Below are 57,131 nucleotides of genomic sequence, written 5' to 3'. Positions count from 1 at the left end.
TTCGATTGGGCCGTGCGTGTCCTCGAGAGTGACGTCGACGAGCCCGTCTGTTTCAACGACGCCCAGCGGCGCGTAGGCATCGATCCGGTCGTCGCCGAGCGCCGAACGGGCGTGGTGCTGCGCGACCTGCACAGCTGCCGGGTAGCTGCTGCGGCCACGGAGGTGGCGCGGTTCGACCCGACCCTCCGTGTAGCGGTCGATGATGTCCGCGGGATCCTCCGCCAGGTCGACGCGGCCGTAGAAGAGCCCGTGCGGCAGGACGATCATCGTCGCCGCGAAGCGGTCCCCGCCCAGGTGGGAGCACTCCCAGGTCGCCTCCGGGTACCGGTCGGCGATCAGCGACGTGGCTCGTCGTCCGCGGACAGCGCAGCACTGGTCGTGCTTGCCGTGGGCGCACACGGCGACCAGTGGCTCCGCTGACGGGGTGCCGGCGGAACCGTCGAGGGGGATCTCGGCGTACCCGACCGGTCTGTCGACCTCGCCCCACCGCAGCGACTCCTGCCCGGGGCGGGCATCGGCGAGAGCCCATCGCCACCGTCGCTGATTAGGACGCTTACCGGGCCGGCGGATCGCCGCGACCCGGATGTCGGCAGCCTGTGCGCGCTGGGCGATCTGCCGACCCAGCTCGGGCGGCAACAGCGCCGGCGACTCGAGCAGCGCCGAATGCCCCCAGGGGCCGCAGAGCTCGAGCATGAGCCAGCGCATTCCCCGCGAGCCTGAACCCTCTAGACGGTCGCCCCGTCGCAGCGCGGACACGCTGCACGGTTCCCAGTCCGCAGGCCTGGTCACAGGATCACCGCCCTCACAGCGCCACCAGCACTGCCTCCCGCAGCAACCGCCGGAGAACCACCAGGCCGTCCGCCGCATCGAGACCCGGCAGCGAACCGGCGCTCACGGGAGCGCCCTCGAGGACGGCGTGCAGGGCGGGTGCGCACACCACCGGGAAGGAGATCGACTTGGTGGGCAACTTCAGCACGACAGTGTCCGGATCGGCGCCGTCGGAGCCGTTGTAATCCACCCGCCCGTGCAGCCCGTCGCGCCACTGCACCCGGGTCTGGGGGTCGAGGGCAGCGACGGCGTCGAGGGTAGCCAGCGGCCGGACCGGGGCGGGTCGAGTGAGGTCCAGGTACTTCTTCGCGAGCGCGTCACCGGCGAGATCGCTGAGCTGATCCTGCCTCTCGGCGATAACCCGGGCCAGTACATCGAGAACCTCGCGGGCGTGCGGCTCGGCTCGAGCGGCGTCGGCAGGGGCGAGCCCGAACGGCAGCGACGCCCGCAACTCCTCCTCCGAGGCCAGCGACTCGATCACGGCCTGTGCCATGTCGTGCCCGGTGAGAGGGGCCACGCCCACGGTGAGGTGGATGGAGGTGTCGCCCTGCGCCTCGGCGGAGTGGACCCAGCCGCGCGGCAGGTAGAGGCAGTCCCCCGGCTCGAGCACGGCGTCGATCACCGGCTCGTCCCCTGAACGCTCGGCGATCGCCTCGCGGTGATCGGTCCACGGCTGATCGGACAGCGGGTGATGGTGAACGGGCTCGTGCACGCGCCACCGCTTGGTGCCCGAGACCTGGAGGACAAAGACATCGTGGACGTCGTAGTGCGGATCAAACCCGCGATTCGCACGCGGGGTGACGTAGGCGTTGGTCTGCACCGGGTGGCCGACATCCGAGGTCATGCCGCGGACAAAGTCGATGATCGGCGGCCAGAACCGGTGCAGTCCCTGCAACACGAGCGTCGCCCCGGCGGCGTATTGCGTGAGCACGCCGTCGGGGTCGAGCTGGTCGGCGATCTGCGCGCCGAAACCCGCGGAGCCGGTGAAGCACGACCGGTCGACGAGCGTGCCCTCCCGAGCCATTCGCACGAAGGGTGTGCGGACCCCGCGTTCGGCGATGATTTCGTCGACCATCGCCGGCGACAGCAGATCGGAGTAGTCGCGTGGCAGCTCGGCCGCCCGGGTCAGCAGGGGCCGCTGACCCCAGACCCGGGCGGCGAAATCGTCAGAGCTGCACGCGATGCACCGATGAAGTGCGCGCAATTACTGCGTGCCGTCGGCGCCGCCGTCTGCACCGTCCGGGTTGGAGCCGCCGTCGGCCAGGCCCTCGCCGGCGTCCGCGGAGCCGTCGGCGCCGCCGTCATGGCCGTCCGGGTTCGAACCGCCGTCAGCGGTGCCCTCGCCCTTGCTGGCCGAGCCGTCGGCACCGCCGTCGTGTCCACCGGGGTTGGAGCCGCCATCGGCGACACCCTCGCCTGAATTAGCGGTGGTCGTCATGTCGTCGTCGTTGATAGCCATGTGCGATCCTCTCGTCGGCGCAGGCGCTGACCTGCGCGGATTCGTGCGGTGTCGCCACGTATCCGGATTGGCCCGGACACGATGGGGCTTGCCGTTCCCACTATGCCACCGGAACTGGACAGGGCACGACCGGTCGGAATCGCGCATCGGCGCGCCCCCGCACCCCGGCCCGCGATGAGGACCATCCACGCTGCTGTTACTTCCCGCGGTTGGCCTTGCGGTAGCTCACGACCGACCCGATCATCCCGGCGACGGCCCCGATCATCCCTCCGACGACGGCGCCCTGGGCCGCCCCACCGAGCAGACCGTCCCCCGGCGTGACCGTGACGGACGGGGTGGGCAGGAGCGGCTGACCGGCGAAGACGGTGAAGGCCATCGCGGCGAATGTGAGAGCGACGAGCGCACACCCGCCGACCATGGTGATCAGCGCCGACCTGGCACCGGATTTCTCGGCGAGGGCATTGAGGTGCACTCCCCGCCGTCGCGCGTACCACTGCGTCGCCGCCGCGGGCAGGATCGTGAGCACGAGGAGCACCGTGGGGAGCAGGATCAGACCGAACGCCGCCGAGACGACCGCCCCTGCCAATCCCGCGTACAGCCCGATGGTCAGGCCGAACGAACTCGCCTCCATGAAGACCGTGCGCTCCCGCTCGTCGCCGTACGCCGGGCTGTCGAGGTTCATCACCCGGTCCGACCACCGGTCGAACACACTGTCACGCTGAGTCATCGCGGTTCCTCCTCCAGAATGAATAGCTCTTCGACCGACCGTTCCAGGGCCCGCGCGATGCGGATCGCCAGGTACACCGACGGCGAGTAGTCGCCCCGCTCGACCGCGATGATCGTCTGCCTGCTGACGCCCACCGCCTCGGCGAGCTCGGCCTGGGTGACACGCTTGTCTTTGCGGTACTCCCTGACCGGGTTCGGCCCGGCCACGTCGGACTCTCGAGCTGCCATGCAGCGATGTTAAGCGGGCTTGACTTTAGATGTCAAGAGTAGTTGACCCAAGCTCGGGCCTCGATCACCCTCGCGCGGCCTGCAGCGCAGCCGAGATCCGGTGGGCCGCTCGCGTGACGTGCGCGATCTTGGACTCGAGGACCTCGCCGGAGAAGTTCTCGGAGCGGCCCCCGATGCTGATCGACCCCAGCACGGACCCGACGTCGTCGAGGATCGGCGCCGCCACGGCGGACACGCCCTCGAGGAAGTCGGACTCGCTCACCGAGTACCCGGCGGCGCGCACCTCATCCAGATGCGCGGCCAGGTCGCCCGGCTCGTGCACTGTGCGGGAGGTATAGGTCTGCAGCCCCGGCCGGATCCAGGTGTCCCGCAGCTCCGGGGAGTGGGCCAGCATCGCGACCGGGCCGGCCGCGGCGTGGTACGGCAGGACGGTCCCGATGTTGATCCCGGCGACGACGAGGCTCCCGCTCCCCTCCACCTTGTCGATACACACGGCACCCTCGTCCGCCGGGACCATGAGGTACGCCGTGTCGCCGAACTCCGCGGCCAGCCCCGTCATGAACGATCGCGCGGCCGAGCGGATGTCGAGGCCCGCCAGGGCCGACGCCCCGATCTCGAACAACCGCACGGTCACCCGATAGCCGCCGTCGGGCGTGCGGTCCACCCACCCCGCGTGGATGAGGGTCGCCATGAGCCGGTGCACGGTCGTCTTGTTCATGCCGCTGACCTCGGTCAGCTCGGTGAGCGTCCACGTGGAGCGGTCGGCCCCGAAGTGGTCGAGGAGCGCGCAGGCCTTGAGGAGCGCGCCCACCAGTTCCCTGCTCTGCGGCGCGTCTGATCCGGACGACGGGGGCCTGGGCGAGCTGGGCACGGGGAGGTCCTGTTCTGTCCGGGTGACGGGGTGACCTCGTCCATCGTAGGCAGCCGACCTCGTGGCCAGCCCGCGCGCCCGCACTTGACATGTGACGCGGACCACGTTTAGTTTCGTATCGCATTACGAAATGCATTCCGCTATACGAAATGGAGGTGAGCCCGGATGACCGCGCCCACCCTGAAGCACCTCACATCAGAAGGGGTCGTGTACGCGCCGGGCGTCTGGGACGGACTGACGGCGCGCCTGGCCGAGCAGGCCGGCTTCGACGCACTGTGCGCCTCCGGCTTCGCGATCTCCGCCGCCCTGGGGCTCCCCGACGCCGAGCTCTACACGATGAGCGAGAACCTCACCGCGATCCGCTCCATCACCGCCGCCTCCGCACTCCCCGTGGTCGCGGACATCGACACCGGCTACGGCAACGCCGTCAACGCCGCCCGCACGGCGACGATGTTCGTCAAGGCCGGCGTGCAGGGCATGTTCATGGAGGACCAGGTCTCTCCCAAGTCCTGCCCGATCTGCGTGGGCGACCCCGTCGACCTGATCCCCGTCCCCGAGGCCGTCGGCAAGATCCGCGCCGTCCGCGACAACACCCCGTACGACGTCCTGCTGATCGCCCGCACGGACGCCACCGGCGACGAAGCCCTCCGACGCGGCCGGGCCTACGTCGAGGCCGGCGCCGACATGATCATGCCGGTCACCAAGACCTTCAGCACCGTCGAGGAATGGCAGCGCTGCCACACCGAGGTCGGGGTCCCCCTCATGGCCACACTGACCGCGTCCACCTGGACGGAGCGGGAGTTCACGCCCGAGGTCCTGGATCAGATCGGCGTGCGGCTGGCGCTTCTGCCCACCCAGCTGCTGATGGCCACCACCGGCGCCGCCCGCACCGTGCTGGGTCGCCTCGCGGCGGGTGAACCCCCCGCCGAGGTGAGCGCGGACGCGATGGCACACCACGAGTTCGTCGAGATGATCGGCTTCCCCGAGGTCGAGGCCATGCAGAACGAGTACCTACCCGCGAAGGGGGCATGACCGATGGGCTTCACCATCGCGGAGAAGATCCTCGCCAGGACCACCGACCAGGCCACCGTGCACGCCGGGGAGAACCACGCCGTCCGGCCCTCGCGGATGATCGCCTACGACTTCCCCGGGTACACCGACGTCATGTTCCGGCAGATGCACGAGGACTTCGGCATCACCCGGCTGGAGGACCCCGGCCGGTACGTCGTGTTCATCGACCACATGCTCACCAGGAAGGACCAGCGGGAGACCGAGGTCCACCAGGTGACCCGGGACTGGTGCGAGTTCTACGGCATCGAGCTCCACGAGGCCGAGGGGATCGGCCACCAGCTGACCGCCGAGCTCGGCCTGGCGACCCCCGGTGACTTCCTGGTCCACTTCGACGGCCACATCAGCGGGGTGGGCGCCTTCAACGCCCTCGGCTGGGGCATCCGACGCGACCTGATCGAGGCCTGGGTCACCGGGCAGGTGCACGTGGACATCCCCCGGACCACCCGGTTCGAGCTCACGGGGACGTTCCCTGACGGGGTGGACAGTCGCGATCTGGTCCACACCATCATCGAGCTGGTGGGTGCCGACGGCTGCGCCCACCAGGTCATGGAGTTCGGCGGTCCCGGCGCCCGGGACATGGCGATCGACCACCGGCAGGGCCTGTGCGGGATGGCGATGTTCACCGGCGCGGTGTCGGCGATCTTCGAGCCCGACGACGTCTCGATCGCCTACGCCGGCGAGGTCGCTCGCGGGGAGTTCGAGCCGGTCTACCCCGACGCCGACGCCACCTACGCCGCGCGCCACAGCATCGACCTGTCGACGCTCGTGCCCCGCGTCGTCCGGCCGGGCTCGGCGCGCGTGGCCAACACCTCTACGGCCGCCGAGCTCGAGGGCACCCCCATCACCCGGGCCTTCATCGGGTCGTGTGCCAGCGGACGGATCGAGGACCTCCGGGCCGCCGCCCTCGTGCTCGACGGGCAGAGGGTCGCACCGTCGGTCGAGCTCAACATCGTCCCGACGTCCAAGAAGGTGTTCGCCCAGGCCGAGGCGGAGGGGATCCTCGACGTCCTGCGCACCGCCGGGGCGACGATCGCCGAGTCGAGCTGCGACTTCTGCTTCGGTTACCAACAACCGCTCCAACCCGACGAGAACTGCATCTCCACCGGCGTCCTCAACATCACCGGCCGGATGGGCAGCCCCGAGGCGAACATCTACATGGGCTCGCCCTACACCGTGGCCGCCAGCACGATCACCGGCACCATCGGGGAGGCGTCCCGATGAGCGCGTACCCGCCGCCGCCCGACGTCATCACCGGTCGCGTCGCCTGGGTCTTCGGGGACGACTTCGACATCGACCTTGTGGTGGGCGTGGCCAACATCAAGACCTACGACCGCGAGCTCCTGCGGTCGGCGTGCATGCAGGACTTCGACCCCGGCTTCGCCGAGCGCGTCCGCCCCGGCGACATCGTCGTGGGAGGCCGGAACTTCGGCTACGGTCACCCGCACTACCCGCCGATGATCGCCCTCCGGGACCTGGGGATCGCCGCCGTCGTCGCCGAGTCGTTCTCCCCCGGCTTCTGGCGGGGCGAGACGTTCAACGGGATGCCCCTGATCACCATCCCGGGAGTCACCGCGGCGGTCACGCAGGGCGACGAGATCACACTCGACTGGCGCACCGCGACCCTGGAGGCCACCACCGGCACCCGGATCACGGGGAGCCCACCCAACCCTCGTACCGTCGCGATCATCGAGGCCGGCAGCTCGTACGACCTGCTGCTGGCCGAGCACGCCCCCGCGGGGACCTCATCACCGGCCTGACCCGGCCTTCCCCCCTGCCCCTCCCCGCTACCCCTCACTGCCACCCCTAACCCTCCTGACCTGCAAGGACGCGACACCATGACCGACGTTCACCAGCCGCAGTACCACGCCGCGGCAGCCCCTCCTGGCGCCGCCCACCCCACGGCGGACGCCCCGCAGCGCACCCCCGACCCCCGGCTCACCCGCCGGGCGGCGCTCGCCGGCGGGGTCGGCACCCTCATCGAGTACTACGACTTCGCCGTCTACGGCTTCCTGGCGATCTTCATCGCCCCGCTCTTCTTCCCGTCGCAGGATCCGGCCGCGTCGATCCTGTCGACCCTGGCCGTCTTCGGTGTCGCCTACGTGGCACGACCGGTCGGCGGCATCTTCTTCGGCCGCCTCGGTGACCGGATCGGCCGCCGGACGGCGCTCATCGCCAGCGTCGTGGCCATGGGCGTGGCCAGCGGCATCCTCGGCATGCTCCCGACCCACGCCGCCATCGGCGTCGCCGCCCCGATCCTGCTCGTCCTGGTCCGCCTGGCGCAGGGCTTCTCCGCCGGCGGTGAGATCGGCGGCGCGGCGACGTACATCGCCGAGACCGTGCCCGCCAGCCGCCGCGGCTTCTTCGGCTCCTTCACCCCGATCGGCGCCACCCTCGGCTTCGCGGTGGCCGCCGCCGTCGTCGGCCTGGTCACCCTCATCGTCGGCGAGGAGGCCATGGCATCGTGGGGTTGGCGCATCCCGTTCCTCCTGGCCCTCCCCCTGGCCTTCGTGTGCCTGCGCATCCGGATGAAGCTCGAGGACACCCCGGAGTTCGAGGCGATGGCCGAGAAGAAGGAGGTCGTCAAGAACCCCCTACTCGGCGTCCTCCGGGACCACCCGTGGTCGGTGGCCAAGGTCGTCGGCGTCGCGGTGGCGATGAACGGCTCGGGCTACATCGCGCTGACCTACTTCAGCGTCTACCTCACCAACGACCTCGGCTTCAGCAAGAGCGCCGTCTACTGGACCTCCGCCATCGCGATCGCCTGCGCGTGCGCCACCTTCCCGATCAGCGGCGCCCTCACCGACCGCTTCGGCCGCAAGCCCGTGCTGATCGCCGGGTACCTGTCCTACATCGTCATCGCGGTCCCCGTGTTCATGCTGCTCGGCGCCACCCAGAGCATCCTCGTGGTGGGTCTGGTGTACTTCGTCTACATGGTGCTCAACGGCGTGGTCCAGGTGCCCGCGTTCCCACTGTTCACCGAGCTCTTCGGCCGCCGCGTCCGCTACACGGGCGTCGCCCTGGGCTTCAACATCGGCACCATCATCGCGGGCGGGACCGCCCCGTACTTCGCCGCTCAGCTCGTCGCCTGGACCGGCAGCGGCATGGCGCCCGCATACTGGGTCATCGGGGTCTGCCTGATCGGGCTCCTCACCGTGTCCACCATCTCCGAGACGGGAAAGAAGGCCCTGCCGACATGAGCCTCACCCCGGGTGACGCCACCGGCCTGCGCGTGGCCGTCGAGCCGACCCGCGACCCCCACCTCGTCGACGCGGTGGAGGGCGCGGGCGGCTCGGTGGTGTCGCTCGACGAGGCCCGGGCCCTGGTGTGGATCGGCGGCCCCGACGGGTTCCCGGCGCTTCCCGACCACGTCGAGTGAGTGGCGCTGAGCACCGCGGGCATCGAGCACTTCGTCGCCGCGGGCATACTCGACGAGCACCGGACCTGGACCAACGCCTCCGGCTTCTACGCCCGTGGAGTCGCCGAGCACGCGCTCGCCCTGCTGCTGGCGGGCACCCGCCAGGTGGTCCGCTCAGCCCACACCCGCTGGGACAAGGACGCCGTCGATCCGGCCGTCCGCACGCTCCGGGGCGCCTCGGTCGCGATCATCGGCGCCGGCGGCATCGGGCGCGAACTCGTGCCGCTGCTCACCGCCTGCGGTGCGCGGACCCTCGCCGTCACCAGGTCCGGCCGCCCGGTCGAGGGAGCCGCCCTCACCGCCCCGGCCGAGCGCACCGACGAGGTGCTCGCGCAGGCCGACCACGTGGTGCTGGCCGCGCCCGACACCCCGGAGACCCGTCACCTCATCGACGACCGCACATTGGCGCTGCTGCGCCCGCACTCCTGGATCGTCAACGTGGCCCGCGGGCCCCTCATCAACCAGGCCGCCCTCTACCGCGCGCTCACCGGCGGCCTGATCGGCGGCGCCGCGCTCGACGTGACCGATCCGGAACCGCCCGCGCCCGACGACCCGCTGTTCGGCCTGGACAACGTGGTGATCACCCCGCACGTCGCCAACCCGGCAGGGCGGCTCACCGAGGAGATGGCCGGGCCGCTCGCGGAGAACCTGCGGAGGTTCGTCGACGGCGAGGACCTGCTGTCCGTGGTCGAGTACGGCCGCGGATACTGACGTCCCCCTGGGGGCGCGGGCGGGTCCTCGTCGTCGTCCTCCCCTGCGCCCCTCGTCGTCGTCACGACACAACCGCCCGGCGCCGCCACAATGGTGGGATCATCCGGTGACCACGTCGTCGCGGGTCGACGCCGTGGTCCGCGCTCCGACAGCGGAGCGGCACACGGCTGGCGCCGAGCAGCGAAAGGCACCCCATGAGCACCGCGAGAGACATGGTGTACCTGACCGGCGGCCAGTTCGTCATGGGCAGCGACCTCGACTACCCGGAGGAGCGGCCCGCGCACGCGCGTCGGGTGGGGGGATTCCACATCGACCGGGCACCGGTGACCACCGCGCAGTTCGCCGAGTTCGTGCAGGACACCGGCTACGTCACCACCGCCGAGACCGCGCCGGACCCCGCCGACTATCCCGACGCCGACCCCGACCTCCTCGTGGCCGGGTCGCTGGTGTTCACCCCGCCGGCCCACAGGGTGCCCCTCCACGACTTCCGGCACTGGTGGGCCTACACGCCGGGCACGACCTGGCGCCGTCCGCAAAACGACGGTGCCCCTGCGCACGACGACCACCCGGTCGTCCACGTCTCCCTCCACGACGCGCGGGCCTACGCGCAGTGGGCCGGGCTCGAGCTGCCGACGGAGGCCGAATGGGAGTACGCGGCCCGAGGCGGGTCCGGCGGAACCGGCTTCGCGTGGGGTGACGAGTTCAGTCCGGGCGGCCGCGTCATGGCCAACACCTGGCACGGCGAGTTCCCCTGGCAGAACCTGGATCCACACGGCCACACGCGGACCAGTCCGGTCGGGAGCTACCCGGCCAACGGATTCGGACTGATCGACATGATCGGCAACGTCTGGGAATGGACCGACTCCCCCGCGACCGCGTCGCATCACCAGGCCGCGGACGGGCCGGTCACGAGGCCGGGTTCGTCATCGTGTTGCAGCCCGAGCAGCTCACCCGCTCCCAGCATCCAACCCCGCCGCGTGATCAAGGGTGGATCCCACCTGTGCGCGGCGAACTACTGCCGTCGCTACCGACCGGCGGCCCGTCAGGGCGAGGACGCGGACTCCTCCACGTCCCACCTCGGATTCCGCTGCATCAGGCGAACGTGAATAAATGAGCAATTCCTTCATATCGCACTGAACCGGGTCTAGGGTTGGCTCCACGCGAGGGGTCGATCCACGGCGCCATCGCGTCCGCGGGACAGGAGCCTCTCCCCATGAGCCACGCCGACCAGGGACTGGACGCGATCCGCGCCGTGACCCACGAGCTTCCCCGCCGCGACTTCATGCTCGGCACCGCCGCGACCGTCGCCGGCGTCTTCGCCTCCACCGGCAGCGCCGGCCCCCCACCGACCGCGCAGCCCGCTCCCGACGAGCCTCCGCCGGGGCGCCCGGTCCGGCGACCCAACATCATCCTGTTCATCACGGACCAGGAGCGGGCGCCGATGCACTGGCCCGCGGGGTGGGCCGACGAGAACCTGCCCCACCGCCGCCGCCTGATGGACCACGGGCTCAGCTTCGAGAACGCCTTCTGCGCCACGGCCATGTGCTCGCCGAGCCGGAGCACGTTCTTCACCGGCAAGTACCCGGCCGAGCACGGCGTCACCGCGACCCTCACCGAGGGCGGGACGCTCTCCCCGTTCGAGAACACCCTGCCCACGTCCGAACAGAACATGGCCACGATCCTCGGGTCGGCGGGATACCGCGTGCACTTCCGCGGCAAATGGCACATCAGCAAGGGCGCCGACGGTGGCAGCCCCTCCCCGGACGACATCGCCGACTACGGATTTCTCGGCTGGCAGGGCCCGGACTTCGGCGGCGACACGGCCGTGGAGAACTTCGGCGGGGGATGTGTGGACAACGACGGCAACGTCATCGACCAGGCCGTCGAGTTCCTGTCCACCGTCGAGCAGAGCGAGGAGCAACCGTTCGCCCTCATCATCTCCCTGGCCAACCCGCACGACATCCTGTCGTTCCCCAAGTCGTGGGACCAGCAGGACGGGGAGTGCGACAACTACGGTTCCGCGGCCCCCGGCGCCTTCCTGCAGGGAATCGACCTCCCGCCGTCGTACACCGAGCGGCTTGCGCTCAACCACAAGCCCTCAGCCCAGGTGCAGTCCCAGCTCCTCATCGCCGGCGGCCTGGGGCCCCTGCCCACCGAGCGGGGCGCCCGCGACTACGCCAACTTCTACGCCTACCTCCACACCGTGGTCGACCAGCACCTCGGGACCGTGCTCGACGTTCTGGACTCACGTCCCGAAGTGCGCGACCGCACCGTCCTCTTCCGCATCTCCGACCACGGCGAGATGGGCATGTCCCACGGCGGACTCCGGCAGAAGGCCTTCAACGCCTACGACGAGACACTGCGGGTCCCGCTGATCGTGAGTAATCCGGTCATGTTCCCGCAGCCGGTGCGGACAGACGCGCTGGCGTCGCTGGTCGACCTCATGCCCACCATGGCGGAGCTCGCGGAGGTCCCGGATCCCGGCGCCTGGACCTTCCGCGGCACGAGCCTCGCGCCCGTGATCGCCGCGGCCGTCGCCACCCCGGCCACGCCCACCGTGTCGGTGCAGGACAGCGTGATGTTCACCTTCGACGACCAGAACGCCGCCGCCGCGAACGGACAGGACATCGTCACCCAGCCCAACCACATCCGTGCGATCCGGGATCAGAGGTACAAGTACGCCGTGTACTTCGACCCGGCCGGGGCCGTACTGCCCCAGACCGAGTTGTACGACACCTTTGTCGACCCGGACGAGCTCCGGAACCTCGCCGACCCCACCGCCCCGCTCCAGTTCCGCCCCGACCTCGTGGCCATGATGCAGGCGAGGTTGATGGAGAGGATGCAGGAGACGCACACCATGCCCGACGTGTGGCCGACGGGCTCGGTGACCGGTTCGCTACCGGGCACGGGGTCGGGCTCGGTACCGCTGCCCGCGCCGATGTCCTGAGAGCACGTCCACCCGAGCCGGGCGCCGCGGCGCGATGCCGCAGCGCCCGAGCCGGTAGTCCGACCGATTACTTGACCAGCAACTCCGCGATCTGGATGGTGTTGAGCGCGGCGCCCTTGCGCAGGTTGTCGCCCGACACCATGAGGTTGAGCCCGCGATTGCCCTCGATCGAGAAGTCCTGCCGGATGCGGCCCACCAGCGACTCGTCGACGCCCGCCGCGTCCAGCGGAGTCGGAACGTCCACCACCTTCACGCCGGCCGCCTCCGACAGCAGCTCGCGCGCCTGCTCGGGGGTGATGTCCCGCTCGAACTCGGCGTTGATGCTCAGCGTGTGACCGGTGAACACGGGCACGCGCACGCAGGTGCCGGCCACGCGCAGCTCCGGCAGACCGAGGATCTTGCGCGACTCGTTGCGCAGCTTCTGTTCCTCGTCGGTCTCCTCGGACCCGTCGTCGACGAGCGCGCCCGCCATCGGCAGCACGTTGAACGCGATGGGCGCGGTGTACGGCCCGGTGTCGTCCACACTCAGCGCCTGCCCGTCGTGCACGAGCTCGTGGCCCGCACCGATATTGCCGGTCACCTGGTCGTTGAGCGTGTCGACTCCCGCGAGGCCCGATCCGGAGACCGCCTGGTAGGTCGAGACGACGAGCCGCTGCAGCCCGGCGGCGTCGTGGAGCACCTTGAGCACCGGCATCGCGGCCATGGTGGTGCAGTTGGGGTTGGCGATGATGCCCTTGGGCGGGCTCTGCGCGGCCTCGGGATTGACCTCGGAGACGACCAGCGGGACGTCGGGGTCCTTGCGCCACGCGCTGGAATTATCGACGACGACGGCGCTGGCCGCCGCGAACCTGGGCGCCTGCTCCTTGGACATCGTGCCGCCGGCCGAGAAGAGGGCGATGTCGATGCCCGCGAGCTCCTCGTCGGTGGTCGCGGCGGTGTCCTCGACCACGATGTCCTCGCCACGGAACGGCAGCGTGGTGCCCGCCGACCGTGCGGAGGCGAAGAACCGCACCTTGTCGGCCGGGAACTCCCGCTCCTCCAGCAGGGCGCGCATCACGCGCCCCACCTGGCCCGTGGCTCCGACTACGGCGACAGTGGTCATCGAAAAGGTCAACTCCTGGTGTTCTCGTGGGCCTGCGAGGGCTCGGCGGTCGGCCGCCCGCGGGTGGGAGCTCCACCCTGCGCTCGGGTCGGCCGATGATCGCCCAGTCTACCGGCCCCGAGAAGGCCCTCCGGCGACTCTCGTCACACCGCCCCCGCGACTCCGCAGCCCACGCCCGATCTCGCATCGCCGACCAACGAGAAGTCTATTCGGCTCACATCGGCCTAAAGGGAGGTGCGCGAAACGCTCTTCTCGACGGGCCGGCGGGCCCGATGCTCCACAGGGCCGGCGGGCCCGATGCTCCACAGGGCCGCCCGTCTCCACAGACTATGCCGAAATCGCGGGAGGGACGAGGGATGCCACGCTCGTCGTCGTCGACGCTTGCCCCATGCGCCCCGACCCGTCACCCCGCCGCACCCGCGACCTCGTCCCCGAACGCGGGCGGCGCCTGCACTCCAGCGGCCTCGTCCAGCACCACCGCGGCCTGTGGGTCCCGCGCACGGCCGACCGCCACCACCCGCTCACCCGGATCACGGCGATCACCGCGCTGTACCCCGGCGCGATCGCGACAGGATGGCTGGCCGCCGACGCACACGGCCACCCGTTCCCGCCGCGGGACTACCCCGACGAGTTCGCGGCCGGCTCGACGCGGGTACGTCGGCCCGGCATGATCGGCCGCCAGTACACGATCCCCCGGGAACACGTGTGCCACCTGACCGGAACCGCGGGTGCCGGCCTGGCCGCGAGCCCCGCATGGGCGCTGTTCGACATCGCGCGGCGAGGTGACCTGACGGACGCCGTCTGCGCGCTGGATGCGGGTCCGTCCATCGGCGTCGACCCGGAGCGCGACGTCCGGCCACTCGCGATGAACCCCCGACGGATCCCCGGCAAACGCCAGGTCCTGGCGGCGCTCGACCTGTGTGACACCGGCGCCCAGTCACCGTGGGAGACCCGGACCCGACTGCTCCTGATGAATCACGGTCTCACGGGGTTCGAGACGCAGGTGCCCGTGCCCGGCCTTCCCTATCACCTCGACCTGGGGCGCCGGGACCTCAAGGTCGGCGTCGAGTACGACGGCGAGTACCACCGCGACCCGGCGCAACACGCCAAGGACCTCACCCGCTGGAACCGACTTCGTCGCGCGGGATGGCTGGTCTACCCCCTCACCACCACGATGGTCACCCGCGACGCGCAGGCGACCGCCGCCGATATCCGGGCCGGCGTCCGCGAGCGCGGACTGACGGCAGCGCGCGGACGAAAAGACAGTTCCGCACACTCGCTCTCGGGCGATGTGTGCGGAACTGTCTTCTCGACTTGGGAGCGCCGGGAGGGGAGCTCCGGGAGGGCGGGGGCGCCGGGCCCGGGTCAGCGGCCGGTGCCGGCGTAGACCTGGGCCTCCTCCTCGCCGCCCAGCTCGAACGCGGCGTGCAGGGCGCGGACGCTGTCGGGGAGCTCGTCCTCGCGGACCAGCGCCGAGATGCGAATCTCCGAGGTCGAGATGAGCTCGATGTTGACCCCGGCCTCGGACAGCGACTCGCAGAACGTCGCGGTGACGCCCGGGTGCGACTTCATGCCGGCGCCCACCAGGGAGACCTTGCCCACGTTGTCGTCGTAGAGCACCTGGTCGATCCCGAGATCGTCCTTGGCCTGGGATAGCACCTCGACGGCCCTGGCCCCGACCTCGCGCGGGCAGGTGAAGGTGATGTCGGTCTTGCCCTCGGCCTTGGAGACGTTCTGCAGGACCATGTCGATGTTGATCTCGGCGTCGGCCACCACGCGGAAGATCTTGGCGGCGTACCCCGGCTGGTCGGGGATCCCGACGACCGTGATCTTGGCCTCCGAGGCATCGTGAGCGACTCCGGTCAGGACTGCGTCTTCCACGGGGATGTCCTCCACTTTTCCGGCCACGAGCGTGCCCGGGTTGGTCGAATACGACGAGAGCACGCGCAGGGGCACGTGGTACCGGCGGGCGAACTCGACGCTCCGCAGGTTGAGGATCTTCGAGCCGACGGCCGCCATCTCGAGCATCTCCTCGTACGAGATGGAATCCAGCTTGCGGGCGTCGGAGACGATCCGGGGGTCGGCGGTGTAGATGCCGTCGACGTCCGAGTAGATCTCGCAGACGTCGGCGCCGAGGGCCGAGGCCATGGCGACCGCGGTGGTGTCGGACCCGCCCCGGCCGAGGGTCGTGACGTCCCGGGTCTCGCGGGACACGCCCTGGAACCCGGCGACCAGGGCGATCTTGCCCTGGTCGAGGGCGTCGCGGACCCGCCCCGGGGTGATGTCGATGATCCGGCTGTCGCCGTGCCTGGTGGTGGTGATGATTCCGGCCTGGGAGCCGGTGAACGAGTAGGCCTCCATCCCGAACGAGCTGATGGCCATGGCCAGCAGCGCGTTGGAGATCCTCTCGCCCGAGGTCAGCAGCATGTCCATCTCGCGCTGCGGTGGGGCGGGGCAGACCTGGTCGGCCAGGTCCAACAACTCGTCGGTCGTGTCCCCCATCGCGGAGGCGACGACGACGACGTCGTTGCCCGCCTTCTTGGTCTCGACGATCCGTTCGGCAACCCGACGGATACGTTCTGCGGACTCCACGGAGGAGCCGCCGTACTTCTGCACTACGAGTGCCACGCGGTCACACCCTTCCGGTGTTGATCGGCTTAACGCAGCCCTACTTTACGGGAGGTGTTTACTCATCATCGATGACAGAAACATGGTTGGCCGTCCTCCTGGCCCTCGCCGCCGCCCTCAGCCAGGCCTTCGGCACCGTGATGCGGCATCGCACCAAGGGGCGCGCCGGCGGCCGGCTCGAGGGCCGGTTCGGCGTCCTGGCCAGCAGATACTGGTGGTCCGGGATGGCGATCAGCCTGGCCGGGTTCGCCTTCCAGGGCGGGGCGCTGGCATTCGGTTCGCTCATCCTCGTGCAGACCATCACCGTCCTCTCACTGACTTTCGCCCTTCCCCTCGGGGCCTGGGTGACCGGCCGCCGTGTCACCAAGACCGAACTGTTCTGGGGGTACGTCCTGGCGGGATGCGTGGTCGTCCTGGTGATCTACGGACGTCCCATGGGGGGCGACGACCACCCGCCCTGGTACGAGTGGGCACTCGCGTGCGCGGGCGGACTCGTGGCCATCGCCGTGTTGCTGCGCCTGTCGCGCAACCGTCGGCGCAACGGCAACCGGGCGCTCCTGCTGGGGGTGGCCGGCGGTCTCGCGTTCGCGTATGTCGCGCTGCTCACCAAGGGTGTCGCCGACCGCTGGTATTCGGGCGGGCTGGTCGAGGTGTTCACCACGGGCGAGGTCTACGGGCTGGTGGCGGCGGCGGTGATCGCGCTGACGCTGCAGCAGATGTCGTTCTCGGTGGGGGCCGTGCACCAGGCGGTGCCCGCCTCGACCGTCACCACGCCCGTCGTGGCGCTGGGGCTGGGGGTGGTGGTGCTGGGCGAGTGGTTCACCGTCGACGGCGCCGAACTGGCGATCCTCGCCGCGACCCTGGTGTTGATGGTGGTGGCCACCGTGCGGCTGGCCAACAAGGAGGTCGATGCCGAGCCACAGCCGGACCCGGGCGGCGCGGGCGGCGCGGGCGGCGCGGGCGACTCGGACGCGGTCGGCCCCGGGGTAACGCGGCCGCCGCCGGTGCCGGGGTAACGCGGCCGTAGCCGCCCGCGATTCCAGAGCCATGAGGACCCACCCCGAGCGGCAGCGCACGTCGATCCCATCACTTAAGCTGAGCCTCATGCGCCTCACCCGCCCCAGTAGCACCTTGAGCAACAGCTGTGCCGCCTTGGGCCAGCGAACCCCCCGCCGCGCACCCCGGCTCGTGGCGACCGCGCTCGCCTCCGCCGCCGCGATCCTCACCCCCCTCGTCGTCTCCGCCCCCACCGCCGGGGCCGTGGTCAACGGCGCACCCTCCGGACCCGCCCCATGGGCCGTGCAGATCACAACGTTCAGCGGCGTCCCCGGAACCCCGTGCTCGGGAGTGGTCGTGGCACCGTACTGGGTGGCCACGGCGAAACACTGCGGGCCCGCCAACCCGACCGCGTACACCCTGGGGTTCGGCAACCAGGCGACCGTGCCCGGAGGGTTCGCCGAGACCGCCTCGCTCGCCAGCCCGCCGATCGTCGGCGCGTTCGGCTCCCTCGACTCCGGCAGCCTCGGGCGCCACACCCCCGTCGCCGCCTACCACGCACCCGCAGGTGACGTCATGCTGCTCAAGCTGGCACATCCGGCGCCGTCGCCGTCGGTCAAACGCGCAGGCAGGGATCCCATACCCGGCGACGTGCTGCGGTTCCACGGCTTCGGCGAGACCACCCCCCGCGGCCAGCGGTCGGCCGAGCTCCGGACTGGCCTCACCCGCCTCGAGCGGATGGAGCCGCGGGCGGGATCCTGGATCGGCCGGTCCCACACCACCCAGGGCGGGTACGGGTTGGGGGACTCCGGGGGGCCCGTGTTCCACGGTGACCTCCTGGTGGGCATCCACTCGGGATCCGACCACACACGCCGCCAGCCCAACGGGACCAATCCGGCCTGGTACGAGTCGATCCCGTTCCAGAACGGGTGGATCAACTGGATGATCGCCAACCGATGACGCAGACGGTCCGGTCGCACCCAGCCCCCACGCTCCCGCACCGGACCGCCCGCGTTTTTGTCACACTGAGCTGATGACCTCGCCGGAGCAGCCGGAGCTCGTGATCCGTCGCGCCTCACGCGGCGACCTCGACCTGGTGCTGTCCGTCGACAACCTGTTCCGCTACCCACCCACCGCGGAGTGGACCCGGGACTTCCTCGACAACGGGTCCAACCTCCTCCTGCTGGCCCTTCAGGACGGGGTCCCGGTGGGGATGCTCGTGGCGGTGGAGACCGGCTACATGGGCGCCAGCCCAGACCTGTTCGTCTACGGCATCCGCGTCAGCGAACCACTGCGGGGCCGTGGGATCGCCCACCGCCTGGTCGACAAGGCCCGCGACATCGCCGAGGAGGCCGGCTGTCGCAGCCTCTGGGGTTCGATGCAGCACGACCGGGACCCGGGCGCGGACTCCCCCCTCACCCCGCCCGAGGCGACGACGGGGGCTGCGGGGTCCACGGGATCCACACAGTCCACGACCTTCGTCATCCCGATTCCGTGACCCGTCCCGGATCGGTGTATGGTGACCCCCATGCAGCGCGTGCTCCTTCTTGGGTGCCGCGGCGGGGCCCGCTGAGGCGGACCGGCTCCCCGTCGCGGGATCTCGTCGCGCCGGTCCGATCCCCACAGATCGATTCCACGGAAGTAGAGCCCCGCAATGAACCCCGCTGACGCATTCGTCTCGTCGTCGTCGACCATCTCTCCCCCCTCGAAGCCCGGACGCCCCGACCAACCGTCGTGGAACCGACAGAAGGGCTCCTCAATGCCGGCCCACCGCTACCGGCCGTTCGCCGAGGAGGTCGAGGACGTCTCGCTGCCCGACCGCACCTGGCCGGACAAGGTCATCACCCACGCTCCCCAGTGGTGCGCCGTGGACCTGCGGGACGGCAACCAGGCCCTGATCGACCCCATGAGCCCGGCCCGCAAGCGTCGGATGTTCGAGCTGCTGGTCCGCATGGGCTACAAGGAGATCGAGGTCGGGTTCCCGTCGGCGTCGCAGACGGACTACGACTTCGTCCGCGAGATCATCGAGGACGACGCGATCCCGGAGGACGTCACCATCCAGGTGCTGGTGCAGTGCCGCGAGGATCTGATCCGCCGCACGTTCGAGGCCTGCGAGGGCGCGTCCAACGTGATCGTGCACTTCTACAACTCCACCTCGATCCTGCAGCGCAAGGTGGTGTTCCGTAAGGACCGCGACGCGATCAAGAAGATCGCCACCGACGCCGCGGAGCTGGTCACCACCATCGCAAAGGACTACCCGGACACCACCTGGCGCTGGGAGTACTCCCCCGAGTCGTTCACCGGGACCGAGCTCGCGTTCTCCAAGGAGATCTGCGACGCCGTCACCGAGGTCGTGGGGGCCACGCCGGAGAACCCGATCATCCTCAACCTGCCGGCGACCGTCGAGATGGCCACGCCCAACGTGTACGCCGACCAGATCGAGTGGATGCACCGCAATCTCGCGCGTCGCGACTCGACCATCCTCTCGCTGCACCCGCACAACGACCGCGGCACCGGCGTCGCCGCCGCCGAGCTGGCGTTCCAGGCCGGCGCCGACCGTATCGAGGGCTGCCTGTTCGGCAACGGCGAGCGCACCGGCAACGTCTGCCTGGTCACGCTGGGCATGAACCTGCTCACCCGCGGTGTCGACCCGCAGATCAACTTCTCGGACATGGACGAGATCCGCCGGACTGTCGAGTACGCCAACCAGCTGCGCGTGCCCGAGCGCCACCCGTACGGCGGCGATCTGGTGTTCACCGCCTTCTCGGGCTCGCACCAGGACGCGATCAACAAGGGTTTCGACGCCCTGCAGGCCGAGGCCGACGCCCGCGGCGAGGACATCACCGACATCACCTGGGAGGTCCCCTACCTGCCCGTGGACCCCAAGGACGAGGGCCGCACCTACGAGGCCGTGATCCGCGTGAACTCGCAGTCCGGCAAGGGCGGCGTGGCCTACATCATGAAGAGCGACTACGGCCTGCAGCTGCCGCGGCGCCTCCAGATGGAGTTCTCCGCGCTGGTGCAGAGCGTCACCGACTCCGAGGGCGGCGAGGTCACGCCCAAGCAGATGTGGGACATCTTCACGCTGGAGTACCTGGACCGCATCTCGCCCATGGAGCGCATGTCCCAGCACCTCGTGCCCGCCGAGACCGACGACGGTGTGGACTCGATCGACGCCGTGGTCAAGTGGAAGGGCGAGACCAAGGAGTTGACCGGGTCCGGTAACGGCCCCCTGGCGGCGTTCGTCGCCGCGCTCAACGAGATGTTCGACGACGAGGTGCGCATCCTCGACTACTCCGAGCACGCGATGACCGCCGGCGACGATGCCACCGCGGCCGCGTATGTGGAGGTGCAGTTCGGCAACCGGGTGTTCTGGGGAGTCGGCCGGGCCGGTTCCATCACCACCGCGACACTGCGGGCCGTGGTCTCGGCCGTCAACCGCGCGTACGCCGACGAGGCCGTCGACTCCGAGGACACCGTGGGCAGCATCGAGGGCGCCCGCACCTGGGCCCCCTGACCGCTCGGGGCCCGCACACCGGGCCCGGCCCCGACCAGAAGAGCGTTCGGCACACATCGCCCGAGAAGCGGTGTGCGGAACGCTCTTCTCGTTGGCGGGGCAGCAGGGGTCGTGCGGGACAGCCTCGCGGAGCGGCGGACCGCGGGGGCGGGGCCCGTCGTGCATGGCCCCGAAGTCCCCAATTTCGCCCCCCGAGTAACAGTGGTCCCATGTATCACTGTGGTAACAATTATCTCGATTTGGTTACGTCGAGCGCGTAATGTGTCCGGTGATCGCGCCGATATGCCAGGCGTCACTTTTCTGCAGTACGAGTCTGGAGTGCCCCCTTATGCCCGTTTCACGCCGTGGGTTCCTCGCCGCCGCGTCAGTCGGCGTCGGCGTCGCTGTCGCCTCCTCCGTTCGTGGCCCCCTCGCCGGGGCCAATCCGTTCGACACCGGTTCCCTCGGCATGGCGCAGGATCTGCTCCAGTCCGTCCCGACAGGCAGCGGGATGATCCAGCCGAACGGCCCGCTCGGCTACGTCGGAGTGACCTTCCCGAGCGCCGAGGAGATCGCGGGTCGCATCCGCTTCGCGTTCCCCGACGGCTCCGTGGGCGACTGGCTCCCGCTCGAGGCGATGGATTCCGCTCCGGACAGCGGCAGCACGCCCGCCTCCGATCTCATCGCGGCGCCGGAGGGGTCCGTGGGCTACGAGGTCGACGCACCCGCGGGCGCCCGTGCCACCGCGTTCGACGACGGACGTGGCGCACCGCGCAACTACAGCCTGGGCAGCGTCGGCACGCTCGGACTGCCGATCATCCCGCGGGCGGCCTGGGGCGCCGGTGACGTCTCGGGGAACCGCTGGGCGCCGCAGTTCTTCCCGGCGCAGGCGATCACCATCCACCACACGGCCTCGCCCGTCGGACCGGACCGCGCCGCCAGCGTCCGCGCGATCTACAACTACCACGCCAACACGCTGGGCTGGGGCGACGTCGGGTACCACCTGCTCATCGACCCGGAGGGCCGGATCTACCAGGGCCGCGGCGGAACCGTGGGCGGGACCCCGGTCTTCCAGGTGCCCCCGGTCGCCGGTATCGCTCCCCCGGTGGTCACCGCGGGCCACACGGGTGGCGTCAACAACGGCAACATCGGCGTGTGCGTCCTGGGTGACTTCACCGGGGCGCCGCCGACCGCCGCAGCCGTGGGCGCGACCATCGACTGCGTTCGCGCCCTGTGTTCGGCCACCGGCATCAACCCGCGCGGCGGGATCACCTACCGCAACCCGCAGGGCGGGGCCACGCGCAACATGCCGGCCGTCTCGGGTCACCGCGACTGGGGCGGGACCGCCTGCCCGGGTAACTCGTTCTACCCGCAGATGCAGTTCATCCGCGACGTCGCCGCACGCAACTGGGTCCCGAGTGCCGTCTCCTCGGCCGCCTTCGGGTCCTGAGTCAGGTCCGACCGACCCGCTTCACCCATCGAAAAGAGCGTTCCGAACCTCCCCACTCGCGGGATGTGTTCGGAACGCTCTTCTCGTTGCATGAGGCCGGCGGGGCGACCCCGGGTGACGGCGGGACTCCCCACGCAGCCAGCGCGCTCCACCTCGGCAGCCACACGCGCCCGCCCCACGACAGGCCGGGCGCGGCGGCCTGACCCGACAGCGGCGGGTCAGTCGCGGGCGCGCGTGGGCAGCACCATGCCGAGCACCCAGTTGACCAGGCCGATCACGATCGCCCCGAAGAACGCCGCCCAGAACCCGCTCACGTGGTACTCGGCGCCGAACGGCTGGAACGTCGTGGTGACCCAGCTGGTGAGCATCAGCATCAGAGCGTTGATCACAAGCAGGAACAGCCCCAGCGTGAGGATGGTCAGCGGCAGCGACAGCAGCTGCACGATGGGCTTGACCACCGCGTTGATCAGCGTGAACACCACGGCCACGATGAGCAGCGCCGCGATGGTCGGCACGCTCACCTCGTTGTCGACGGCGCCGGCGTCGATCCCGGCGTCCCCGGCGGTCTCGTACAGGGAGATCCCCGGCACGATCAGTGTCGCCACCCACAGGGCGACGGCGTTGACTATCAGTCCCAGTACCAGCGCCATGCGCGGTCAGCTCCCCACGTAGGAATCGGCCACATCGAGTGCGCGGTCGAACACGTCGAGCCCCGCGTTCGCCTCATCGGCCGTGATGATGCAGGGCGGAACGATGTGGAATCGGTTGTAGTTCATGAACAACAGCACGCCGTCGGACTTCGCGGCGGCGAAGGTCCTTGCCATGGCCTCCGATGTCCCACCGTAGGGGGCGAGGGGCTCGCGTGTCTCGCGGTCGGCCACCATCTCCACGGCCCAGAACACACCCAGGCCGCGGACCTCGCCGATCGACGGGTGCTTCTCGGCGAGTTCGCGCAGGCGCGGGCCGATCACGTCCTCGCCGATCAGGCGGGCGTTCTCGACGATCTTCTCGTCCCGCATCAGGTTTATCGTGGCCACCACCGAGGCGCAGGCCAGCGGGTGCCCCGCGTAGGTCAGGCCACCGGTGTACGGGGTGGTCTCGAAGGAGGCGGCGATCCGGTCGTGCAGGATCACCCCGCCCAGAGGGACGTAGCCGGAGTTGGAGCCCTTGGCGAAGGTGATGAGGTCGGGCGCCCAGTCGTCGTCGCCGGAACGGAAGTTGTCCAGGGCCAACCAGGCGCCGGTGCGGCCGAAGCCGGACATGACCTCGTCGCAGATCATCACGATCCCGTACTTGTCGCAGATCTCGCGCACGCCGCGCAGGTAGTCGGCCGGCGGCACCATGATGCCGACCGTGCCGGGCACCGACTCGATGATCAGAGCGGCGAAGTGGTCCGGGCCCTCGAGGCCGATGAGCGAGTCCAGGTGCTCGAGCGCGCGGTCGCACTCCTGCTTGGAGTTCTCCGCGTAGAACTGCGACCGGTACAGGTAGGGCGCGTGGAAGTGCACTGCGCCGGTGTTGCCGTGGTCGTTGGCCCAGCGGCGGGTGTCGCCGGTGAGGTTCATCGAGGTGGTCGTGGCGCCGTGGTAGCTGCGGAACGCCGAGAGGGTCTTGTGACGGCCGGTGTGGCGGCGGGCCATGCGGATCGCGTGCTCGACGGCCTCGGTGCCGGCGTTGGTGAAGAACACGCGGTTCATCCCGGCGGGCGCGACCTCGGCGACCAGACGGGCGGCCTCGGCGCGGGCGGCGTTGGCGTGCGCGGGGTTGATGGTGCACAGTTCGGCGGCCTGGTCCTGGATGGCCTTGACCACGACGGGGTGCTGGTGGCCGATATTGGTGTTGACCAGCTGGGAAGTGAAGTCGAGCAGGCGGTTGCCGTCGCCGTCGGTCAGGTGGCAGCCCTCGGCGGCGGTGACGACCATCGGGTCGCTGGCGCCCCAGGCGGACCACGGGGTCAGGACGTGGGCCCGCTCCATCTCGTAGACCTCGCGGGCGGCGGCGTTCTGGGGTGCGGGCACGGGACGGTACTCCTGTTGTCGACGACGTGGGCCGCAGACCATCATGTCAGTTCAGCCGCGACCCCCCGGACCGCCGCTCCACGATGCGGAACGCGCCCGTCAGCGGGCGTCCGTCAGAAGAGCGCCTCCTGCGCGCTGTCCACCGCCTGGGCGCCCGCGACGGGCCGCCCGGGCGCCACATCGGCGAGCATCTCGGAGAACCGGGCGAACGGGACCAGTTCGAGTCCCTTCTTCCGGGCGAAGGCGGCACGGCCCCGGACCGCGCCGGGGGCGTCGCACACCGCCAGCGAGGTGCGGGAGGAGATGCGGTCGGCCAGGTAGAGACCCGAATCGACGACGAAGCCGGCGATCTCCTCCGGGTCGCGGTCGACGTCCTGGGTGAAGACCACCTCCATTCCCTGCACCAGCCCGCCGCCACGCTTCAACCGCCCGGCCGGCCGCCAGAGCCTGGGTGCGGCCAGGGCCTCGGCCCAGACGCGGGAGACGAGGAAACCGGTCTCCGGATCCGCCAGCATCCCGTCGAGGCGCCGCACCGACGGCTGCACATCCTTGGCCGCGGCGACCTGCAGCATCCCCGCGAACACCCCGGCCAGCACCAGCGCGTCGTCGTGGGCGTCGTGCGCGGCCCGCTGCTCCACCCCGAAGTGCGCGGCGAGCGTGACCAACTTCAGGTCGGCGGTGGACAGGTGGAGCCGGCCCGCGAAGTCCAGCGTGCACAGGAACTGCTCCAACGGCGGCTCGAGCCCGGCCCGCCGCGCTTCCGAGGCCAGGAAGGACGCGTCGAAGGTGGCGTTGTGGGCCACCACCGTCCGGCCGTCGAGCACCCGGGCCAGGTCCGCGGCCACGTCGGCATAGCGCGGTTTGCCCGCGAGCAGGGCCGGCGTGAGGCCGTGCACGTGAACCGGCCCCGGGTCGACCCCCGGGTTGAGCAGGGTCACGAACTCCTCGACCACCTCGCCGTCGTCGTCGATCACCACCGCCGCCACCGACAGCACCCGGTCGACCGACGGCCTCATCCCGGACGTCTCGACGTCCACCACCACCCAGCCGCTCATGTCCCCCCGTCCCCCGTGCCTACCGTGCCCACCGCGTCCGACCGTGCCCACCGCGTCCGACCGTGCCCGACCGTGTCCGCTCGTGCCGCCTATCGTGGCAGACCACCCCGACATCTCCGACGACTACTGTCGAGTCCGTCAATTCGGCGCACCGGCCACCACCGGTCCGGTCAGAACCAGGAGAGCCCGTGGCGCGGTACCGGTCGGACACTCCCGCGGCCCGTCTGCGGGACGCCCCGGTGCGGGCACGACGGCGCTCCCGGCGGCTGCTCAGGTTGGCCGCGGGCGGTTATGGAGCACTGTGCCTGGCGGCGGTACTGGGTGTGGCGGTGACCGCGCCCGGAACAGAGATGGGAAGCCCGGACACGGCGTCGGCCAGCGCCCGGGCCGGATCGGTGCCGCTCGCCGCCACGGCCCCCGACGGCCGGGTCGAGGACTCCGCCCACCGCGAGCGGCCGGTCCCGTCCGGCTGGCGCGAGGTGGGCCCGCTGCTGTCCGGGGCCGTCGCCGAGGCCGACCTGGAGGGCCACGAGCTGGCGGCGTGCGTCCTGGCGATCGACGCCCCGGACGAGCGCGTGGTGTGCTCGGGCGAGGACGACCCCCGCTACGCCGCCTCGGTGATCAAGGTGGCCTTCGCGGTGGCGGCGCTCGAGGCCTGGGACGCCGACCCCACCGCCGAGACCCCGTACGGCCCCCTCTGGGACCTGCTGGAGGCGGCCATCTCGGTCTCGGACAACGACGCCGCCAACCTGCTCTACGACCTCTCCGTCGACGGGCCCTCGGCGCCCGATACCGACGACCCGATCGAGGCGATCAACGACGTGGCCGACAGGGTGGGCCTGGCCGATGAGTTCCACACCGGCGGAGCCTTCCGATGGGACTGGACCGGCGACTGGAGCCGGGTCAGCGCGCGCGGGAGCGTGGAGTACCTCACCGAGCTGGTGCGGGCCGCCGACGGGCGCGCGTCCGCAGGCGAGGCCCTGACCTCGCCCGCGGTCGCGCGGACCGTGCTCGGCCTGATGAGCGACCAGGATCGGACGTGGAAGCTGCCGGCCCACCTGCCCGCGGGGTCCACCGCCAACAAGACCGGTGAGACCGACACCGAAGCCCACGACATCGCCGTGGTCAACACCACCTCGGGTCGGTACGCGATCGCCGTGATCGCCACCGCGAACGGCCCCGAGGACACGCCGGACGAGGTGATCGCCGGGCTGGGTCGGGACGTGGCCCGGGCGCTCGGCGGTGCGGCGCGTTTCTGAGCGGGCGCCCCTGCCTAGACTCGTCGCATGAGTTCCCGCGCGCACACCGCACTGACCCCCCGTGGCCGCGCAGCCGTGGCCGTCTCCCGTCTGGCCACCTGGGCCTCCCGGGTGTCCGGCCGCGGGTCGGGCGGGATGATCGGCGGGTTGGTCGCGCTCAAGCTGGACCCCGGCCTGATGTCCCAGCTCGCCGCCGGGCGGCGATCCGTGCTGGTCACCGGGACCAACGGCAAGTCGACGACGACGAGGATGGTCGCCTCCGCGTTGTCGACGGTCGCCCCGGTGGCCTCCAACACAGGCGGCGACAATATGGACGCCGGGATCGTCTCCGCCCTCGGCGCCGACCGCGAGGCCCCGCTGGCCGCGATCGAGGTCGACGAGCTGCACACCCCGGCGGTTGCGGAGAACACCCGGCCCGAGGCGATCGTCCTGCTCAACCTGAGCCGCGACCAGCTGGACCGCGTGGGAGAGATCAATTCCATCGAGCGGCGCCTGCGGGCCGGGGTGGCAGCGCAGCCCCAGGCCACGGTGGTGGCGAACTGTGACGACGTGATGATCACCTCGGTCGCCTTCGACAACCCGTCGGTGGTGTGGGTGGCGGCCGGCAACGCGTGGGCCGGTGATTCGGTGAGCTGCCCGCGCACCGGTGAGCCGATCACGCGCAGCGTGGACGAGACGGGCGCCGTCCGCTGGCAGGCCAGGGGCACACTGCCCGACGGGCGGCAGTTCGCGCGGCCCGAGCCCGACTGGTGGGTCACTGAGGACGCGATCCACGGGCCCGACGGCTTCACCGCGCCGATGCGGTTGGCCATCCCGGGCCGCGCCAACCGCGGCAACGCCGCCCAGGCCGTGGCCGCGGCAGTGGCGATGGGCGCCGACCCCGCCGCCGCGGTCCGGGCGGTGGAGCAGGTCGACGACGTGGCTGGTCGCTACTCGACCGTCGACGTGGACGGCCGCTCGGCGCACCTGCTGCTGGCCAAGAACCCGGCCGGCTGGCAGGAGGCGCTCGGGATGATCGACACCTCCGCCGACGGCCTGGTGATCGCGGTCAACGGCCAGGTGGCAGACGGCGTGGACCTGTCGTGGCTGTGGGACGTGCGCTTCGAGAGCTTCGAGGGTGTGTCCGTGTACGCCGCGGGTGAACGCGCCGCGGACCTGTCGGTGCGCCTGAGCTACGCCGGCGTCGAGCACCGACTGGAGTCCGACCCGCTGACCGCGATCAGACGGTGCCCGCCCGGACGGGTCGAGGTGCTGGCCAACTACACCGCGTTCCGCGACCTGGGGCGCACGATCGCCGCCCGGAAGGAGCAGCAGCGATGACCGGACACGACGAGGACGCGCGCACCGACTCGCCGGAGGGCGGGACGCCGGGACGGGGCGGCGCTGCCGGGGCGTCGGCCTCTCCCCTCGACACCGTCTCCCCCGCGTCCCCACGGCCCACCGAGTCGACCGTGCGCATCGGGCTGGTGCTCCCGGATGTCATGGGCACCTACGGTGACGACGGCAACTCCCTCATCCTGCGCCAACGCCTGAGGTGGCGCGGGTACGACGCCGAGATCGTCCGCATCACCCTCGACGACGCCGTCCCCGACTCGTGTGACATCTACACGGTCGGCGGAGGGGAGGACACCGCGCAGAAGCTCGCCTCCCGGCACCTGTCCGGTTCGCCCGGCGTGCAGCGGGCGGTCGCGCGCGGGGTGCCGGTGCTGGCGATCTGCGCCGGGATGCAGGTCTTCGGCGAGTGGTTCGTGGTCGCCGACGGCTCTCGCGCCCCCGGCCTGGGCCTGCTCGACGTGACCACCTCGCCGCAGGCCAGGCGTTCGATCGGGGAGCTGGTGGTGGAGCCGCAGCTCGCCGGGCTCACCAGCACCCTCACGGGGTTCGAGAACCACATGGGCGCCACCGTGCTGGGCCCGGATGCCGCCCCGCTCGGCGTGGCCACCTCGGGAGTGGGCAACGGCGTCCCGGCCGACGAGCCCGCGCGGGTCGGCGGGCGGGTCGAGGGAGTGGTGCAGGGCTCGATGATCGCGACCTACATGCACGGCCCGGTGCTCGCGCGGAATCCCGAGCTGGCCGACCTGCTGCTGTGCCGGGCGCTCGGCGTGGACTCGCTGCCGCCGGTCGAGGTGCCCGCCGTGGAGCAGCTGCGCCGCGAACGCCTGGCCGCCGCCCGCCGCTGAGGCCTGTCAGCCCTCCGCCGGCGCGGCAGACGGCGGGAACAGCGAGTCGGTCCAGCGCTGCCACCCGGCGGTGAGCGCGTCGCGGTCGAGCCCCTCGCCGTAGTAGTAGTGGGTGACGGTGACCATGCCCCAGGCGCCGTCGCCGCTGAAGAAGTGGACCCCCCGGTCGCTGCGGATCCCGAGGTTCCCCGGCTCGGCCACCACCACTACGCCGTCGATCGGGTCGAGCCCGTCGGGCGTCAGACGCACGGTGTCGCCGACCGCCAGCTGCCGGTCGATGCCCAGCGCGCTGTCGAACAGTGCCCAGATGCCGTCCTTGTCGAGGTCGCTGAACGCGATGATCGACACGGTCGCCGGCGGCAGACCGCGGAAGTGGTCGAAGTAGCGGCGGAGATTCGCCAGGAAACCGTCCCAGCCGTGGCTGTGGTACTCGGCCTCCCAGTCCTCGCCGGTGATCCCGCTGTGGATGAGCCTCAGCACTGCTCCGCCACCGTCGCGGCCCTCGACGAGGAACTCCACGACCTGCGGGTCTCCGTCCGCGGAGGACGCGTATCGCCGTCCGGGCTCCCATTCCCTGACCGTGGCTTCGGAGACGTTGCCGGAGCCGAAATCGGACACCACGCGGGCTCCCACTCCCCCTTCCGGCGGCTCGAACCGGTGGGGCACGAACCAACACGCCATGCCCTCACCCGTGGCCACGGCCTCCCACACCTCCTCCGGGGTGGCGTCGAGCTCGATGGACTTCTCGATCCGCTTGTGCTGGTCAGACATCGTTCTTCTCCTCTCGGTGAGCTGTGGGACTGACGGGTGTGGAGCTGTCGGGCGTGGTGCTGCCGGAAGCGTCTGCGGTCCCGGGCGGGACGGCGTGCATCCCCAGGACGAGGCGGTGTCGGCGGCCCCCCTCGGCAGAGTCGTCGTGATACCTGGACACGAGCCTGGTGACGGCGTCCGTGAGCTCGGCCGCGAACGCCGCGCGGTCAGCAGGGGTGGCGAAGCGGACCTCGCCGTCGAGCCCGAAGGTGCCGACCTGCTTGCCCGCCCGGCGCGCACCCACCACCAGCTCTCCCACCTCACGCACCATGCGCGAGGCCAGGGCGAGAAGCCATCGTGGCGACGCCTGGTCGGGTTCGGCGCCCACGGCGGGCTGGACCCGCCCCATCACCCCGGGAGAGACGACGAACGACGACGACGAGGCCCTCAGGATCCGTTCGGTGACGTTCCCCCGCCGTCGCTCTTCGACCAGCTCCACCAGTCCGTACTTCTCGAGCTGGCGCAGGTGGTAGTTGAGCTTCTGTCGCGGAACGCCCAGACGGGCGGCGAGCGTGGTGGCCGACCCCGGTTCGGTGAGTTCCGACAGGAGCCGCGTGCGGATAGGAGCCAGGGCCGCGGTGGCCGCCTCGGCGCTGTCGATCACTCCGATGTCCTGCATGGTCCCCCGCCCTCGATCGACATCGAGCCCTCTCTCTGCCACCCACTCTTCTACCGACAAACTTTCTTGTCAAGAAGAATCTTTTCGTCGTCGCACGATGAGGCCAGCTCGCGCGGCGGACATCCCCGGGGGTGGGAACCGGCGCGACGCGACACATCAGCCAGCCCGACGGCAGCACTGGCCTACTCTCGGAACCATGTGCATCCACCACGGCACCGCCACCCTCACCGGCTCCGTGACCCCTCCCGATCCCGCCCACGAAGCGGCGCAGGTGCGCGCCCTGTGGGAGCCGCTGGGTCTACCCGGGATCATCGACGTCCACACCCACTTCATGCCCGAGCGGGTGATGGCCAAGGTGTGGGACTACTTCGACGCCGCCGGCCCGAAGGTCGGGCGGACGTGGCCGATCACCTACCGGGAGGCCGAGGACGAGCGGGTCGAGCGCCTGAGGTCCTATGGGGTGCTGGCGTTCTCGTCTATGCTGTACCCGCACAAGCCGGACATGGGGGCGTGGCTCAACTCGTGGTCGGCGGACTTCGCGTCCCGGCACCCCGACTGCCTGCACACCGCGACGTTCTTCCCCGAGCCGACCGCCGGCGGGTACGTCCGGGAGGCCATCGAGTCCGGAGCCCGGGTGTTCAAGTCCCACATCCAGGTGGGCGAGTACGACCCGCGCGACCCACTGTTGGACCCGGTGTGGGGCCTGTTGTCCGAGGCGCGGGTGCCGACGGTGATCCACTGCGGTAGCGGCCCCGTGGCTGGGCCTTTCACGGGCCCGGAGCCGATCGCCGGCGTGCTCGAGCGATTCCCGGAGGTGCCGCTCATCATCGCCCACATGGGCATGGGCGAGTACTCGGAGTTTCTGGACCTGGCGGAGAGGTACAGCGGCGTCTACCTGGACACGACCATGGCGTTCACCGATTTCGTCGAGGAGATCAGCCCGTTTCCCGACTCGGAGCGCGGACGGCTCGTCGATCTGGGACACAAGATCCTGCTGGGGACCGACTTCCCCAACATCCCCTACCCGTTCGCCCACCAGCTCGATGCTCTGGCAGCACTCGGGCTGGGCGAGGACTGGCTACGGGCGGTGTGGCACGGGAACGCCGCGAGGCTCTTCGACCTCTGACAGGTCGGGTGACGGCTGGGCTTCCTGCTGGGGTTCCGGCTGGGGGGCCTGCTGGGGTTCCGGCTGGGGTTCCTGGGCCTCCGTCTGCTCCGGACGGAGCACGCCGCCTGATCGCGTGGGCTGGGCGGGACCACCGGAGAGGATGCGGCGCCCGGACAACGCGCTACCCAGGGTCAGCTCGTCCGCGAACTCGAGATCCGCACCCATGGGCAGGCCCGAGGCCAGGCGGCTCACCACGAGTTCGGGAAACGGGCGCAGCAGCCTGGCCAGATACGTGGACGTGGCCTCGCCGGTGGTGTTGGGGTCGGTCGCGATGATGATCTCCGCGATCTCCTCACCCTCGAACTCCTGGCCGACCCGCCGCATCAGGCCCGCGATCCGCAGCTCGTTGGGGCCGATGCCATTGAGGGGGTCGAGCGCGCCACCGAGCACGTGGTAGAGCCCGCGGAACTCGCGGGTGCGCTCGATGGCCTCGATGTCCTTGGGCTCCTCGACCACGCAGATGAGGGTGGGATCGCGCCGGGGGTCCGAGCAGATACGGCAGCGTTCGCCCGCCGCCACGGTGCCGCAGACCTCGCAGTAGGAGACCCCGTCGACCACCGCCTGCAGCGCCGAACGCAGCCGCTCCACCGACTCCGGCTCCGCCTGCAGGAGGTGGAAGGCCAGCCGCTGCGCGGACTTCGGACCGACGCCCGGCAGTTTGCCGAGCTCATCGATCAGGTTCTGGACTGGTCCCTCGTACATCGCCGTTCCTGTGCTGTGTTGGTGCCGGCGTCGGTTGCGACACCGGGAGGCGGGTTCCGGACCTCCCCGGATCCCGCCGGGCTCACATGCCCAGGCCACCCATCATGTCGCCGAGGCCGCCACCCGAGGCCAGCGGACCGAGCCGCGACTCCGCGAGCTGCTGAACCTTGGTGTGGGCGTCACCGAAGGCACCCACCAGCAGGTCCTGCAGCGTCTCGATGTCCTCGGGGTCCACGACCTTGGGGTCCACGGTGACCCCGGTGACCTCTCCGGTGCCGCGCATGGTGACAGTGACGAGACCGCCACCGGCCTGACCGTCGACCGTGGTCGCGGCGATCTCCTGCTGCGCCTGGGCGAGCTGTGCCTGCATCTGCTGGGCCTGCTCGAGGAGGGCGTTCATGTCGGGTCCGGGCTGCATGTGGGGTCCTTTCGGCTGGTGCCTCGTCTGAGCCGGGGCGGCCCCGGTCGGTCGGAACCCAGGGTAACCGCACCATCGGACAGCGTGCCCCGCCGCGCTGCGGGTCGAGCCGCTCAGCGCTCGAGCGGTCGGGCCCCGAGATGCTCCCTGAGCAGCTGGAGCGCGATGTCCTCGCCGGTCCGGTGATCAAGGTTCTGGGGTCCGCTGCGGGCCTCGTCCACCATCTCCTCCTCGCTCACCGGGGGTGGCGGCGGGCCGTCGGGCTCCCCGGCCTCCGGCTCGGGCTCCTCCGGCGGCGGCGGGATGTCGTCGTACCCGCCCCCGGGCGCTCCACCGTCGCCGGCGCCTGCGAATCCCGCGCCCCGGCCGGAGTCTCCTCCACGCAGCCGGCGCTGCCACCCCTGGGGCTCGGCCTGCTGCGCTTTTCCGGGCGCCTCCGCCGGGGCGGCGCCGCGGCCGGGAGCGGCGGTCGGGGCACCGTCCGAGGACATGGCACCCGCTCCGCCCGAGGTGCAGCGGATCGTCCAGTCCCCACCCACCACCTCGGTGACCGAGTCGGTGATCGCGGTGGCGTTGTGCGGCTGGGCGAGTCGCTTGGCCAGCGGGGCGTAGTCGTGGACGAGATGAATGACCCGGCCCTCGACCCCCGCGACAGTCGCGCCGGCGAGCATCACCTCGACCGTGCGGGTCCTCCTCCGGACCGCGTCCCGGATAGCGGGCCACGCGCGGCGGATGTCCTCGGCCTCCATGCCGGGATCCGCGGCGGTCCCGGGTTCAGGCGCCGGGGCCTGCCCTGTCCCTGCGTCGGTCTGCGCTTGCGGCTGCTCCCGAGCGCCTTCGGGCTCGGCGGGCGGCTCTCGCCACGGATCCGCCACCGGTTCGGAGGCGGACGCGGACGCGGGCTCGGGCTCGGGCTCGGGCGCGGTTTCGGGGGCGGAGGCGGGCGCCGGCTCGGAACCCGAGGTGGGCGTGGGCGCGGGCTCGGGCTCGGGGGCGGCGGCGGGGGCGGACCCGGGTGCGTGGTGGGCCGAAGGCGAGCGGGGACCGTCGGGTGCCGACTGTGCGGGCTCCGGGCCGGGACCCGAGGTTTCGCCGGTCGGCCGCTGGTTCTCCGCCAGTTGCTGGGCGACGGACTCGGCGGGCACGGCCGCTCCGTCGGGAGTGGCCTGCACCGGTCGGGCTCCGGGCTCCTGCGGCCGCTCCTGCTCCTGCGGCTGCGGCTGCGGCTGCGGCTGCGGCTCAGGTTCCGGCGCGGATGACTCGGCGGGCTGGGCGGGCTGGGCCTGCGAACGGCGCACGAACTTCGGCCGCCCCTCCGGCTGAGTGGGTGGCTGCGGCCCGGGCGCGCCGCCCGATCCGACGCGCACCTCGTCGTCGTCAGGCAACGCCCCACCCGCTCCGGCCGGATTCCCCTCCCGGGCACGGACCCCGCCACTCGGGGCGGCGACCGATCGCGCTGTACCGGACTCCAGCGCCTCGACGCGCTGCAGCAGCGCGAGTACCGAGTCGTCGGCCGACGGCAGCAGCAGCTTGGCGCAGAGGATCTCCAGGAGCAGCCGGGGAGAGGTGGCGCCGCGCATCGACCCCATCCCCTCGTGCACCATGTCCGCACACCGGGCGAGGGTGGCGGGGCCGATGTTCTCGGCCTGGCGACGCATGGTGTCGGCCTGTTCGACCGGCGCGTCGACGAGGCCGCGCTCGATGGCCTGGGGGACCGACTGCACCATGATGAGATCTCGCAGGCGCTGCAGCAGATCCGCGGCGAACCTGCGGGGGTCGAGCCCGGCCTCGATGACCTTGTCGACGGTCCGGAACAGGGTGGCGCCGTCGGAGGCGGCGAGGGCGTCCACGGTGTCGTCGATCAGCGCGGCCTCGGTGGCTCCCAGCAGGCTCACCGCACGCGAATAGGTGATTCCCTCCTCGCCCGCACCGGCCATCAGTTGGTCCAGGACGCTCAACGTGTCCCGCGGCGACCCGCCGCCCGCGCGGATGACCAGGGGGAACACCGCGGGTTCGACTCGAACCCCCTCCTGCTCGCTGATCCGTTCGACCAGCCCACGCATCGACGACGGCGTGAGCAGGCGGAACGGGTAGTGGTGCGTCCGCGACCGGATCGTCGGCAGCACCTTCTCCGGCTCGGTGGTGGCGAAGATGAAGATGAGGTGCTCCGGCGGCTCCTCCACGATCTTGAGCAGCGCGTTGAAGCCCGCGTTGGTGACCATGTGCGCCTCGTCGATGATGAGCACCCGGTACCGCGACGACGCCGGCGCGAAGAACGCCCGCTCCCGCAGGTCGCGCGTGTCGTCCACACCACCGTGGCTGGCCGCGTCGAGCTCGGTGACGTCCAGTGTGCCCGTGCCCCCGGGCGCGAGGGCCACACAGGACTCGCATTCCCCGCAGGGTGTGGCGGTGGGCCCCTCCACGCAGTTCAGCGACCGGGCGAGGATGCGGGCGGACGAGGTCTTGCCACACCCGCGCGGCCCGGAGAAGAGATACGCGTGGTTGATCCGGCCGGAGGACAGGGCAACCGACAGCGGCTCGGTGACGTGTTCCTGGCCCACGACCTCGGCGAAGGAGGCGGGGCGGTACTTCCGGTAGAGGGCCACGGCTAGAGGGTACCCAGGGGGTACGACGACGAGGCGGGACCTTCTCACACCGCGGGACAACAGATGAAATGACCGGAGGGGCCGCGTCTCCGCGACCCCTCCTGACGTCCCTCGCGCGGCGGTGCGGGCCCCCTCAGACCCTCGCGGCGCGGTTCCGGACCGAGATCACAGCACCGGCCCCTCGCAGCCCCTCAGCCGCACTCCGGTGCCCGATCCCTTATGGGGTCCGGACCCGTCAAATACAACCACGCGGACCTGCGGTGATCAAGGACCAACTTGAATTGACTACTGCTCAACAGGGGCGATTTCGCCATTCCTGCACGTCAGAGCCCCTGTGCCCATACCCCAGGGCGAGCCCACCAGGTGAGAACGTGTTACAGATCACAACACGCGCGCTTGTGCTGGTGAGAGCCGCATCGGTGACACACCCGCACCGGCCCGAGTCGGCCCCATCTCAGTGATCGACGATTAACAAAGGGGCAGGAGGTGTTACATCACTTCTGCGCGTCGCGACACGCCGCGAGCAACGCACACAGGCCCACCACGTCCATCGCCGTCTCGACCTCCGCCAACGGCGGGAGCGTGGGTGCCAGACGGATGTGCCTGTCGTCGGGATCCTGCCCGTACGGATAGGCCGAACCCGCCGGGGTCAGCGCCACTCCGACCGCCTTGGCCAGGCGGACGGTCTCCGTGGCGGTCCCGTCCGGCACCTCGAGATCGATGAAGTATCCGCCCTCGGGACTGGTCCAGCGGGCCACGTCGTGGCCACCGAGCCTGCGGTCCAGCGCGGCGTCGGCCGCCTCGAACTTGGGGGCAACGATCTCCCGATGCTGCTGCATGTGGGCGCGCACCCCGTCGGCGTCGCCGAAGAACCGCGCGTGGGCAAGCTGATTGACCTTGTTCGGTCCGATCGACCGGACCCCCGTGTGCCCCAGGTACCACTCGAGGTTGGGCGCGGAGGCCGAGAGGAACGACACGCCCGCGCCGGCGAAGGTGATCTTTGAGGTCGAGCACACCTGCAGGAAGCGATCGGGGTGACCGGCCTCCGAGGCGATCGAGTCTACGTCGGGCACCTTGGGGAAATCCGGGGTCAGTGTGTGCACCACGTAGGCGTTGTCCCAGATCACCCGGAAGTCCGGGGCGGCCGTGACCATGCGCGCCAGCCGGGACACGGTGTGGTCGCTGTAGACGGCGCCGGTCGGGTTGGAGTAGATCGGTACACACCACATGCCCTTGATCGACGGGTCCGTCGCGACGAGGTGCTCCACCTCGTCCATGTCCGGGCCGTCCTCCCCCATCGCCACCGGGATCATCTCGATGCCGAGCGACTCGGTGATGGTGAAGTGCCGGTCGTATCCGGGCACCGGGCAGAGCCACCGGAGCGTCGGCTCGTCCTTCCACGGACGCTCGGAGTCGGGCGTGCCGAACAACATCGAGAACGCCAGCAGGTCGTACATGATCGACAGGCTCGCGTTGTCCTGCGCGATCACCCGGTCGACGCCCACCCCCAGGAGCTCGGCGATGATCCCACGGAGCTCCGGCAGTCCCGCTCCGCCGCCGTAGTTGCGGACGTCGGTGGACCCCGCGGTGTGGTCCCCCTCACCCGGCAGGGCCAGCAGCCGCTCGGAGAGATCCAACTGTTCAGGCGAGGGCTTACCCCGGGTCAGGTCGAGGGACAGGCCGCGCTCGGCGAGGGAGTCGTATTCGGAGGACAACTCCGATTCGAGTCGGGCCAGGTCGTCGGCGGAGAAATCGGACAGCGCCACAGTGGCCTCCGGGTGATCGACATCGTCGGTGGTCTCGGTACCTCGACGCAGGTGGTCCTGGCACCAGACGTAAAGGGACCCCGCGCACCCGCCAGAGCCCGCTGACCCTTGCTGCCTTCCGGCCCTGGGGGAGTTCACAGGATGGACGCCGCGCGGGGTCCGGGGACGAGTCTAGCCGTGCCTCCTCCGCCGCCGCGCGCCGCCCGGGACACAGCCCACGATTCCCGGATGGTTTGCCAGTGGTTGGCCGTGCTGGGTACTGTGATCCACGGAGGATTCGCCTAGTGGCCTATGGCGCTCGCCTGGAACGCGGGTTGGGGTTTATAGCCCCTCAGGGGTTCAAATCCCCTATCCTCCGCCGCAGACGCGGCCCGGCGCTCTCGAGCCCGGGCCGCGTCTCCCATTTCACGCGGGCCCCGTGGCGAGTGCGGCCGACGTGCGCGGTCTCTGACGGGGTGCGCGGCCCCTGATGTGCGCGGCCTCTCTGCCCTGCGCGGGCCCTTTGCCCGGGCTCGCACGGGTTACGCGGCGACTGTGGTCCATTCCGCCCGCGCACCCCGTCGGGCGCCTCCCGGGGTCCGCCCTTCGACGCTCGAGCCCCGCCGTACCCCGCCGGGCCCCGCCGCGAACGCCCCCTCGGTAGCATCTCGGATGTGACCGAGATCACCGCCCCCGACGTAGAACTCCGCGTGCTCGTCTACAGTCACGACGCCGGCGTCCGCGACCGCGTCGTGACCTCGCTCGGCACCCGCCCCCACCCCGACCTCCCCCGGTTGGACTACGTGGAGGTGGCCACTGCGGCGGTCGTCGTCGACACCATGGACGTGGGCGGCATCGACCTGGTGATCCTCGACGGCGAGGCCGCCCCCACCGGCGGCCTCGGACTGGCCAAGCAACTCCGCGACGAACTCGACCACACCCCGCCGATCCTCGTGCTGATCGGTCGCGCGGACGACCGGTGGCTCGCGGACTGGTCCCGGGCCGATGCATCGGTCCCCCACCCGATCGACCCCTTTCGTCTGCGGGAGACCGTCGTGTCACTCCTCACGACGAGCTCAGCCCGCCCCGCCTGAGCGGGCCCGCACACCGCCGAGAACCGGTCTGCCGAAACCCCAGACACGCGTCAAAGCAATGTGAGTAGAGTCACAGTCGAGGTCGGGACACCCGATCTGACAGGGAGACGGCGGGCCGTAACCCCACCACAGCCGGTCGCCGGCGATCCCATGCGGTTGCAGGAGAAGTGAACCCACAGGTGGCTTCTCGAGGAACGCGCGAGGAGTGACGCGATGAACGAGTACGTGCCCATCCTGGCCCTCGGTGCCGTCGCCGTCGCCTTTGCCGTCTTCTCCTCCCTGACGTCCTCGCTGGCCGGGCCGAGCCGGTTCAACAGGTCCAAGGTCGAGGCCTACGAGTGCGGCATCCAGCCCACCCCGCAGCCGGTCGGCGGCGGGCGGTTCCCGGTGAAGTACTACCTCACGGCGATGCTCTTCATCATCTTCGGCATCGAGATCCTGTTCCTCTACCCCTGGGCCGTCCACTTCGACAACCTCGGACTGTTCGGACTGGCCGCGATGGCCCTGTTCGTCGTCAACGTCTCCGTCGCCTACGCCTACGAGTGGCGTCGCGGCGGACTGAGCTGGGACTGACCGGGACCGAGGGGAGGAGACAGTCATGGGACTGGAAGAGAAACTGCCGAGCGGGTTCCTGCTGACCACGGTCGAGCAACTCGCCGGATACATGCGTAAAGGGTCACTCTGGCCCGCCACCTTCGGACTGGCCTGCTGCGCCATCGAGATGATGGCCACCAGCGGCGGCCGCTACGACCTGGCCCGGTTCGGCACCGAGGTGTTCCGCGCCTCGCCCCGCCAGGCGGACCTGATGATCGTCGCCGGCCGCGTCAGCCAGAAGATGGCCCCGGTCCTACGCCAGGTGTACGACCAGATGGCCGAACCCAAGTGGGTGCTGGCGATGGGCGTGTGCGCGTCCTCGGGCGGGATGTTCAACAACTACGCGATCGTCCAGGGCGTCGACCACGTCGTCCCCGTGGACATCTACCTCCCCGGCTGCCCCCCACGGCCTGAGATGCTCCTGCACGCGATCATCACCCTGCACGACAAGATCCAACACATGCCGCTCGGCGCCAACCGGGCCGAGGCCGTCCGCGCGGCCGAGCAGGCGGCGCTCGACCAGCGCCCGCTCATCCCCGTCGAGGGGATGTTCCGATGACGGACCGCCCCGACCGTCGCGACTCCGACGGTCCGCCGCCGGCGGACAGGGCGGACACCGCGGACACGGCGGACACGGCGGACACGGCGGACACGGCCACCGTCGGGGTCCGACACGGCATGTTCGGGGTCCGCGGTACCGGCGACACCTCCGGCTTCGGCGGCCTCGTGCGCCCCGTCGACATGCCGGGCGGCACCCGGCCCCCGGGCGAGGGGGACGACCGCGCACGGGATGACGGTGCACGGGATGACGACACGGGCGACGACGACGAGGTGGTCGCCACTCTCACCGCCGCCCTGGCATCGCGGGGCGGACCGACCTTCGACGAGGCGGTGGAGAACGTCGTCGTCCACCGAGGGCAGCTGACACTCCACGTGCGGCGCAGGCACCTGCCGACGGTCGCGCTGACGCTCCGGGACGACCCCGCACTCCGCTTCGAGATGTCACTCGGGGTGAGCGGGGTCCACTACCCCGACGCCGCGGGCCACGAGCTCCACGTGGTCTACCCGCTGCAGTCGATCACCCACAACCGCCGGCTGCTGCTGGAGGTCTCGGCCCCCGATTCCGACCCCCACATCCCGTCCCTGACCAGGATCTACCCCACCACGGACTGGCACGAGCGCGAGACCTACGACTTCTTCGGCATCCACTTCGACGGGCACCCGTCGCTCACCCGCATCCAGATGCCGGACGACTGGGAGGGCCACCCGCAACGCAAGGACTACCCGCTCGGCGGGATCCCCGTGCAGTACAAGGGCGCGACCATCCCGCCCCCGGACCAGCGGAGGGCCTACAGCTGATGGCCGACAGAACCGACCCGGACACCGTCCTCACCGCCGCCGGGCAGGACTGGGACGCGATCAGCGACGCGGCACGCAGCGCCGACGATGACCGCATCGTCGTCAACATGGGCCCCCAGCACCCGTCCACGCACGGGGTCCTACGGCTCATCCTCGAGATCGAGGGCGAGACCGTCACCCGGGCGAGCTGCGGGATCGGCTACCTGCACACCGGCATCGAGAAGAACCTCGAGTACCGCTACTGGACCCAGGGCGTCACCTTCGTCACCCGCATGGATTACCTCTCGCCGTTCTTCAACGAAGTCGCCTACTGCCTCGGGGTGGAGCGGTTGCTCGGGATCACCGATCAGGTGCCGGAGCGGGCCTCGGTCATCCGGGTGATGCTCATGGAGCTCAACCGCATCTCCTCACACATGGTCGCGCTCGCCACCGGTGCCCTCGAGCTCGGCGCCAGCACCCCCATGCTGTTCGGGTTCCGCGAGCGGGAGATGGTCCTGGACGTCTTCGAGATCATCACCGGCCTGCGCATGAACCACGCCTACGTCCGGCCCGGAGGGGTCGTCCAGGACCTCCCCGACGAGGCCGTGCCCAAGGTCCGCGAGCTCCTCGACGTGATGCCCGGGCGCCTCCGCGAGATGGAGCTCCTCCTGCGCCAGAACCCGATCTGGAAGATGCGCCTCGAGGGCATCGGGTACCTCGACCTCACCGGGTGCATCGCCCTCGGGGTGACCGGACCGGTGCTGCGCGCCAGCGGGCTCCCGCACGACGTGCGCCGGACCGATCCGTACTGCGGGTACGAGAACTACGAGTTCGACGTGGTGACGGGGTCGCACAGCGACTGCTACGACCGCTTCGCGATCCGTGTGGACGAGATGAAGGAGTCGCTGAAGATCGTCGAACAGTGCCTCGACCGGCTCCGGCCCGGCCCGGTGATGGTCGACGACCCCAAGATCGCGTGGCCCGCCCAGCTCAAGGTGGGCCCCGACGGCCTGGGCAACTCCCCCGACCACGTCCGCCACATCATGGACAGCTCCATGGAGGCGCTGATCCATCACTTCAAACTGGTCACCGAGGGGTTCGCGGTGCCGCCCGGCCAGGTGTACGTGCCGGTCGAGTCGCCCCGCGGCGAGCTGGGCGTGCACATGGTCTCGGACGGCGGCACCCGCCCGTACCGCGTCCACTACCGCGACCCGTCGTTCACCAACCTTCAGGCGGTGGCCGCGATGTGCGAGGGCGGGATGCTCGCCGACGTGATCGCCGCCGTCGCCAGCATCGACCCGGTGATGGGGGGTGTGGACCGATGAGCGACCAGCCGGTCTTCCTCCAGTTCGGTCAGAAGCCCGACGAACCCGGGGCGATCGTCCACCCTGGCGCGCGGCGGACCTACCCGGACGACGTCCGCGAGCGGTTGACCACCGATGCAGCCGCGATCGTCGCCCGCTACCCCCAGGCCAGGTCGGCGCTGCTCCCGCTGCTCCACCTGGTCCAGGCCGAGGACGGGCACATGACGCCGGCCGGCGTCGAGTTCTGCGCACGGGTGCTGGACCTCACCGCGGCCGAGGTGATGGCGGTGGCGACCTTCTACTCGATGTACCGCCGCACGCCGACGGGCGATTACCTGGTGGGGGTGTGCACCAACACGCTCTGCGCGGTGATGGGCGGCGACGAGATCCTCGCCTCCCTCGCCGAGCACCTGGACCTCGACGGCCCCGGCACCACCGAGGACGGCCGGATCACCCTGGAGCACATCGAGTGCAACGCCGCCTGCGACTACGCCCCAGTGGTGATGATCAACTGGGAGTTCTTCGACGACCAGACCCCCGCCTCGGCCCGACAGGTGGTCGACGACCTACGGGCCGGGCGGCCGGTGACCCCCACCCGCGGCGCCCCGCTGTGCACCTTCCGCGAGACCGCCCGCATCCTCGCGGGCTTCCCCGACACGCGCCCGGGCGCTAACGACGGCGCACCGGGCGGGCCCACCATGGCGGGCCTGCGGGCCGCGAGATCGGCCGGGATGCGGGCATCCGCCGACCCCACCGACGAGGAGGCCTGACATGCCGCTCGCGCCGTACCTCAGCCGCTACTGGGACGCCCCGGAGAGCTGGACCCTGGAGACCTATCTGGCCAACGACGGTTACACCGGGCTGCGCAACGCCCTGTCCACCGGCCCCGACGAGGTCATCTCCACCGTCCTCAACGCGGGGCTGCGCGGGCGCGGTGGGGCCGGGTTCCCCACCGGCCGCAAGTGGGGCTTCATCCCCCAGGCCCCCGGCTCCGGGAGTCCCGGCAGCCCTGACACACCCGGGGATCCCCGGGCCTCCGACCCCGCCGACAGACCCAAGTACCTGGTGGTCAACGCCGACGAGTCCGAGCCGGGGACCTGCAAGGACATGCCCCTCATGCTGGCCACCCCGCACGTGCTGATCGAGGGGATGGTGATCGCCGCGTACGCCATCCGCGCCTCCCACGCGTTCATCTACCTGCGCGGGGAGGTGGTGCCGGTCCTGCGGCGCCTGCAGACCGCGGTCGCCGAGGCGTACGAGGCCGGTTTCCTGGGCCGGGACATCCTGGGCAGCGGGTTCGACCTCGACATCGTGGTCCACGCGGGGGCGGGCGCCTACATCTGCGGAGAGGAGACCGCACTACTGGACTCCCTCGAGGGCCGGCGCGGACAGCCCCGGCTCCGACCGCCGTTCCCCGCCGTCGCGGGCCTCTACGCCTGTCCCACCGTGGTCAACAACGTCGAATCGATCGCGAGCGTTCCCTCCATCCTCCAGCACGGACCCGAGTGGTTCCGATCGATGGGCTCGGCCAAGTCCCCCGGCTTCACCCTGTACTCGCTGTCGGGCCACGTCACCCGGCCCGGGCAGTACGAGGCGCCGCTCGGCATCACCCTGCGAGAACTCCTGGAGCACGCCGGCGGGATCCGGGAGGGACACACGCTCAAGTTCTGGACCCCCGGCGGCTCCTCGACCCCCATCCTCACGGACGCCCAACTGGACATGCCCCTGGACTACGAGGGCTGCGCGGCCGAGGGATCCATGCTCGGCACCAAGGCGCTGCAGATCTTCGACGACACGACGTGCGTGGTGCGGGCCGTGCTGCGCTGGACGGAGTTCTACGCCCACGAGTCGTGCGGCAAGTGCACCCCCTGCCGCGAGGGCACGTTCTGGCTGGTCCAGATCATGCGCAGGCTCGAGGACGGGACCGCCACGGCAGACGACCTCGACCGAGTTCTCGACATCTCGGACAACATCGTCGGCAAATCGTTCTGCGCACTCGGCGACGCCGCCGGCGCCCCGATCATGTCCTCCATCGCGCTCTTCCGCGACGAGTACCTGGCCCACATCCCCGGCGGGTGCCCCTTCGATCACCGCCGCTCCACAGTCTTCGCCCCGGCCGAGGAGGTGGCCCGATGACCACGAATGACGCCGCACCCGACCGCCCGGGCGCCGCATCGGGCAGCACCGCCGACGACGCCGTGGCCAACAAGATCACCCCTCGTGCCGACGACACCGTGGCCGATCTGGCGCCCGAGGAGAACGACGACCTGGTCTCCCTCACCGTTGATGGCCGCCGGGTCTCCGTGCCCGCCGGCACGCTGGTGATCCGCGCCGCCGAACGGATCGGGGTGCAGGTCCCCCGGTTCTGCGACCACCCGCTGCTCGAACCGGCCGGCGCGTGCCGCCAGTGCATCGTCGAGGTCCAGGGCGCCCCCAAACCGGTGACCTCCTGCACCACCCCGGTCACCGAGGACATGGTGGTGCGCACCCAGTTCACCTCCGAGATCGCGGACAAGGCCCAACGCGGGGTCATGGAGCTTCTGCTGATCAACCACCCGCTGGACTGCCCGGTCTGCGACAAGGGCGGGGAGTGCCCGCTGCAGAACCAAGCGCTCTCCAGCGGCCACGGCCGCTCGCGCTTCACCGAGGTCAAACGCACGTTCCCCAAACCCATCGCCATCTCGTCCCAGGTCCTGCTCGACCGCGAGCGCTGCGTGATGTGCGCCCGGTGCACCCGGTTCTCGGACCAGATCGCGGGCGACCCGTTCATCGACCTGATGGAACGGGGATCGCAGCAGCAGGTGGGCGTCTACGGGGACGAGCCGTTCGAGTCGTACTTCTCCGGCAACACCGTCCAGATCTGCCCCGTCGGGGCGCTCACCGGTTCCGCGTACCGCTTCCGGGCGCGTCCGTTCGACCTGGTCTCGAGCCCCGGCGTCTGCGAGCACTGCGCAAGCGGCTGCGGGCAGCGGACCGATCATCGCCGCGGGAAGGTACTGCGCAGGCTCGCCGGGGACGATCCGGACGTCAACGAGGAGTGGAACTGCGACAAGGGCCGCTGGGCCTTCGCCTACGCCACGCAGTCCGACCGCCTCACCACCCCGATGATCCGCGGCCGGGACGGTGGCCTGGTGCCGGTCCCGTGGAGCACCGCCCTGGCCACCGCCGCCGCGGGACTGTCCGCCGCACGCGGCCGCACCGGTGTCCTGACCGGCGGCCGGCTGACCCGCGAAGACGCGTACGCCTACGCCAAGTTCGCCCGCGCGGTCCTGGGCACGAACGACGTCGACTTCCGCGCGCGCCACCACTCCGCCGAGGAGGCGGAGTTCCTCACCCGGCGCGTGGTCGGCCGTGGCCCGGGAGCACAGGGGTCGGTCACCTACGCCGATCTCGAGACCGCCCCGGTGGTCCTGCTGGTGGGATTCGACCCGGAGGAGGAGTCGCCGATCGTCTTCCTCCGCCTGCGCAGGGCCGCGCGGGACCTCGGGGGGCGGGTCTTCTCGGTGGCACCGTTCGCCTCCCCGTCGGTGCGCAAGACGCGCGCCACCCTCGTGCCGACGGTGCCGGGTGACGAGCCGGAGGTCCTCGCCGCGGTAGCCCGGGTGGCGGTGTCGACCGGGCCCGAGACGGCCGAGCTGCCCGCGCCGGCCGACGAGTTGCCCGCACTCCTCCGCTCTCCCGGCGCCGTGATCCTGGTCGGCGAGCGACTGGGCGCGGTCCCCGGGGGACTGTCGGCGGCGGAAGATCTCGCCGACGCGACCGGGGCACGCCTCGCGTGGGTGCCGCGGCGGGCGGGCGAGCGGGGGGCCCTCGAGGCGGGGTGTCTGCCCGGCCTGCTGCCCGGGGGTCAGCCCGTCTCCGACGAGGGTGCCCGCCGCGCACTGGCCGAACTGTGGCGCTCGGAGCCGCTACCGGACACACCCGGCCGGTCCACCGACGACCAGCTCCGCGCCGCCAGCTCGGGAGACCTGACCGCGCTGGTGGTGGGCGGGGTCGAGGCCGCAGACCTGGCGGACCCCCGTGCCTCGCTCGACGCGATCGACGCCGCCGAGTTCGTGGTGAGCATCGAGCTGCGCCGGAGCGAGATCAGCGACCGCGCCGACGTGGTCCTGCCGGTCGCGCCCGTGGCCGAGAAGGCCGGCACGTTCCTCACCTGGGAGGGCCGTGAGCGCCCCTTCGCCGCCGCGCTGACCCGCAGCGACGCCCTGCCCGACCACCGGGTCCTCAACGCCCTCGCCGAGGAGATGGGCGCCTGGTTCGGACTCCCCGATGTCGAGACCGTGCGCCGTGAGCTGGCGGCGGTGGAGGACGCCGCCGGGCCGCGGGCGTCGAGCGGCCGGGAGGGTACGACGACGAGGTCGGCTCCCCCGGACCGGGCCCGGACCCCCCGGCCCTCCCCCGGGCAGGCCGTCCTGGCCACCTGGCGGATGCTGCTCGACTCGGGTCGCCTGCAGGACGGCGAACCGCACCTGGCCGGAACCGCCCGCACCCCCGTCGCCAGGCTCTCCCCGACCACCGCCCAGGAGATCGACGTGTCGGACGGCGCACCTCTGACGGTCTCCACCGGGAGCGGATCGATCACCCTGCCCTGCGCGGTCACCGAGATGCCCGATCGCGTGGTGTGGCTGCCGCAGAACTCACCCGGGTCGGCCGTCAACGTCACGCTCGCCGCGGCCGCGGGGGACGTTGTCCGGATCGGCGCCGGGGAGGTGGCCCCGTGACGTCGGCCGCGCACCCGGACCTGTCCGCGTTCGGCATCGACCCGTGGTGGCTCGTGCTGCTCAAGGTGCTCGCGGTCTTCATGTTCCTCGTGGTCACGGTGCTGGCCGCGATCTACCTCGAGCGCAAGGTCATCGCCTGGATGCAGATGCGCGTGGGACCCAACAGGGTCGGACCGCTGGGCATGCTGCAGAGCCTGGCCGACGGCGTCAAGATCGCCCTCAAGGAGGGGCTGATCCCCGCCGGGGTCGACAAGCCGGTCTTCCTGCTGGCCCCGGTGATCGCCGTGATCCCCGCGTTCATGGCGTTCGCGGTGATCCCCTTCGGGCCCGAGGTCTCGATCTTCGGCCACCGGACGCCCCTGCAGCTCACCGACCTGAACGTGGGAGTCCTCTACATCCTGGCCGTCACGTCGATCGGGGTGTACGGGATCGTCTTGGCCGGCTGGTCCTCCGGTTCCACCTACCCGCTGCTCGGCGGGCTCCGCTCCACCGCTCAGGTGATCAGCTACGAGATCGCGATGGCACTGTCCTTCGTGGGTGTGTTCCTGTTCGCCGGGACCATGTCGACGTCGGGAATCGTCGCCGCCCAGGCCGAGATCTGGTTCGTGTTCCTCCTGGCGCCCTCGTTCCTCATCTACGTGATCTCCATGGTCGGCGAGACCAACCGCGCGCCCTTCGACCTGCCCGAGGCCGAGGGCGAACTGGTCGGGGGGTTCCACACCGAGTACTCGTCGCTGCGGTTCGCGATGTTCATGCTGGCCGAGTACGTCAACATGACCACCGTCTCGGCCCTCGCGGCCACCCTGTTCCTCGGCGGCTGGCAGGCCCCCCTGCCGTTCTCCCTGATCGACGGCGCGGACTCCGGGTGGTGGGCGCTGCTGTGGTTCGTGATCAAGGTATGGGGCTTCATGTTCCTGTTCATCTGGCTGCGAGCCACCCTGCCGAGGCTGCGCTACGACCAGTTCATGGGATTCGGATGGAAGGTGCTCATCCCCGTCTCCCTGGCGTGGGTGATGGCCGTGGCCAGCATCCGGGCCTTCTCGAACGCCGGGTACGACGGGGTGGCCATCGCCCTGGTGACCGTCGGCTCGATCGCGGCGGCCGTGATCGTGGTGGCCCTCCGCTCGCGGATCGGCACGCTGTCGGGACGCGGGGGGGCCGCGGCTACCCGTTCCGGCGGGTCGGGCGGTTCGGGCGGGTCCGGCGGTTCCGCCCACTCTGCCCACTCTGCCCCCGCTGCCGCGTCCTTCAACCCGGTGGCGGGCGGGTTCCCCGTCCCACCGCTGCCCCACCAGCGCGCGGAGTTGTCCCGGCGCACCGCAACGCCCCAGAGCACCTCGTCGGAGGAGGCCCGCAATGCCTAGGATCCCGAAGGTCCTCGAGCCGCTCGCCGGATTCGGTGTCACGTTCGCGACGATGTTCCGCAAGAAGCACACCGAGCAGTACCCGGAGGAGAAGGTCCCGACCGCTCCCCGCTACCACGGCCGCCACCAGCTCAACCGCTACGCCGACGGCCTCGAGAAGTGCATCGGCTGCGAACTCTGCGCGTGGGCCTGCCCGGCGGACGCGATCTTCGTGGAGGGCGCGGACAACACCGAGGACGAGCGCTACTCCCCCGGCGAGCGCTACGGGCGGATCTACCAAATCAACTACCTGCGCTGCATCGGGTGCGGGCTCTGCGTGGAGGCCTGCCCGACCCGCGCGCTGACCATGACCAACGAGTACGAGATGGTCGGCGACGACCGGGCCGGTCTCATCTACGAGAAGCAGGACCTCCTGGGACCGATGCTCGACGGGATGGTCCCCGCCCCCCACGACATGGCCCCGGGGACGACGCACGCCGACTACTACCGCGGTGACGTGCTGGGCACCGCGTCGAGTGGACCCGACGGCGGGAGCGGGTCGTGATGGCCGGGGAGTCGGTGTCCACCGGGGAATCGGTCCTGTTCTGGGTGCTCGCGGTCGTCGTCGTCGTCGGAGCGCTCGGAGTGGTCTCCGCCACCAAGGCGGTCTACTCCGCACTGTGCCTGGCCATGACGATGGTCGCCCTGGCCGTGCTGTACATGGCGCAGGGGGCGGTGTTCCTGGGCGTGGGCCAGATCGTCGTCTACACCGGCGCGGTGATGATGCTGTTCCTGTTCGTGGTGATGCTCATCGGGGTGGAGTCCTCGGAGTCCCTGGTGGAGCGGATCCGAGGCCACCGCGTGGCCGCGATCGTCGCCGGGCTCGGATTCGGGGTCCTCCTGGCGACCGGCCTCGCCCGCGCCCAGCTGCCCCCGTTCACCGGCTTCGGAGCCGACCACGACGACGTGCCCGCCCTGGCCGAACTGCTCTTCACCCGCCACGTGTGGGCGTTCGAACTCACCGGGGTGCTGCTGATCATCGCCACCCTGGGCGCCATGGTGCTGGCGCACCGCGAGCGGTTCTCCGGCCGACGCACCCAGCGCGAGATGTCCGAGCAGCGGTTCCTCGACTGGCAGCACGACGGCACCGCGCGGGTGACGCCGCCGCCCAGCCCCGGTGTCTACGCGCGCCGCAACTCCGCGGACTCCCCGGCCCGCCTGCCCGACGGCTCGGAGGCCACGGACTCGGTGAGCGAGGTGCTCCGACGGCACGGGTCCGACCGCGAGCTGGGCTCCGGCGACACGGCAGGGCCCGACGAGGGGGGACGACCGTGAACCCGGAGAACTACCTCTACCTCTCGGCCATCCTGTTCACGATCGGCGCGGCCGGGTTCCTGCTGCGACGCAACGCGATCGTGGTGTTCATGTGCATCGAACTCATGCTCAACGCCACCAACCTGGCCCTGGTGACGTTCGGCCGGATGCACGGAGACGTGGGCGGACACGTGTTCGCGTTCTTCGTCATGGTGGTGGCCGCGGCCGAGGTCGTGATCGGCCTGGCGATCATCATGGCCATCTACCGTTCCCGCCGGTCGGCCTCGATCGACGACGCCAGTCTGCTCAGGCATTGAGGACGCGCCGATGACTCCTGATGTGACGTTGTGGCTGATCCCGGGCCTGCCGCTGCTCGGCGTCACCCTCCTGCTGCTCCTGGGCCGCCGCAGCGACCCGTGGGGCCACCTGCTGGGCTGCGCCACCGCGCTCGCCGCGTTCTGTGCGGCCGTCTGGCAGTTCGCCGCCATGGCCGGCCGCGGCGCCGCCGACCGGACCCTGCAGCAGACGCTGTTCACCTGGATCTCGGTGGGCGACCTCGACGTGGACATGGGCCTGCGACTGGACCAGCTCTCCATGGTGTTCGTCCTGCTGATCACCGGCGTCGGCCTGCTCATCCACGTGTACTCGACCGGGTACATGGCCGCCGATCCCGCGCGCCGGAAATTCTTCGCCTACCTCAACCTGTTCCTGGCCGCGATGCTGCTGCTGGTGATGGCGGACGACTTCCTGGTCCTCTACCTGGGGTGGGAGGGCGTGGGCCTGGTCTCCTACCTGCTCATCGGGTTCTGGCAGCACAAGCCGTCCGCGGCCACGGCGGCCAAGAAGGCGTTCGTCGTCAACCGCGTGGGGGACATCGGGCTCGCCGTGGCACTGATGGTGATGGTGACCCAGCTGGGGACCCTGTCCTTCGACGGGGTCTTCGCCGCGATCGACGGCGGGACGGCCGCGGCGGGCGGTGCCGACGTCGCGCCCGGTGTCGGATCCGGCGTGGTCACCGCGCTCGGTCTGCTGTTGCTGCTGGGCGCCTGCGCCAAGTCCGCCCAGGTGCCGCTGCAGTCGTGGCTCGGGGACGCCATGGAAGGGCCTACCCCGGTCTCGGCGTTGATCCACGCCGCGACCATGGTCACCGCCGGCGTCTACCTCATCACCCGGGCCAACCCGATCTTCGACGCGGCCCCGGCGGCGCGGGCGGCGGTGATCGCCGTCGGCGCGGTGACGCTGCTGTTCGGGGCGGTGATCGGCTGCGCCAAGGACGACATCAAGAAGGTGCTCGCCGCCTCCACCATGAGCCAGGTGGGGTACATGGTCATGGCGGCCGGGTTCGGCCCCGCCGGGTACGCCCTGGCGATCATGCACCTGCTCACCCACGGCTTCTTCAAGGCCGGGCTCTTCCTCGGCGCGGGCTCGGTGATGCACGGGCTGGACGACGAGGTCGACATGCGCCGCTACGGCGCCCTGCGCGCGGTCATGCCGGTCACCTTTGTCACCTTCGGCCTGGGCTACCTCGCGATCATCGGCGTCCCGCCGTTCGCCGGCTTCTACTCCAAGGAGGGCATCATCTCCGCGGCGTTCGACGTCGGTGGAGGCGGGGTGGCCGGTTACCTGCTCGGGACGGTGGCACTCCTCGGAGCCGGCCTGACCGCGTTCTACATGACACGCGTGATGATCCTGACCTTCTTCGGCCGACGGCGCTGGCGGGACGGCGCGCATCCCCACGAGTCGCCGGTGTCCATGACGGCACCGATGATCGTCCTCGCGGTGGGGTCCGTGGCCTCCGGAGCCCTGCTCGCGATCGGCGGGCGGCTCGAGGACTGGCTGGCCCCGGTCGTGGGCGGGCACCACGTCGAGCACGTGGTGCCGGTCTGGCTGGTCACCACCGCCTCACTGGTGGTCGTGGCCGCCGGGATCGCGGTCGCGGTGCGGTTGTACGGCCGGGCCGAGATCCCGCTCGAGGCTCCCCCCGGCGCCTCCGCGCTCACCCGGGCCGCGCGCCGGGACCTGTACGCCGACGCCGTCAACGAGCGGGCCCTGATGCGGCCGGGTCAGGCCCTCGTCGCGGGCACCGCCGTGATCGACCGCAGGGTCGTGGGCGGGGCGACGGGCGGGATCGCGGCGGCGATCGGGGTCCTGTCCGCACGGGGGCGCTTGCTGCAGTCCGGGTTCACCCGCTCCTACGCGTTGTACATGCTCCTGGGTGCGGCCCTGATCATCGCCGCCATGTCGGCCGGGGGTGTGCTGTGAACGGGCTCGGTCTGCTCTCCGCGCTGTGGCTCACCCCCCTGGTCGGAGCTCTCGTCGTCGTCGCCCTCCCCACCGGCGCGCGACGCGCGGCCAGACCCCTCGCCCTGGCCACGTCGCTCCTCGTGCTGGGCGTGGCAGTCACGCTCGCGGTGGGGTTCGACCCCGGAGGCCAGCCCCACCAGTTCGTCGAGTCCCGCTCGTGGATCCCCGCCTTCGGCGCCAGCTACACGCTCGGGCTCGACGGGATAGCCCTGGTGTTGGTTCTGCTCACGGCCGCCCTCATGCCGCTGCTCCTGCTGGCCGGGTGGCACGATGTCGACCGCGGTGCCCACGGTCGCCGCGCGCAGGCCTACCCGGCGTTACTGCTGGCCACGCAGGGTCTGGCGTTGGTGGCGTTCACCAGCCTGGACGTGTTGCTGTTCTACGTCGCGTTCGAGGCCATGCTCATCCCGCTCTACTTCCTCATCGGTGGGTTCGGCCGCAGTGACTCCACCGGGGCCGACCGGGCGGCGGCGGCCGTGCGGTTCCTCATCTACAACCTGCTCGGCGGGCTCGTGATGCTGGTCGCGGTGATCGGGCTGTACGTGTTGACCGCCCGTGCCGGACTGGGGCCCGACAACGGATCGATCGGGGCGGGGTCGATAGGTGCCGGGACGTTCGACTACCGCCTCATCACCGCGGCCGTCGCGGACGGGCGGCTCGAGATCACGCCCGGCGTGGCGCTGCTGATGTTCGCCGCCTTCACCCTGGCCTTCGCGATCAAGGCGCCGCTGTGGCCGTTCCACACCTGGCTGCCCGGCGCGGCCGTGGCCGCCACCCCCGCGTCGGCGGTGTTGATGATGGCCGTCGTGGACAAGGTCGGCACGTTCGCGATGCTGCGCTACAGCCTGCCGCTGTTCCCGGACGCGGCCGCCACGGCGGCGCCGGTGCTCATCACGCTCGCGGTGGTCAGCATCGTCTACGGCGGCCTCATGGCCATCGCCCAGACCGACCTGCTCCGGCTGATCGCCTACGCCTCCATCTCCCACTTCGGGTTCATCATCCTGGGGATCTTCGCCAGAACCGAGCAGGCCGCCGCCGGATCCGCGCTCTACATGGTCAACCACGGCGTCGCCACGGCCGCGCTGTTCCTCGTCGCCGGATTCCTCGTGCACCGGCACCGCATCCGCGAGATCGGGTACTACGGCGGCGTGCAGCAGGTGGCGCCCGTGCTGGCCGGGACGTTCCTCATCGCCGGGCTGGCCACGCTGTCGCTCCCGGGGCTGGCCCCGTTCGTCAGCGAGTTCCTGGTGTTCGTCGGGACCTTGGGCCCGTACCCGGTGGCCGCGGTGGCCGCCACGAGCACCTTCGTGTTGGCGGCGATCTACATCCTGTGGACCTACCAAAGGGTGATGGGCGGACCGCCGGCGACCGGACTCGCGCGGACACCCGATCTGAGCCCCCGCGAAATCGTGGTGGTGATCCCGCTGGTGGTGGCGCTGATCGTGCTGGGCTTCTACCCGCAGCCCGCATTGGACGTGATCGAACCGGCGGTCGCCCACACCGTCGCCCTGGTGGGAGGACCCCGATGACCCCGGACATCGCGTACGGATCGCTCGCGCCACTTCTCATCGTGTTCGGGGCGGGGATAGTCGGCGTGCTGGTGGAGGCGTTCATCCCCGCCCGGCGCCGCTACGCCACGCAGATGGCCGTCTACCTGGGCGGTCTCGCCGTCGCCCTCGTCTCCGTACTCCTGCTGTCCGGGACGCGGATCGTCACAGCCGAGGGCGCGGTCGCGGTCGACGGGCCGGCGCTGTTCCTGCAGGGCGTCACGGTGGTCGTGGCCATCGCCGCCGGGCTGCTGATCGGCGAGCGCACCGTCATCCCCTCGGCCTCCCGAAGGAAGGTCCTCGCGGGCTTCGCACCCCAGGCCGCCGTGGCCCCCGGCGGCTCGGGGGAGCGCGACGCCGAGCGCGCGGGATTCACCCAGACCGAGGTCTTCCCACTCACGCTGTTCGCCACGGGCGGGCTCATGCTGTTCCCCGCGGCGAACGACCTGATCACCCTGTTCATCGCACTGGAGGTGCTCTCCCTGCCCCTGTACGTCCTGTGCGGGATGGCCCGGCGGCGACGGCTGCTCTCGCAGGAGGCGGCGGTCAAGTACTTCCTCCTGGGGGCGTTCTCCTCGGCGTTCTTCGTCTACGGCGTCGCCCTGGTGTACGGCTATGCGGGGACGGTGGACTTCCGCGGGATCGCGGAGGCGGTGGAAGCCGAGGGCGCGAGCTCGCTGATCCTCATCGGGGTGGCCATGATGTCGGTGGGCCTGCTGTTCAAGGTGGGTGCCGTGCCGTTCCACACCTGGACCCCCGACGTCTACCAGGGCGCACCCACCGCGATCACCGCGTTCATGGCCGCCGGCACCAAGGTCGCCGCGTTCGGCGCGATCCTGCGCTTCTTCCACACCGCGGTGCCCGGCCTCGAAGCGGACTGGGCGCCCGTGCTGTGGGTGATCGCGGCGCTGACGATGATCGTCGGGACGGTCGTGGGCGTCGCGCAGAACGACGTCAAGCGGCTTCTGGCCTACTCCTCCATCGCCCACGCCGGGTTCCTGCTCACCGGGGTGATCGCGGTCCAGTCCGCCGGGGCGTCCGCGATGCTCTTCTACCTCGCGGCGTACGCCGTCAGCACGGTGGGCGTGTTCGCCGTGGCCGGGCTGGTCCGGGACGCCGACGGTGCCGAGGTCAGCGACCTTCGATCCTGGGCCGGGCTCGGGCGGCGTCAGCCGCTGGTGGCCGGCGCGTTCGCGGTGCTGCTGCTGGCGCTGGCTGGGATCCCGCTGACCAGCGGGTTCATCGCCAAGTTCGCAGTCTTCTCGGCGGCCGTGGCCGGGGGCGCGGTGACCCTGGTGGTGATCGGTGTGCTCACCAGCGCGATCGCGGCCTCGTTCTACGTCCGCGTGATCGTGGTGATGTTCTTCCGCGACGCTGGCTCCGATGCCGACTCCGACGCGGGCTCGGGGGGCTCAGGCTCGGGCGGGTCGGGCGGTTCGGGGGTGGCGTTCGCCCACCAACCGGTGACCCTGGCCGTGGTCGGGATCGCCGCAGTGCTCACGCTGGTTCTGGGGATCGCACCGCAACCGCTTCTCGATCTCGTCGGGGCCGCCTCAGCATTCGCCTGGTGAGCCCCATACCTCGTCGAGAAGACTGTTCGGCACGCATCTGCCGAGAGCGAGTGTGCGGAACGCTCTTCTCGACGGGGTAGGTCAGTCCATGCCCAGCGGGGTGGCGTCGAACTCCCCGGACAGCGCCGAGACCGACCGGGCCAGCTTCAGGTCCCGCCGGGTCACCCCGTCGACGTCGTGACTGCGCAGGTCCAGGGTCACCTCGTCATAGCTCCACAGCAGATCCGGGTGATGATCCTGCGAGTTGGCGGCCTGCCCGATCGCGGCGACCAGGTTGATCGCCGCCTGCGGGGTCTCGCACACCGCGGTGTAGGTCAGCGACCCCTCGGAGAAGGCCCAACCGGGCAGGTCGACGAGTCCCTCGGCGATCTGCTCCTCGGTCAGACGGGTCCGGTCGTCGGCATCGGGGCGTGCGTTATCGGCGTCGGCGCTCATGTCCCCCAGTCTGGCACCTCCCGCCGCGCCCGGCACCTCCCGCCGCACCCGGCCCCTCCCGCCGCGCCCGGCCCCACCGCGCCTGACCCCGCCGACCACCCGGCCTACCCTGAAGTCGTGGACATCCCCGCCAGCATCCCCGCGCGCGGCGCCGGCCGGTACGCCCCCAGCCCCTCGGGCGACCTCCACCTGGGCAACCTGCGCACCGCGGTGGTGGCCTGGGTGCTGGCCCGGGAGTCGGGTCGCGCGTTCCGCATGCGCGTCGACGACCTCGACACCGCGCGCGCCCGCCCCGGCGTGGCCGAGCGGCAACTCGAGGACCTGGCGTCGATCGGGATCGACTGGGACGGCGAGGTCATGTGGGAATCCGCGCGCTCGGACGCCTACGCCGCCGCCGCCCGCCGCCTCACCGACCGCGACCTGGTCTACGAGTGCTACTGCTCGCGCCGCGAGATCGCCGAGGCGCCGCGCGCCCCGCACTCCCCGCCCGGCGCCTACCCCGGTACCTGCCGTGATCTCAGCGAGGCCGAACGCTCGACCCGCCGCGAGTTACTCGGTCCGGGTCGGGTGCCGGCCCTGAGGCTGCGCGCCGGCATCACCGAGCTCACCGTCGACGATCTGGTCCACGGGCCCTATACAGGTGTCGTGGACGATGTGGTGCTGCGCCGCGGCGACGGGGTGTGGGCGTACAACCTCGCCGTCGTCGTCGACGACGCCGACCAGGGCGTGGACCAGGTCGTGCGCGGCGAGGACCTCCTGCCCTCCACCCCCCGCCAGGTCTACCTGGCGGAGCTTCTCGGCCTGCCTCGACCGGAGTATGCCCACGTGCCGCTCGCGGTCAACGCCGCCGGTGGGCGCCTGGCCAAGCGGGACGGGGCGGTGACCCTGGCCGACCTGGCGCGGGAGGGGACGACGACGAGGGCGGCCGTCGCCCGGATCGTGGCCTCGCTCGGTGGACCACCCGGCGCGGACTCGATCGACGCCCTGCGAGGGGTGGTCACTCCCGGGTCGCTGCGGTCGGGCCCCTGGGTCGTCGCCTGAGCCTCCCTCCTCACCGCTCGGACCCCGGGTTCCCGCGCTGGTGGGCGTGGGGCGGCGGGTGAATTCGCGGGACGAGCTCGTCGGGGCGGATAATCGACGCCCGTGACCACTCCATCGCAACAGAATCCTGACCTCCACGGGCCTGGGCGGCCGGACGGGACCAGTCCCGAGCCGGCGCGCAGCACACCGGGCTCCACCGCTCGGACCGCCTCCGACCCATCCCCCACCCGGCCCGCACCCGACGCCCGGGACGACGGCACCGCGACCGACCGCGCGGTCTTCGCCACCGTCGCCAGCCCGTACTACGGCTACCTGATCGCCCTGTTCGTCGGCGTCATGCTCATCAGCAACGTCACCGGCACGAAGGGCGTCCTGCTCTTTCCCGGCCTGAGCTTCGAGCTAGGGTTCCTCAGCCTCGACGGGCTCGTCACCGACGGCGCCTTCCTGCTCTTCCCCCTGGCCTACGTGCTCGGCGACGTGATCAGCGAGGTGTACGGCTTCAAGGCGATGCGCCGCGTCGTCCTGTCCGGCTTCGCCGTGCTGGCGCTGGCCGCGCTGAGTTTCACGTTCACCGTCCACCTGCCGCCGGCCCCGTTCTACGAGAACCAGGAGGCGTTCGAGGCCGTCGCCGGCGTGATCCCGCAGTTCTTCCTGGCCGGCCTGGCCGGATACGTGGTGGGCGAGCTGCTCAACTCCTATGTCCTGGTGTGGATGAAGCGCCGCACCGGGGAGAAGACCCTGTGGGCCAGACTGCTGGGCTCGACCGTGGTGGGCCAGCTCGCGGACACCCTCGTCTTCTGCACCATCGCCGCCCCCGCCCTGGGCATGGTCCTCGGGTCGGGCGACTACTGGAACTACGTGGTGATCGGGTTCGTCTGGAAGACCCTCGTCGAGGCGGTCCTGCTGCCGGTGACGTACGTCGTGATCGCGTGGATCAAGAAGCGCGAGCCCAGCTATCAGACCGCCCTGGCCGGATCGACCGTGGCGCGATCGCCCCTGGCAGACTCGAGGGCATGACCTCCCACGACGAGGGCGCGGGTGGCGGCGGCTCGGGCGTCGGGCGCGACGGGAGCGGCGCATCGATACGGGTGCTCGGCGCCACCGTCGACGACCAGACCCGCTGCGTCCACTACCGCGGGCCCCTCGACGTGGTGGCGATCCGCTTCCACTGCTGCCGGGAGTTCTACCCGTGCTTCCGCTGCCACGCCGATGCCGCTGACCACGCGGTCTCGGCGTGGCCGCGGGCCGAGTTCGACGCCCCGGCGATCCTGTGCGGTGTCTGCCGGACCACGCTGTCGATCACCGAGTACCTGAACGCACACGGGTGCCCGGCCTGCAGGGCGCCGTTCAACCCGGGCTGCTCATTGCATCACTCGATCTACTTCGACGGCTGACTCTCTTACCCCGGGCTCAGTACTCCCCGTAGAACGTCTCGAGGAGTAGTGCAGACACGCGGCACGCGGCGGCGATCGAGTCCAGCCGCTGCTGGGTCGTGGCGTCGCCTGGAAGCTCGCGGTGGTACTCCCCCCGCGGCAGGAGTTCGAGCACCTCGCGCAGTCGCCCCACTTGGTGGCGATCGATCCCGTACTCGCCCGCGACCGTCAGGATCTCACGCATTACCTCACGCAGTGCCTCACCCTCTCCTGGGCTCAACCGGCCCTTGATCTCCCGGATACCCAGGTGGACCTCGATCGGGGGTTCATTCCCCTCGTCGTCAAACTCGAACTCGGCGAGCAACTCCGAATGGTCCGCGATGAGGTTGTAGAGCAAATCCGCGGCCACCTCGGGTCCCGGCCACACCCCCTCGTGGTCATCGAACGGGATCTCGGCCGCGCGTCCCATCAGTCGCTCCGCCGCGTCCTGCTCGCCGCTCCCCATCCGGTCTAGGGCTTTGACCAGGAGATTCTCGGCGGCCTGCATCGCCGCCTGACTGAAGGGTCCCAGAGGAGCTGTGGGCGCCATCGGATTGGTTCCGAAAGCGGTTCGCTGAGCGTATATTGTTAGGGACGTGCTTCGG

52 protein-coding genes, 1 tRNA gene, 1 other RNA gene and 2 pseudogenes (1 of these 56 running past the window's edge) are annotated in these 57,131 nt (G+C 70.8%); 36 read left to right on the top strand and 20 right to left on the bottom strand.

What is annotated here, in order from left to right; all coding sequences use genetic code 11:
- From H483_RS26805 to H483_RS26780, 6 genes are all read right to left on the bottom strand, one after another.
- Positions 1–705, bottom strand: partial view of a sucrase ferredoxin gene (locus H483_RS26805; RefSeq protein WP_017836379.1) — the 5' portion only. The gene continues 102 nt to the left of window position 1, outside the view; the window shows 705 of its 807 coding nt (coding positions 1–705); its start codon is at positions 703–705; its stop codon lies off the left edge, out of view.
- A gap of 97 nt (positions 706–802) precedes the next feature.
- Complete coding sequence (locus H483_RS26800; protein WP_017836378.1) at positions 803–2,032, bottom strand: cupin domain-containing protein; 1,230 nt, start codon at positions 2,030–2,032, stop codon at positions 803–805.
- Complete coding sequence (locus H483_RS26795) at positions 2,033–2,287, bottom strand: hypothetical protein (protein WP_017836377.1); 255 nt, start codon at positions 2,285–2,287, stop codon at positions 2,033–2,035.
- A gap of 196 nt (positions 2,288–2,483) precedes the next feature.
- Complete coding sequence (locus H483_RS26790; RefSeq protein ID WP_017836376.1) at positions 2,484–3,014, bottom strand: hypothetical protein; 531 nt, start codon at positions 3,012–3,014, stop codon at positions 2,484–2,486.
- Positions 3,011–3,241, bottom strand: coding sequence for a helix-turn-helix transcriptional regulator (locus H483_RS26785; RefSeq protein WP_031264721.1), 231 nt, complete (start codon positions 3,239–3,241; stop codon positions 3,011–3,013). Before H483_RS26785 ends, H483_RS26790 begins: the two co-directional genes overlap by 4 nt.
- A 64-nt stretch (positions 3,242–3,305) precedes the next feature.
- Positions 3,306–4,112: an IclR family transcriptional regulator gene (locus tag H483_RS26780; protein WP_031264720.1), complete on the bottom strand. Its 807-nt coding sequence runs from the start codon at positions 4,110–4,112 to the stop codon at positions 3,306–3,308.
- 165 nt (positions 4,113–4,277) lie between these two features.
- On the opposite strand from H483_RS26780, the gene H483_RS26775 reads away from it, so the two are divergent.
- The 7 genes and pseudogenes from H483_RS26775 (at position 4,278) to H483_RS26745 (ending at position 12,256) form a co-directional block, all read left to right on the top strand.
- Entirely contained in the window at positions 4,278–5,144 is an 867-nt protein-coding gene (locus H483_RS26775) for an oxaloacetate decarboxylase (RefSeq protein WP_017836373.1), read from the top strand.
- Positions 5,145–5,147: 3 nt separating this feature from the next.
- Positions 5,148–6,404 carry an aconitase family protein gene (locus H483_RS26770; RefSeq protein WP_017836372.1) on the top strand — a complete coding sequence of 419 codons (1,257 nt, stop codon included), beginning with the start codon at positions 5,148–5,150 and terminating at the stop codon, positions 6,402–6,404.
- Positions 6,401–6,940 (top strand): 3-isopropylmalate dehydratase, encoded by a 540-nt coding sequence (locus tag H483_RS26765; protein ID WP_017836371.1) that lies wholly within the window; start codon positions 6,401–6,403, stop codon positions 6,938–6,940. The genes H483_RS26770 and H483_RS26765 overlap by 4 nt, the downstream gene beginning before the upstream one ends.
- Positions 6,941–7,018: 78 nt before the next feature.
- Positions 7,019–8,380 (top strand): MFS transporter, encoded by a 1,362-nt coding sequence (locus tag H483_RS26760; protein ID WP_017836370.1) that lies wholly within the window; start codon positions 7,019–7,021, stop codon positions 8,378–8,380.
- A pseudogene (locus H483_RS26755) lies at positions 8,377–9,309 on the top strand (NAD(P)-dependent oxidoreductase). The gene H483_RS26760 and the pseudogene H483_RS26755 overlap by 4 nt, the downstream one beginning before the upstream one ends.
- A gap of 212 nt (positions 9,310–9,521) precedes the next feature.
- The gene (locus tag H483_RS26750) at positions 9,522–10,415 is read left to right on the top strand and encodes a formylglycine-generating enzyme family protein (RefSeq protein ID WP_017836367.1); all 894 of its coding nucleotides are present in this window, start codon (positions 9,522–9,524) and stop codon (positions 10,413–10,415) included.
- Between the two features lie 107 nt (positions 10,416–10,522).
- Positions 10,523–12,256, top strand: coding sequence for a sulfatase-like hydrolase/transferase (locus H483_RS26745; RefSeq protein ID WP_017836366.1), 1,734 nt, complete (start codon positions 10,523–10,525; stop codon positions 12,254–12,256).
- A gap of 67 nt (positions 12,257–12,323) precedes the next feature.
- Here H483_RS26745 and H483_RS26740 read toward each other — a convergent pair whose 3' ends face one another.
- A complete protein-coding gene (locus H483_RS26740) occupies positions 12,324–13,358 on the bottom strand; it encodes an aspartate-semialdehyde dehydrogenase (protein ID WP_017836365.1) in 1,035 nt (344 codons plus the stop codon).
- A 388-nt stretch (positions 13,359–13,746) separates the two neighbouring features.
- Between H483_RS26740 and H483_RS38125 the strand changes: the two genes are divergently transcribed.
- A complete protein-coding gene (locus H483_RS38125) occupies positions 13,747–14,745 on the top strand; it encodes an endonuclease domain-containing protein (RefSeq protein ID WP_017836364.1) in 999 nt (332 codons plus the stop codon).
- Here the strand turns inward: H483_RS38125 and H483_RS26730 are convergent.
- Entirely contained in the window at positions 14,724–15,986 is a 1,263-nt protein-coding gene (locus H483_RS26730) for an aspartate kinase (protein ID WP_031264716.1), read from the bottom strand. The genes H483_RS38125 and H483_RS26730 overlap by 22 nt on opposite strands.
- A 71-nt stretch (positions 15,987–16,057) precedes the next feature.
- Here H483_RS26730 and H483_RS26725 point away from each other — a divergent pair, with 71 nt between their 5' ends.
- The 5 genes from H483_RS26725 to H483_RS26705 all read left to right on the top strand — a co-directional run bounded on the left by H483_RS26725 (position 16,058) and on the right by H483_RS26705 (position 21,928).
- Complete coding sequence (locus H483_RS26725; protein WP_031264715.1) at positions 16,058–17,002, top strand: DMT family transporter; 945 nt, start codon at positions 16,058–16,060, stop codon at positions 17,000–17,002.
- Between the two features lie 88 nt (positions 17,003–17,090).
- Positions 17,091–17,942 carry a trypsin-like serine protease gene (locus tag H483_RS26720; protein ID WP_081615125.1) on the top strand — a complete coding sequence of 284 codons (852 nt, stop codon included), beginning with the start codon at positions 17,091–17,093 and terminating at the stop codon, positions 17,940–17,942.
- Positions 17,943–18,015: 73 nt separating this feature from the next.
- The gene (locus H483_RS26715; RefSeq protein ID WP_017836360.1) at positions 18,016–18,480 is read left to right on the top strand and encodes a GNAT family N-acetyltransferase; all 465 of its coding nucleotides are present in this window, start codon (positions 18,016–18,018) and stop codon (positions 18,478–18,480) included.
- 156 nt (positions 18,481–18,636) lie between these two features.
- Positions 18,637–20,499, top strand: a complete 1,863-nt coding sequence (gene leuA / locus H483_RS26710; RefSeq protein ID WP_031264714.1) for a 2-isopropylmalate synthase — start codon at positions 18,637–18,639, stop codon at positions 20,497–20,499.
- A gap of 328 nt (positions 20,500–20,827) precedes the next feature.
- Positions 20,828–21,928, top strand: a complete 1,101-nt coding sequence (locus H483_RS26705) for a peptidoglycan recognition family protein (protein ID WP_017836358.1) — start codon at positions 20,828–20,830, stop codon at positions 21,926–21,928.
- 218 nt (positions 21,929–22,146) lie between these two features.
- Here the strand turns inward: H483_RS26705 and H483_RS26700 are convergent, their stop codons facing one another.
- From H483_RS26700 to H483_RS26690, 3 genes are all read right to left on the bottom strand, one after another.
- Complete coding sequence (locus H483_RS26700; protein ID WP_017836357.1) at positions 22,147–22,578, bottom strand: phage holin family protein; 432 nt, start codon at positions 22,576–22,578, stop codon at positions 22,147–22,149.
- Positions 22,579–22,584: 6 nt separating this feature from the next.
- The gene (locus tag H483_RS26695; RefSeq protein WP_017836356.1) at positions 22,585–23,946 is read right to left on the bottom strand and encodes an aspartate aminotransferase family protein; all 1,362 of its coding nucleotides are present in this window, start codon (positions 23,944–23,946) and stop codon (positions 22,585–22,587) included.
- A gap of 113 nt (positions 23,947–24,059) precedes the next feature.
- Positions 24,060–25,001 carry an exonuclease domain-containing protein gene (locus H483_RS26690; protein WP_017836355.1) on the bottom strand — a complete coding sequence of 314 codons (942 nt, stop codon included), beginning with the start codon at positions 24,999–25,001 and terminating at the stop codon, positions 24,060–24,062.
- 188 nt (positions 25,002–25,189) lie between these two features.
- Here H483_RS26690 and H483_RS26685 point away from each other — a divergent pair, with 188 nt between their 5' ends.
- Genes H483_RS26685 through H483_RS26675 form a run of 3 tightly spaced genes read left to right on the top strand, consistent with a single transcriptional unit; the run spans position 25,190 to position 28,440 of the window.
- Positions 25,190–26,260, top strand: a complete 1,071-nt coding sequence (locus H483_RS26685; RefSeq protein WP_017836354.1) for a serine hydrolase — start codon at positions 25,190–25,192, stop codon at positions 26,258–26,260.
- A 27-nt stretch (positions 26,261–26,287) separates the two neighbouring features.
- Positions 26,288–27,580, top strand: a complete 1,293-nt coding sequence (locus tag H483_RS26680; protein ID WP_017836353.1) for a MurT ligase domain-containing protein — start codon at positions 26,288–26,290, stop codon at positions 27,578–27,580.
- Positions 27,577–28,440, top strand: a complete 864-nt coding sequence (locus tag H483_RS26675) for a type 1 glutamine amidotransferase (RefSeq protein ID WP_017836352.1) — start codon at positions 27,577–27,579, stop codon at positions 28,438–28,440. Before H483_RS26680 ends, H483_RS26675 begins: the two co-directional genes overlap by 4 nt.
- A 6-nt stretch (positions 28,441–28,446) precedes the next feature.
- Here H483_RS26675 and H483_RS26670 read toward each other — a convergent pair whose 3' ends face one another.
- Together H483_RS26670 and H483_RS26665 are read right to left on the bottom strand one after the other, a co-directional pair.
- Positions 28,447–29,211 (bottom strand): SRPBCC domain-containing protein, encoded by a 765-nt coding sequence (locus tag H483_RS26670; protein ID WP_017836351.1) that lies wholly within the window; start codon positions 29,209–29,211, stop codon positions 28,447–28,449.
- On the bottom strand, positions 29,204–29,869 hold the full coding sequence (locus H483_RS26665) for a helix-turn-helix domain-containing protein (protein WP_017836350.1): 666 nt from the start codon (positions 29,867–29,869) through the stop codon (positions 29,204–29,206). Before H483_RS26665 ends, H483_RS26670 begins: the two co-directional genes overlap by 8 nt.
- 196 nt (positions 29,870–30,065) lie before the next feature.
- On the opposite strand from H483_RS26665, the gene H483_RS26660 reads away from it, so the two are divergent.
- Complete coding sequence (locus H483_RS26660; protein ID WP_017836349.1) at positions 30,066–30,995, top strand: amidohydrolase family protein; 930 nt, start codon at positions 30,066–30,068, stop codon at positions 30,993–30,995.
- Positions 30,996–31,133: 138 nt separating this feature from the next.
- On the opposite strand, the pseudogene recR reads toward H483_RS26660, so the two are convergent.
- From recR to ffs, 5 genes and pseudogenes are all read right to left on the bottom strand, one after another.
- A pseudogene (recR, locus tag H483_RS26655) lies at positions 31,134–31,739 on the bottom strand (recombination mediator RecR); the annotation flags it as partial.
- 82 nt (positions 31,740–31,821) lie between these two features.
- Complete coding sequence (locus H483_RS26650; RefSeq protein ID WP_017836347.1) at positions 31,822–32,157, bottom strand: YbaB/EbfC family nucleoid-associated protein; 336 nt, start codon at positions 32,155–32,157, stop codon at positions 31,822–31,824.
- A 113-nt stretch (positions 32,158–32,270) separates the two neighbouring features.
- On the bottom strand, positions 32,271–34,763 hold the full coding sequence (locus H483_RS26645) for a DNA polymerase III subunit gamma and tau (RefSeq protein WP_017836346.1): 2,493 nt from the start codon (positions 34,761–34,763) through the stop codon (positions 32,271–32,273).
- 494 nt (positions 34,764–35,257) lie between these two features.
- Positions 35,258–36,529, bottom strand: a complete 1,272-nt coding sequence (locus H483_RS26640; RefSeq protein WP_017836345.1) for an aminotransferase class I/II-fold pyridoxal phosphate-dependent enzyme — start codon at positions 36,527–36,529, stop codon at positions 35,258–35,260.
- 69 nt (positions 36,530–36,598) lie between these two features.
- An RNA gene (gene ffs / locus H483_RS38505) (signal recognition particle sRNA small type) lies at positions 36,599–36,693 on the bottom strand.
- A gap of 106 nt (positions 36,694–36,799) precedes the next feature.
- On the opposite strand from ffs, the gene H483_RS26635 reads away from it, so the two are divergent.
- From H483_RS26635 to nuoN, 16 genes are all read left to right on the top strand, one after another.
- A tRNA-Ser gene (locus tag H483_RS26635) sits at positions 36,800–36,887 on the top strand.
- A gap of 295 nt (positions 36,888–37,182) precedes the next feature.
- Positions 37,183–37,602 carry a hypothetical protein gene (locus H483_RS26630; protein WP_017836344.1) on the top strand — a complete coding sequence of 140 codons (420 nt, stop codon included), beginning with the start codon at positions 37,183–37,185 and terminating at the stop codon, positions 37,600–37,602.
- Between the two features lie 213 nt (positions 37,603–37,815).
- Positions 37,816–38,175 (top strand): NADH-quinone oxidoreductase subunit A, encoded by a 360-nt coding sequence (locus H483_RS26625; protein WP_017836343.1) that lies wholly within the window; start codon positions 37,816–37,818, stop codon positions 38,173–38,175.
- A gap of 25 nt (positions 38,176–38,200) precedes the next feature.
- A complete protein-coding gene (locus tag H483_RS26620; RefSeq protein ID WP_017836342.1) occupies positions 38,201–38,755 on the top strand; it encodes an NADH-quinone oxidoreductase subunit B family protein in 555 nt (184 codons plus the stop codon).
- Positions 38,752–39,555, top strand: a complete 804-nt coding sequence (locus H483_RS26615) for an NADH-quinone oxidoreductase subunit C (RefSeq protein WP_017836341.1) — start codon at positions 38,752–38,754, stop codon at positions 39,553–39,555. Before H483_RS26620 ends, H483_RS26615 begins: the two co-directional genes overlap by 4 nt.
- On the top strand, positions 39,555–40,859 hold the full coding sequence (gene nuoD / locus H483_RS26610; protein ID WP_017836340.1) for an NADH dehydrogenase (quinone) subunit D: 1,305 nt from the start codon (positions 39,555–39,557) through the stop codon (positions 40,857–40,859). Before H483_RS26615 ends, nuoD begins: the two co-directional genes overlap by 1 nt.
- The gene (gene nuoE, locus H483_RS26605; protein ID WP_017836339.1) at positions 40,856–41,608 is read left to right on the top strand and encodes an NADH-quinone oxidoreductase subunit NuoE; all 753 of its coding nucleotides are present in this window, start codon (positions 40,856–40,858) and stop codon (positions 41,606–41,608) included. The genes nuoD and nuoE overlap by 4 nt, the downstream gene beginning before the upstream one ends.
- A gap of 1 nt (position 41,609) precedes the next feature.
- A complete protein-coding gene (nuoF, locus tag H483_RS26600) occupies positions 41,610–42,974 on the top strand; it encodes an NADH-quinone oxidoreductase subunit NuoF (RefSeq protein WP_017836338.1) in 1,365 nt (454 codons plus the stop codon).
- Complete coding sequence (locus tag H483_RS26595) at positions 42,971–45,559, top strand: NADH-quinone oxidoreductase subunit G (RefSeq protein ID WP_017836337.1); 2,589 nt, start codon at positions 42,971–42,973, stop codon at positions 45,557–45,559. The genes nuoF and H483_RS26595 overlap by 4 nt, the downstream gene beginning before the upstream one ends.
- Positions 45,460–46,923: an NADH-quinone oxidoreductase subunit NuoH gene (gene nuoH, locus H483_RS26590; RefSeq protein WP_371204116.1), complete on the top strand. Its 1,464-nt coding sequence runs from the start codon at positions 45,460–45,462 to the stop codon at positions 46,921–46,923. Before H483_RS26595 ends, nuoH begins: the two co-directional genes overlap by 100 nt.
- Position 46,924: 1 nt before the next feature.
- Positions 46,925–47,467 (top strand): NADH-quinone oxidoreductase subunit NuoI, encoded by a 543-nt coding sequence (gene nuoI, locus H483_RS26585; protein WP_031264709.1) that lies wholly within the window; start codon positions 46,925–46,927, stop codon positions 47,465–47,467.
- Complete coding sequence (locus H483_RS26580) at positions 47,467–48,237, top strand: NADH-quinone oxidoreductase subunit J (RefSeq protein ID WP_017836334.1); 771 nt, start codon at positions 47,467–47,469, stop codon at positions 48,235–48,237. Before nuoI ends, H483_RS26580 begins: the two co-directional genes overlap by 1 nt.
- Positions 48,234–48,533: an NADH-quinone oxidoreductase subunit NuoK gene (nuoK, locus tag H483_RS26575; protein WP_017836333.1), complete on the top strand. Its 300-nt coding sequence runs from the start codon at positions 48,234–48,236 to the stop codon at positions 48,531–48,533. Before H483_RS26580 ends, nuoK begins: the two co-directional genes overlap by 4 nt.
- A gap of 10 nt (positions 48,534–48,543) precedes the next feature.
- Complete coding sequence (nuoL, locus tag H483_RS26570) at positions 48,544–50,478, top strand: NADH-quinone oxidoreductase subunit L (RefSeq protein WP_031264708.1); 1,935 nt, start codon at positions 48,544–48,546, stop codon at positions 50,476–50,478.
- A complete protein-coding gene (locus H483_RS26565; protein WP_017836331.1) occupies positions 50,475–52,049 on the top strand; it encodes an NADH-quinone oxidoreductase subunit M in 1,575 nt (524 codons plus the stop codon). Before nuoL ends, H483_RS26565 begins: the two co-directional genes overlap by 4 nt.
- Positions 52,046–53,638, top strand: a complete 1,593-nt coding sequence (gene nuoN / locus H483_RS26560) for an NADH-quinone oxidoreductase subunit NuoN (protein ID WP_017836330.1) — start codon at positions 52,046–52,048, stop codon at positions 53,636–53,638. The genes H483_RS26565 and nuoN overlap by 4 nt, the downstream gene beginning before the upstream one ends.
- 81 nt (positions 53,639–53,719) lie before the next feature.
- Here the strand turns inward: nuoN and H483_RS26555 are convergent, their stop codons facing one another.
- Positions 53,720–54,073, bottom strand: a complete 354-nt coding sequence (locus H483_RS26555; protein WP_042329283.1) for a 4a-hydroxytetrahydrobiopterin dehydratase — start codon at positions 54,071–54,073, stop codon at positions 53,720–53,722.
- Positions 54,074–54,190: 117 nt separating this feature from the next.
- On the opposite strand from H483_RS26555, the gene gluQRS reads away from it, so the two are divergent.
- The 3 genes from gluQRS to H483_RS26540 all read left to right on the top strand — a co-directional run bounded on the left by gluQRS (position 54,191) and on the right by H483_RS26540 (position 56,508).
- Entirely contained in the window at positions 54,191–55,114 is a 924-nt protein-coding gene (gene gluQRS, locus H483_RS26550; protein ID WP_017836328.1) for a tRNA glutamyl-Q(34) synthetase GluQRS, read from the top strand.
- 102 nt (positions 55,115–55,216) lie between these two features.
- Positions 55,217–56,131, top strand: a complete 915-nt coding sequence (locus H483_RS26545) for a queuosine precursor transporter (RefSeq protein ID WP_017836327.1) — start codon at positions 55,217–55,219, stop codon at positions 56,129–56,131.
- On the top strand, positions 56,128–56,508 hold the full coding sequence (locus tag H483_RS26540; RefSeq protein ID WP_017836326.1) for a CHY zinc finger protein: 381 nt from the start codon (positions 56,128–56,130) through the stop codon (positions 56,506–56,508). The genes H483_RS26545 and H483_RS26540 overlap by 4 nt, the downstream gene beginning before the upstream one ends.
- Before the next feature lie 16 nt (positions 56,509–56,524).
- Here H483_RS26540 and H483_RS26535 read toward each other — a convergent pair whose 3' ends face one another.
- The gene (locus H483_RS26535) at positions 56,525–57,034 is read right to left on the bottom strand and encodes a hypothetical protein (RefSeq protein ID WP_017836325.1); all 510 of its coding nucleotides are present in this window, start codon (positions 57,032–57,034) and stop codon (positions 56,525–56,527) included.
- Positions 57,035–57,131 lie beyond the last annotated feature (97 nt).

This window comes from Dietzia sp. UCD-THP (assembly GCF_000349585.1).
GTDB lineage: Bacteria > Actinomycetota > Actinomycetes > Mycobacteriales > Mycobacteriaceae > Dietzia > Dietzia natronolimnaea_A.
The sequence above is the reverse complement of the archived record's forward strand: the minus strand, read 5'-3'. Positions and strand labels throughout refer to the sequence as shown.

Bases quoted from the DNA above. Each gene is read 5' to 3' on its own strand.
- H483_RS26715 (WP_017836360.1), top strand. From the start codon at position 18,016: ATGACCTCGCCGGAGCAGCCGGAGCTCGTGATCCGTCGCGCCTCACGC.
- H483_RS26750 (WP_017836367.1), top strand. From the start codon at position 9,522: ATGGTGTACCTGACCGGCGGCCAGTTCGTCATGGGCAGCGACCTCGAC.
- H483_RS26670 (WP_017836351.1), bottom strand. From the start codon at position 29,211: ATGTCTGACCAGCACAAGCGGATCGAGAAGTCCATCGAGCTCGACGCC.
- H483_RS26595 (WP_017836337.1), top strand. From the start codon at position 42,971: ATGACCACGAATGACGCCGCACCCGACCGCCCGGGCGCCGCATCGGGC.
- H483_RS26740 (WP_017836365.1), bottom strand. From the start codon at position 13,358: ATGACCACTGTCGCCGTAGTCGGAGCCACGGGCCAGGTGGGGCGCGTG.
- H483_RS26795 (WP_017836377.1), bottom strand. From the start codon at position 2,287: ATGGCTATCAACGACGACGACATGACGACCACCGCTAATTCAGGCGAG.
- H483_RS26700 (WP_017836357.1), bottom strand. From the start codon at position 22,578: ATGGCGCTGGTACTGGGACTGATAGTCAACGCCGTCGCCCTGTGGGTG.
- nuoL (WP_031264708.1), top strand. From the start codon at position 48,544: ATGACTCCTGATGTGACGTTGTGGCTGATCCCGGGCCTGCCGCTGCTC.
- H483_RS26680 (WP_017836353.1), top strand. From the start codon at position 26,288: ATGAGTTCCCGCGCGCACACCGCACTGACCCCCCGTGGCCGCGCAGCC.
- H483_RS26580 (WP_017836334.1), top strand. From the start codon at position 47,467: ATGGCCGGGGAGTCGGTGTCCACCGGGGAATCGGTCCTGTTCTGGGTG.
- H483_RS26555 (WP_042329283.1), bottom strand. From the start codon at position 54,073: ATGAGCGCCGACGCCGATAACGCACGCCCCGATGCCGACGACCGGACC.
- H483_RS26675 (WP_017836352.1), top strand. From the start codon at position 27,577: ATGACCGGACACGACGAGGACGCGCGCACCGACTCGCCGGAGGGCGGG.
- H483_RS26650 (WP_017836347.1), bottom strand. From the start codon at position 32,157: ATGCAGCCCGGACCCGACATGAACGCCCTCCTCGAGCAGGCCCAGCAG.
- H483_RS26535 (WP_017836325.1), bottom strand. From the start codon at position 57,034: ATGCAGGCCGCCGAGAATCTCCTGGTCAAAGCCCTAGACCGGATGGGG.
- H483_RS26690 (WP_017836355.1), bottom strand. From the start codon at position 25,001: ATGAGCGGCTGGGTGGTGGTGGACGTCGAGACGTCCGGGATGAGGCCG.
- H483_RS26765 (WP_017836371.1), top strand. From the start codon at position 6,401: ATGAGCGCGTACCCGCCGCCGCCCGACGTCATCACCGGTCGCGTCGCC.
- H483_RS26660 (WP_017836349.1), top strand. From the start codon at position 30,066: ATGTGCATCCACCACGGCACCGCCACCCTCACCGGCTCCGTGACCCCT.
- leuA (WP_031264714.1), top strand. From the start codon at position 18,637: ATGAACCCCGCTGACGCATTCGTCTCGTCGTCGTCGACCATCTCTCCC.
- H483_RS26790 (WP_017836376.1), bottom strand. From the start codon at position 3,014: ATGACTCAGCGTGACAGTGTGTTCGACCGGTGGTCGGACCGGGTGATG.
- nuoN (WP_017836330.1), top strand. From the start codon at position 52,046: ATGACCCCGGACATCGCGTACGGATCGCTCGCGCCACTTCTCATCGTG.
- H483_RS26540 (WP_017836326.1), top strand. From the start codon at position 56,128: ATGACCTCCCACGACGAGGGCGCGGGTGGCGGCGGCTCGGGCGTCGGG.
- H483_RS26745 (WP_017836366.1), top strand. From the start codon at position 10,523: ATGAGCCACGCCGACCAGGGACTGGACGCGATCCGCGCCGTGACCCAC.
- H483_RS26665 (WP_017836350.1), bottom strand. From the start codon at position 29,869: ATGCAGGACATCGGAGTGATCGACAGCGCCGAGGCGGCCACCGCGGCC.
- H483_RS38125 (WP_017836364.1), top strand. From the start codon at position 13,747: ATGCGCCCCGACCCGTCACCCCGCCGCACCCGCGACCTCGTCCCCGAA.
- H483_RS26770 (WP_017836372.1), top strand. From the start codon at position 5,148: ATGGGCTTCACCATCGCGGAGAAGATCCTCGCCAGGACCACCGACCAG.
- H483_RS26620 (WP_017836342.1), top strand. From the start codon at position 38,201: ATGGGACTGGAAGAGAAACTGCCGAGCGGGTTCCTGCTGACCACGGTC.
- H483_RS26760 (WP_017836370.1), top strand. From the start codon at position 7,019: ATGACCGACGTTCACCAGCCGCAGTACCACGCCGCGGCAGCCCCTCCT.
- H483_RS26785 (WP_031264721.1), bottom strand. From the start codon at position 3,241: ATGGCAGCTCGAGAGTCCGACGTGGCCGGGCCGAACCCGGTCAGGGAG.
- H483_RS26615 (WP_017836341.1), top strand. From the start codon at position 38,752: ATGACGGACCGCCCCGACCGTCGCGACTCCGACGGTCCGCCGCCGGCG.
- nuoF (WP_017836338.1), top strand. From the start codon at position 41,610: ATGCCGCTCGCGCCGTACCTCAGCCGCTACTGGGACGCCCCGGAGAGC.
- H483_RS26625 (WP_017836343.1), top strand. From the start codon at position 37,816: ATGAACGAGTACGTGCCCATCCTGGCCCTCGGTGCCGTCGCCGTCGCC.
- nuoD (WP_017836340.1), top strand. From the start codon at position 39,555: ATGGCCGACAGAACCGACCCGGACACCGTCCTCACCGCCGCCGGGCAG.
- H483_RS26705 (WP_017836358.1), top strand. From the start codon at position 20,828: ATGCCCGTTTCACGCCGTGGGTTCCTCGCCGCCGCGTCAGTCGGCGTC.
- H483_RS26725 (WP_031264715.1), top strand. From the start codon at position 16,058: ATGACAGAAACATGGTTGGCCGTCCTCCTGGCCCTCGCCGCCGCCCTC.
- H483_RS26775 (WP_017836373.1), top strand. From the start codon at position 4,278: ATGACCGCGCCCACCCTGAAGCACCTCACATCAGAAGGGGTCGTGTAC.
- H483_RS26720 (WP_081615125.1), top strand. From the start codon at position 17,091: ATGCGCCTCACCCGCCCCAGTAGCACCTTGAGCAACAGCTGTGCCGCC.
- nuoE (WP_017836339.1), top strand. From the start codon at position 40,856: ATGAGCGACCAGCCGGTCTTCCTCCAGTTCGGTCAGAAGCCCGACGAA.